This is a genomic window from Croceicoccus sp. BE223 (genome assembly GCF_031457155.1).
Taxonomy (GTDB): Bacteria; Pseudomonadota; Alphaproteobacteria; order Sphingomonadales; family Sphingomonadaceae; genus Croceicoccus.
This window is the reverse complement of sequence record NZ_JAVDWB010000006.1, coordinates 112,947-168,741: the sequence shown is the minus strand read 5'-3', so window position 1 is coordinate 168,741 and position 55,795 is coordinate 112,947. Positions and strand designations below refer to the sequence as shown.

The 55,795-nt window shown below is 67.5% G+C and carries 55 protein-coding genes and 2 tRNA genes (2 of these 57 only partly in view); 32 read left to right on the top strand and 25 right to left on the bottom strand.

The features are described 5' to 3' along the window. From J2X37_RS13185 to purB, 6 genes are all read right to left on the bottom strand, one after another. A protein-coding gene (locus tag J2X37_RS13185; protein ID WP_310022036.1) for a phosphoribosylanthranilate isomerase crosses the window boundary here: on the bottom strand, positions 1–311 show its start. 328 nt of this gene lie to the left of the window's left edge; only the first 311 of its 639 coding nucleotides appear in the window; the start codon lies at positions 309–311; its stop codon lies beyond the left edge, outside the window. A gap of 10 nt (positions 312–321) precedes the next feature. Beyond that, positions 322–834, bottom strand: a complete 513-nt coding sequence (locus tag J2X37_RS13180; protein ID WP_310022034.1) for a GNAT family N-acetyltransferase — start codon at positions 832–834, stop codon at positions 322–324. Continuing rightward, the gene (locus J2X37_RS13175) at positions 831–1,346 is read right to left on the bottom strand and encodes a hypothetical protein (protein ID WP_310022032.1); all 516 of its coding nucleotides are present in this window, start codon (positions 1,344–1,346) and stop codon (positions 831–833) included. The genes J2X37_RS13180 and J2X37_RS13175 overlap by 4 nt, the downstream gene beginning before the upstream one ends. Positions 1,347–1,348: 2 nt before the next feature. Then, complete coding sequence (gene pyrF, locus J2X37_RS13170; RefSeq protein ID WP_310022029.1) at positions 1,349–2,038, bottom strand: orotidine-5'-phosphate decarboxylase; 690 nt, start codon at positions 2,036–2,038, stop codon at positions 1,349–1,351. After that, on the bottom strand, positions 2,035–2,364 hold the full coding sequence (locus tag J2X37_RS13165; protein WP_310022027.1) for a LapA family protein: 330 nt from the start codon (positions 2,362–2,364) through the stop codon (positions 2,035–2,037). Before J2X37_RS13165 ends, pyrF begins: the two co-directional genes overlap by 4 nt. Positions 2,365–2,461: 97 nt before the next feature. Continuing rightward, on the bottom strand, positions 2,462–3,772 hold the full coding sequence (gene purB / locus J2X37_RS13160) for an adenylosuccinate lyase (RefSeq protein WP_310022025.1): 1,311 nt from the start codon (positions 3,770–3,772) through the stop codon (positions 2,462–2,464). A gap of 161 nt (positions 3,773–3,933) precedes the next feature. Here purB and J2X37_RS13155 point away from each other — a divergent pair, with 161 nt between their 5' ends. Next, complete coding sequence (locus J2X37_RS13155; RefSeq protein WP_310022022.1) at positions 3,934–4,851, top strand: DMT family transporter; 918 nt, start codon at positions 3,934–3,936, stop codon at positions 4,849–4,851. Here the strand turns inward: J2X37_RS13155 and J2X37_RS13150 are convergent. Together J2X37_RS13150 and radC are read right to left on the bottom strand one after the other, a co-directional pair. Further along, the gene (locus tag J2X37_RS13150) at positions 4,835–5,566 is read right to left on the bottom strand and encodes an NRDE family protein (RefSeq protein ID WP_310022020.1); all 732 of its coding nucleotides are present in this window, start codon (positions 5,564–5,566) and stop codon (positions 4,835–4,837) included. The two genes, J2X37_RS13155 and J2X37_RS13150, sit on opposite strands and share 17 nt — an antisense overlap. Beyond that, positions 5,566–6,282 (bottom strand): DNA repair protein RadC, encoded by a 717-nt coding sequence (gene radC / locus J2X37_RS13145; protein WP_310022018.1) that lies wholly within the window; start codon positions 6,280–6,282, stop codon positions 5,566–5,568. The genes J2X37_RS13150 and radC overlap by 1 nt, the downstream gene beginning before the upstream one ends. A 176-nt stretch (positions 6,283–6,458) precedes the next feature. On the opposite strand from radC, the gene J2X37_RS13140 reads away from it, so the two are divergent. From J2X37_RS13140 to J2X37_RS13100, 10 genes are all read left to right on the top strand, one after another. Continuing rightward, positions 6,459–9,650 (top strand): YdbH domain-containing protein, encoded by a 3,192-nt coding sequence (locus tag J2X37_RS13140; RefSeq protein WP_310022016.1) that lies wholly within the window; start codon positions 6,459–6,461, stop codon positions 9,648–9,650. Further along, complete coding sequence (locus tag J2X37_RS13135) at positions 9,647–9,934, top strand: YnbE family lipoprotein (RefSeq protein ID WP_310022014.1); 288 nt, start codon at positions 9,647–9,649, stop codon at positions 9,932–9,934. The genes J2X37_RS13140 and J2X37_RS13135 overlap by 4 nt, the downstream gene beginning before the upstream one ends. Continuing rightward, positions 9,934–10,356 carry a YdbL family protein gene (locus J2X37_RS13130; RefSeq protein WP_310022012.1) on the top strand — a complete coding sequence of 141 codons (423 nt, stop codon included), beginning with the start codon at positions 9,934–9,936 and terminating at the stop codon, positions 10,354–10,356. The genes J2X37_RS13135 and J2X37_RS13130 overlap by 1 nt, the downstream gene beginning before the upstream one ends. Positions 10,357–10,575: 219 nt before the next feature. Further along, positions 10,576–10,893 (top strand): AtpZ/AtpI family protein, encoded by a 318-nt coding sequence (locus tag J2X37_RS13125; RefSeq protein WP_310022010.1) that lies wholly within the window; start codon positions 10,576–10,578, stop codon positions 10,891–10,893. 82 nt (positions 10,894–10,975) lie between these two features. Continuing rightward, on the top strand, positions 10,976–11,737 hold the full coding sequence (locus J2X37_RS13120) for a F0F1 ATP synthase subunit A (RefSeq protein WP_404979628.1): 762 nt from the start codon (positions 10,976–10,978) through the stop codon (positions 11,735–11,737). 46 nt (positions 11,738–11,783) lie between these two features. After that, complete coding sequence (locus J2X37_RS13115; protein WP_047823470.1) at positions 11,784–12,011, top strand: F0F1 ATP synthase subunit C; 228 nt, start codon at positions 11,784–11,786, stop codon at positions 12,009–12,011. A 94-nt stretch (positions 12,012–12,105) separates the two neighbouring features. Further along, positions 12,106–12,591: an ATPase gene (locus J2X37_RS13110; RefSeq protein ID WP_310022004.1), complete on the top strand. Its 486-nt coding sequence runs from the start codon at positions 12,106–12,108 to the stop codon at positions 12,589–12,591. Beyond that, on the top strand, positions 12,591–13,196 hold the full coding sequence (locus tag J2X37_RS13105; RefSeq protein WP_310022002.1) for a hypothetical protein: 606 nt from the start codon (positions 12,591–12,593) through the stop codon (positions 13,194–13,196). Before J2X37_RS13110 ends, J2X37_RS13105 begins: the two co-directional genes overlap by 1 nt. Positions 13,197–13,519: 323 nt before the next feature. Next, on the top strand, positions 13,520–13,714 hold the full coding sequence (locus J2X37_RS16555; protein ID WP_404979627.1) for a PAS domain-containing protein: 195 nt from the start codon (positions 13,520–13,522) through the stop codon (positions 13,712–13,714). Then, the gene (locus tag J2X37_RS13100; RefSeq protein WP_310022000.1) at positions 13,711–13,911 is read left to right on the top strand and encodes a hypothetical protein; all 201 of its coding nucleotides are present in this window, start codon (positions 13,711–13,713) and stop codon (positions 13,909–13,911) included. The genes J2X37_RS16555 and J2X37_RS13100 overlap by 4 nt, the downstream gene beginning before the upstream one ends. A gap of 164 nt (positions 13,912–14,075) precedes the next feature. On the opposite strand, the gene gloB is transcribed toward J2X37_RS13100, so the two are convergent. From gloB to aroA, 5 genes are all read right to left on the bottom strand, one after another. Then, a complete protein-coding gene (gene gloB, locus J2X37_RS13095; protein WP_310021998.1) occupies positions 14,076–14,834 on the bottom strand; it encodes a hydroxyacylglutathione hydrolase in 759 nt (252 codons plus the stop codon). A 168-nt stretch (positions 14,835–15,002) separates the two neighbouring features. After that, the gene (gene rpsA, locus J2X37_RS13090) at positions 15,003–16,706 is read right to left on the bottom strand and encodes a 30S ribosomal protein S1 (protein WP_310021996.1); all 1,704 of its coding nucleotides are present in this window, start codon (positions 16,704–16,706) and stop codon (positions 15,003–15,005) included. Positions 16,707–16,956: 250 nt separating this feature from the next. Further along, complete coding sequence (locus tag J2X37_RS13085) at positions 16,957–17,604, bottom strand: d(CMP) kinase (protein WP_310021994.1); 648 nt, start codon at positions 17,602–17,604, stop codon at positions 16,957–16,959. Beyond that, entirely contained in the window at positions 17,601–17,870 is a 270-nt protein-coding gene (locus J2X37_RS13080; protein WP_310021991.1) for a permease, read from the bottom strand. The genes J2X37_RS13085 and J2X37_RS13080 overlap by 4 nt, the downstream gene beginning before the upstream one ends. Continuing rightward, a complete protein-coding gene (gene aroA / locus J2X37_RS13075) occupies positions 17,855–19,213 on the bottom strand; it encodes a 3-phosphoshikimate 1-carboxyvinyltransferase (RefSeq protein WP_310021989.1) in 1,359 nt (452 codons plus the stop codon). The genes J2X37_RS13080 and aroA overlap by 16 nt, the downstream gene beginning before the upstream one ends. Before the next feature lie 173 nt (positions 19,214–19,386). On the opposite strand from aroA, the gene J2X37_RS13070 reads away from it, so the two are divergent. The 4 genes from J2X37_RS13070 (at position 19,387) to J2X37_RS13055 (ending at position 21,059) form a co-directional block, all read left to right on the top strand. Continuing rightward, a complete protein-coding gene (locus J2X37_RS13070; protein WP_310021987.1) occupies positions 19,387–19,701 on the top strand; it encodes an FYDLN acid domain-containing protein in 315 nt (104 codons plus the stop codon). A gap of 192 nt (positions 19,702–19,893) precedes the next feature. Beyond that, positions 19,894–19,969: transfer RNA gene (locus tag J2X37_RS13065), tRNA-Ala, on the top strand. 165 nt (positions 19,970–20,134) lie between these two features. Beyond that, entirely contained in the window at positions 20,135–20,572 is a 438-nt protein-coding gene (locus tag J2X37_RS13060; RefSeq protein WP_310021985.1) for an EVE domain-containing protein, read from the top strand. Between the two features lie 256 nt (positions 20,573–20,828). After that, positions 20,829–21,059, top strand: a complete 231-nt coding sequence (locus tag J2X37_RS13055; RefSeq protein ID WP_310021983.1) for a hypothetical protein — start codon at positions 20,829–20,831, stop codon at positions 21,057–21,059. A gap of 4 nt (positions 21,060–21,063) precedes the next feature. Here the strand turns inward: J2X37_RS13055 and J2X37_RS13050 are convergent, their stop codons facing one another. Then, positions 21,064–22,371: an MFS transporter gene (locus tag J2X37_RS13050; RefSeq protein WP_310021981.1), complete on the bottom strand. Its 1,308-nt coding sequence runs from the start codon at positions 22,369–22,371 to the stop codon at positions 21,064–21,066. 113 nt (positions 22,372–22,484) lie between these two features. On the opposite strand from J2X37_RS13050, the gene pgsA reads away from it, so the two are divergent. The 3 genes from pgsA (at position 22,485) to J2X37_RS13035 (ending at position 24,437) form a co-directional block, all read left to right on the top strand. Next, the gene (gene pgsA, locus J2X37_RS13045) at positions 22,485–23,036 is read left to right on the top strand and encodes a CDP-diacylglycerol--glycerol-3-phosphate 3-phosphatidyltransferase (RefSeq protein ID WP_310021979.1); all 552 of its coding nucleotides are present in this window, start codon (positions 22,485–22,487) and stop codon (positions 23,034–23,036) included. A gap of 36 nt (positions 23,037–23,072) precedes the next feature. After that, entirely contained in the window at positions 23,073–23,630 is a 558-nt protein-coding gene (locus J2X37_RS13040; protein ID WP_310021977.1) for a hypothetical protein, read from the top strand. A 102-nt stretch (positions 23,631–23,732) separates the two neighbouring features. Continuing rightward, positions 23,733–24,437 carry a VIT family protein gene (locus J2X37_RS13035; RefSeq protein ID WP_310021975.1) on the top strand — a complete coding sequence of 235 codons (705 nt, stop codon included), beginning with the start codon at positions 23,733–23,735 and terminating at the stop codon, positions 24,435–24,437. A gap of 82 nt (positions 24,438–24,519) precedes the next feature. On the opposite strand, the gene J2X37_RS13030 is transcribed toward J2X37_RS13035, so the two are convergent. Further along, positions 24,520–24,999 (bottom strand): peroxiredoxin, encoded by a 480-nt coding sequence (locus tag J2X37_RS13030; RefSeq protein WP_310021973.1) that lies wholly within the window; start codon positions 24,997–24,999, stop codon positions 24,520–24,522. A gap of 202 nt (positions 25,000–25,201) precedes the next feature. Here J2X37_RS13030 and J2X37_RS13025 point away from each other — a divergent pair, with 202 nt between their 5' ends. From J2X37_RS13025 to trxA, 9 genes are all read left to right on the top strand, one after another. Continuing rightward, positions 25,202–25,663, top strand: a complete 462-nt coding sequence (locus J2X37_RS13025) for an S-adenosyl-L-homocysteine hydrolase (protein ID WP_310021971.1) — start codon at positions 25,202–25,204, stop codon at positions 25,661–25,663. 230 nt (positions 25,664–25,893) lie between these two features. Then, the gene (ahcY, locus tag J2X37_RS13020; RefSeq protein ID WP_404979622.1) at positions 25,894–27,300 is read left to right on the top strand and encodes an adenosylhomocysteinase; all 1,407 of its coding nucleotides are present in this window, start codon (positions 25,894–25,896) and stop codon (positions 27,298–27,300) included. Positions 27,301–27,409: 109 nt separating this feature from the next. Beyond that, a complete protein-coding gene (locus J2X37_RS13015; protein ID WP_310021968.1) occupies positions 27,410–29,740 on the top strand; it encodes a PAS-domain containing protein in 2,331 nt (776 codons plus the stop codon). Next, positions 29,737–30,204, top strand: a complete 468-nt coding sequence (gene tsaE / locus J2X37_RS13010) for a tRNA (adenosine(37)-N6)-threonylcarbamoyltransferase complex ATPase subunit type 1 TsaE (RefSeq protein ID WP_310021966.1) — start codon at positions 29,737–29,739, stop codon at positions 30,202–30,204. Before J2X37_RS13015 ends, tsaE begins: the two co-directional genes overlap by 4 nt. Further along, positions 30,201–31,229, top strand: a complete 1,029-nt coding sequence (locus J2X37_RS13005) for a phosphotransferase (RefSeq protein WP_310021964.1) — start codon at positions 30,201–30,203, stop codon at positions 31,227–31,229. The genes tsaE and J2X37_RS13005 overlap by 4 nt, the downstream gene beginning before the upstream one ends. Next, a complete protein-coding gene (locus J2X37_RS13000; RefSeq protein WP_310021960.1) occupies positions 31,226–31,960 on the top strand; it encodes a nucleotidyltransferase family protein in 735 nt (244 codons plus the stop codon). Before J2X37_RS13005 ends, J2X37_RS13000 begins: the two co-directional genes overlap by 4 nt. Continuing rightward, a complete protein-coding gene (gene addB / locus J2X37_RS12995) occupies positions 31,953–35,003 on the top strand; it encodes a double-strand break repair protein AddB (protein WP_310021958.1) in 3,051 nt (1,016 codons plus the stop codon). Before J2X37_RS13000 ends, addB begins: the two co-directional genes overlap by 8 nt. Continuing rightward, positions 35,000–38,473, top strand: coding sequence for a double-strand break repair helicase AddA (gene addA, locus J2X37_RS12990; RefSeq protein WP_310021955.1), 3,474 nt, complete (start codon positions 35,000–35,002; stop codon positions 38,471–38,473). The genes addB and addA overlap by 4 nt, the downstream gene beginning before the upstream one ends. A 78-nt stretch (positions 38,474–38,551) precedes the next feature. Next, positions 38,552–38,872, top strand: coding sequence for a thioredoxin (trxA, locus tag J2X37_RS12985; protein ID WP_310021954.1), 321 nt, complete (start codon positions 38,552–38,554; stop codon positions 38,870–38,872). Between the two features lie 2 nt (positions 38,873–38,874). Here the strand turns inward: trxA and J2X37_RS12980 are convergent, their stop codons facing one another. Together J2X37_RS12980 and argJ are read right to left on the bottom strand one after the other, a co-directional pair. Further along, positions 38,875–39,702, bottom strand: coding sequence for an inositol monophosphatase family protein (locus J2X37_RS12980; protein WP_310021951.1), 828 nt, complete (start codon positions 39,700–39,702; stop codon positions 38,875–38,877). 4 nt (positions 39,703–39,706) lie between these two features. Then, positions 39,707–40,927 (bottom strand): bifunctional glutamate N-acetyltransferase/amino-acid acetyltransferase ArgJ, encoded by a 1,221-nt coding sequence (argJ, locus tag J2X37_RS12975; RefSeq protein ID WP_310021949.1) that lies wholly within the window; start codon positions 40,925–40,927, stop codon positions 39,707–39,709. On the opposite strand from argJ, the gene J2X37_RS12970 reads away from it, so the two are divergent. From J2X37_RS12970 to secA, 3 genes are all read left to right on the top strand, one after another. Then, positions 40,926–41,051 (top strand): hypothetical protein, encoded by a 126-nt coding sequence (locus tag J2X37_RS12970; protein WP_310021948.1) that lies wholly within the window; start codon positions 40,926–40,928, stop codon positions 41,049–41,051. The genes argJ and J2X37_RS12970 overlap by 2 nt on opposite strands. Then, the gene (locus J2X37_RS12965; RefSeq protein ID WP_310021946.1) at positions 41,048–41,323 is read left to right on the top strand and encodes a hypothetical protein; all 276 of its coding nucleotides are present in this window, start codon (positions 41,048–41,050) and stop codon (positions 41,321–41,323) included. The genes J2X37_RS12970 and J2X37_RS12965 overlap by 4 nt, the downstream gene beginning before the upstream one ends. Positions 41,324–41,452: 129 nt before the next feature. Further along, the gene (secA, locus tag J2X37_RS12960) at positions 41,453–44,200 is read left to right on the top strand and encodes a preprotein translocase subunit SecA (RefSeq protein WP_310021944.1); all 2,748 of its coding nucleotides are present in this window, start codon (positions 41,453–41,455) and stop codon (positions 44,198–44,200) included. Positions 44,201–44,285: 85 nt separating this feature from the next. On the opposite strand, the gene J2X37_RS12955 is transcribed toward secA, so the two are convergent. The 5 genes from J2X37_RS12955 to J2X37_RS12935 all read right to left on the bottom strand — a co-directional run bounded on the left by J2X37_RS12955 (position 44,286) and on the right by J2X37_RS12935 (position 49,603). Continuing rightward, positions 44,286–44,456 carry a CsbD family protein gene (locus J2X37_RS12955; protein ID WP_310021942.1) on the bottom strand — a complete coding sequence of 57 codons (171 nt, stop codon included), beginning with the start codon at positions 44,454–44,456 and terminating at the stop codon, positions 44,286–44,288. A 183-nt stretch (positions 44,457–44,639) separates the two neighbouring features. Next, positions 44,640–44,714, bottom strand: a tRNA-Asn gene (locus J2X37_RS12950). Between the two features lie 99 nt (positions 44,715–44,813). Next, the gene (locus J2X37_RS12945; protein ID WP_310021940.1) at positions 44,814–45,596 is read right to left on the bottom strand and encodes an NAD kinase; all 783 of its coding nucleotides are present in this window, start codon (positions 45,594–45,596) and stop codon (positions 44,814–44,816) included. Between the two features lie 88 nt (positions 45,597–45,684). Beyond that, the gene (gene mfd, locus J2X37_RS12940) at positions 45,685–49,227 is read right to left on the bottom strand and encodes a transcription-repair coupling factor (protein WP_310021937.1); all 3,543 of its coding nucleotides are present in this window, start codon (positions 49,225–49,227) and stop codon (positions 45,685–45,687) included. A gap of 109 nt (positions 49,228–49,336) precedes the next feature. Continuing rightward, the gene (locus J2X37_RS12935) at positions 49,337–49,603 is read right to left on the bottom strand and encodes a succinate dehydrogenase assembly factor 2 (protein ID WP_310021936.1); all 267 of its coding nucleotides are present in this window, start codon (positions 49,601–49,603) and stop codon (positions 49,337–49,339) included. 53 nt (positions 49,604–49,656) lie between these two features. Here J2X37_RS12935 and recG point away from each other — a divergent pair, with 53 nt between their 5' ends. Beyond that, the gene (recG, locus tag J2X37_RS12930; RefSeq protein ID WP_310021934.1) at positions 49,657–51,720 is read left to right on the top strand and encodes an ATP-dependent DNA helicase RecG; all 2,064 of its coding nucleotides are present in this window, start codon (positions 49,657–49,659) and stop codon (positions 51,718–51,720) included. Here recG and J2X37_RS12925 read toward each other — a convergent pair. The 3 genes from J2X37_RS12925 to otsB form a co-directional block, all read right to left on the bottom strand. After that, complete coding sequence (locus J2X37_RS12925; protein ID WP_310021932.1) at positions 51,717–52,169, bottom strand: hypothetical protein; 453 nt, start codon at positions 52,167–52,169, stop codon at positions 51,717–51,719. The genes recG and J2X37_RS12925 overlap by 4 nt on opposite strands. A gap of 95 nt (positions 52,170–52,264) precedes the next feature. Beyond that, positions 52,265–53,668: a trehalose-6-phosphate synthase gene (locus tag J2X37_RS12920; protein ID WP_310021930.1), complete on the bottom strand. Its 1,404-nt coding sequence runs from the start codon at positions 53,666–53,668 to the stop codon at positions 52,265–52,267. Continuing rightward, positions 53,665–54,414 (bottom strand): trehalose-phosphatase, encoded by a 750-nt coding sequence (otsB, locus tag J2X37_RS12915; RefSeq protein ID WP_310021928.1) that lies wholly within the window; start codon positions 54,412–54,414, stop codon positions 53,665–53,667. Before otsB ends, J2X37_RS12920 begins: the two co-directional genes overlap by 4 nt. A 336-nt stretch (positions 54,415–54,750) precedes the next feature. On the opposite strand from otsB, the gene J2X37_RS12910 reads away from it, so the two are divergent. Then, positions 54,751–55,795: the start of an NAD-glutamate dehydrogenase domain-containing protein gene (locus J2X37_RS12910; protein WP_310021926.1), read on the top strand. It continues 3,665 nt past the right edge of the window; the window shows 1,045 of its 4,710 coding nt (coding positions 1–1,045); the start codon lies at positions 54,751–54,753; its stop codon lies beyond the right edge, outside the window.

The following is a 55,795-nucleotide window of genomic DNA, read 5'->3' as shown; positions in this document are numbered from 1 at the left end:
CACACCGGGATGCCGTGCCGAGCGCGCAGGGCAGCGGCGCGGTCGGGCGTTTCGTGTCCGTGGAGCTGCAGCGCGCTGAGCCGGGCGGCGGCCACCGCCTCCGCGATCTCGGCATCGGTGGCATCGACGAACAGTCCGACGCGACCGATCCGCCCCGCCGCGCGTTCGCCGAGCGGCGCCGCCTCGCGCGGTGTCAGCGCGCGGGGGCTGGGGGCATAGAACACGAACCCGGCATGATCGGCATGCGCGGCAATCGCCGCTTCGAGGGCATCGCCGGTGCGGATGCCGCAGATCTTGATCCGAGTCGCCATGCAGCGCGGACTAGGCGCTGGCGATCCGCTTTTCCAGCATGGTGAAGAACATCGGCTGCTCCTGCGGTGCATGGAACGGCTCGCGCTCTCCGGTCCGGACGTAGCCCTTGCGTTCGTACCAGGCGACCAGTTCGTCGCGCCCCTCGACGACGGACATGCGCGCCCGCACTACGCCCAGGTTGGCGCAAAGCAGTTCCGCCGTTGCCAGCAGCCTCCCGCCGAGGCCCGATGACTGGAAGGGCGGATCGACGCAGAGCATGCCGATATAGGCCGAATCGGGCGGGCGGTCGGTCACCGTGACGCAGCCGACGATGTCGCTGCCTTGGCGGGCGACAAAGATCACCGCATCGGGATTGGCGAAGACCGACGCCAGCTCGCCGCTGTCGAGCCGGGGTCCGCGCAGCATGTCGGCCTCGTGCGTCCAGCCCATGCGGGCATGATCGCCGCGGTAGCAATTCTCGACCATGAACTCGAGCGCGGGCAGGTCGCCTGCCGCCGCGGGCCCGATAACGATTTCGCTCATCTGGCGTAGGCGGGCCAGAATGGGCCGCCGAGCGCGCTGTTGAAGGCGAGGTGGGTGATCGCCGCGTCTGACACGTCGTATTCGGCGGCGAAGAAGGGCGGACCGCCGTCGCAAACCTTGGTCGGCATGAATTCCTCGAGCACGTCGATGTCCGAGGGCAGGTAGTTGACGAAGACGATCTTGCGCCCGCCGCGCACGATGCCGACGACCTCGCGCTGCCAGCGCATGTCGTTGACGTCGAACGTCAGCGGGTCGGGCATCTCGGTGCCGCGCGTGTAGCCGGGCTGCGCCGCCAGTTCGGCGAGCTTGACCGCGACGGCGCGTTCGGCCCGCGAAATTTCGACATCGTCGGGATCCCAGCCTCCTTCGACGACACCCCCGGTGGGCCGCGAGCAGCCGGGCAGGAGGAAGCCTGCGGGAGGAGCGGCCAGCACCGTGGTATCGGGCGGCAGGTTGCCGGGCGCGGCGGGAAGCCCCGCTGCCATGACGAGCAGGGCGGCCAAGTGCGACATGGTCAGAGCGTCGCTTCGATCGCGCGGGCGGCGGCGAGCGGGTCTTCGGCCTTGGTGATGGGGCGGCCGACGACCAGCACGCTGGCCCCGTCATCGCGCGCCTGGCGCGGGGTGACGACGCGCTTCTGGTCTCCCCCGAACGACGTGTTGGTCGTGCTGCCGGCGGGGCGCAGGCCGGGGACGACGAAGTAGCCGTTCTTCCACTGCTTGCGGACCGCGCCGACCTCGTGACCCGAACAGACGATCCCGTCGAGCCCGGCGGCTTCGGCCAGTTCGGCCAGCCGCATGACCTGGTCGTGCGAGGTGCCGCCGACGCCGGTGCGGGCAAGGTCGTTCTGGTCGAGGCTGGTCAGCACGGTGACCGCCACGACCCGCGTCTTCTCGCCCGCGGCAGCCTTCGCATCCTCCATCATCGCGCGCCCGCCACTGGCGTGGACGGTGACGATGGCGGGTTCGAGGACGTGGATCGACTGCATCGCCCCGGCCACCGTGTTGGGAATGTCGTGAAGCTTGAGATCGAGGAAGATCGGCAGACCGACGTGCGCCATTTCCATCACCCCGTGATGGCCGTGGGCGTAGAAGAATTCCATGCCCAGCTTGAGCCCGCCGACATGGCCCTTCACCTTTTCGGCAAGGGCGCGCGCCGCATCGAGGCGGGGCACATCGACGGCGACGAAGATCGGGTTGCTCATATCGGGCGCGGCTTCTCGTGTTCGGGAACGGCTTCGGCGGCGGCTGCGGCGGCTGCGGTCTCGCGCTCCTGCTGGGCGGCGATCAGCGTCGCTTGCGAGGTTTCGAGCGAGGTGATCCGCCGCTGCATCCGCCAGCGGGCGGCGCGGTGGAAGATCCACATCGGCAGGAACCCGGCGAGGAACGAGGTCAGGATGATCATCGGCAACGGGGTGTTGAGCACCACGTTGCTCCAGATCGTGACGTCGATGCGGAACCAGTTGGCATAGGCGAAGACTGTCAGGGCGGAAACGATGGTCGCCCAGACGATGGTCCTGACTATCTGCAAACCCGTGTCTCCCTTGGTCAGCGCGGCGTTGGACGCGCGAACCTAGGCGCGAACGTCGGGCTTGACCAGTAGGAGACAGGACGAGGCCCGCAGCCCGTCATCCGAAGACCCGGGCGAAGATCGTGTCGACGTGCTTGAAGTGGTAATCGAGATCGAACTTCTCCTCGATCTGCTGCGGGGTGAGCGCGGCGGTCACGTCCGGGTCCCCCTTCAGCAGTTCGAGCAGCGAGAGCCGGCCGTCCGATTCCCAGACCTTCATCGCGTTGCGCTGGACGAGACGATAGGAATCCTCGCGGCTCACGCCGGCCTGCGTCAGCGCCAGCAGCACCCGCTGCGAATGGACGAGGCCGCCCATCCGGTCGAGGTTCTTCTGCATCCGTTCGGGATAGACGAGCAGCTTCTCGATCACCCCGGTCAGCCGCGCCAGCGCGAAATCGAGCGTGATGGTCGCGTCCGGGCCGAAAAAACGCTCGACCGAGGAGTGCGAGATGTCGCGTTCGTGCCAGAGCGCGACGTTCTCCATCGCCGGGACCGCCGCGGCGCGCACGACGCGGGCAAGGCCGGTGAGGTTTTCGGTCAGGACCGGGTTGCGCTTGTGCGGCATCGCCGACGAACCCTTCTGACCCGGCGAAAAATATTCCTCCGCCTCCAGCACCTCGGTCCGCTGAAGGTGGCGCACTTCGACGGCGAGGCGCTCGATGCTGCTGGCGATCACGCCCAGCACGGCGAAGAACATCGCATGGCGGTCGCGCGGAATGACTTGCGTCGAAACCGGCTCGACGGCGAGGCCCATCTTGTCGGCGACGTAGGCCTCGACGCTGGGGTCGATGTTGGCGAACGTGCCGACCGCGCCCGAAATCGCGCAGGTCGCGATCTCGCGACGGGCGAATTCCAGCCGTTCCTTGCAGCGGCTGAATTCGGCATAAGCCTCGGCCATCTTCAGGCCGAAGGTCACCGGTTCGGCGTGGATGCCGTGGCTGCGGCCGATAGTGGGGGTGTACTTGTGCTCCTCGGCCCGAGTCCTGATGGCGGCAAGCAGCTTGTCGAGATCGTCGAGCAGGATCGCGGCGGCGCGGTCGAGCTGCACGGCGAGCGTCGTGTCCAGCACGTCGGAGCTGGTCATGCCCTGATGCATGAAGCGGGCTTCGTCGCCGACGTTCTCGGCCACCCAGGTCAGGAAGGCGATGACGTCGTGCTTGGTCACCGCCTCGATCGCGTCGATCGCCTCGACGTCGATCTTCGGGTTGGTCGCCCACCAGTCCCACAGCGCCTTGCCCGCGGATTCGGGCACCACGCCCAACTCGCCGAGCTTGTCCGTGGCATGGGCCTCGATCTCGAACCAGATCCGATACTTCATCTCCGGTTCCCAGATCGCGGTCATCGCGGGGCGGGCATAACGTGGGACCATGTTCGACTCCGAGGTGTTCAGGGCATGCGGGTTTCGACGGGGCGGCTAGGGGGAGGGGGGGCAAATGGCAAGAGCGCAATGGCCGACGGGCCGCAGGCAGGGGCGATAGCGCGGGTTGCGGGAAAGACAGCCGCCTCTTCCGGTGCTATCCGCCCGCGACAATGAGCGAGAACGAACACGCAGGTGCCCGGCAGGCGGGCTGGCTCACTTATGCGATGCTCGGCTGCGTAATGGCGCTTTGGGCGGGAAACGCGATCGTCGGCCGCGCCGCGCGCGCGGACATCGACCCGATTTCGCTGGCAACCCTGCGATGGGTCGGCGCTTCGCTGCTGGTGACGCCGCTGGCCTGGCGCGGGCTGCGCGAGGATTGGCCCGCGCTCCGCGCGGCCTGGAAACCCGTGGTGGTCCTGTGCCTGTGCGGTATCGTCGGATTCAATTCGCTGCTCTACTACGGCCTGCAATCGACCACCGCGACCAAGGCGCTGCTGATGCAGGCGACGATCCCCGGACTGGTGCTGGTCTTCGCCGCGCTGGCGTTCAAGACCCACGAGCCGCTCCGCAAGATCGCCGGGATCGCCCTGTCGATGGCTGGCGCGCTCTACACGATCTTCGAGGGAAGCCTCGATTCGCTCATTGCCCTCAGGCTCGGGCAGGGCGACCTGCTGGTGTTCGGCGCCTGCGTCCTGTGGGCCATCTACACGGTGCTGCTGCGCCTTGCCCCGAAGGTGCGACCGGCCAGCCTGCTGTGGGTGATGTTCGTCGGCGGGTCGCTCGTCCTGATCCCCCTAGCACTGCTTCTGCCTGGGCATCACCTGGCGTGGACCGGGCCGGTGGTGCTGGTCGTGGGCTACGTTGCGGTCTTTCCCTCGGTCGTCGCCTATTTCCTGTTCAACGCGGCGGTCGCGCGGGCGGGGCCGGCGATTGCCGGTCAGGCCATCGCGCTGATGCCGCTGGCAGGTGCGCTGCTGGCCGCCCTGCTGCTGGGCGAGGCGTTGCACGGGTATCACGCAGTGGGCATGGTCGCGATCCTGGCCGGGATCGTCATCGCCGCGCCGCGGCGGGTCAACCGCGCCAGTTGAGATCGATCCGGGTGGTGCCGGTGGACTTGCCGTCGGCTCCGAAACGCCGTTCTGCGATCATGCCGCGCCCGTCACGGCCCAGCGCGACGACGGTGCTGCACCGGGTGCCGTAGACCGGGTTGTGGATGAAGACCGGCGCGCCCTCGGCATCGGCTTCCACCGCCGGGCCATCCTGGGCCAGCAGGTCGAAGAACGCAGCCTCGTCCGGCGCGCGATGATCGAGCACGCCGCGCACGCCTTCGACGAGCCGGTCGACTTTGGGCCACGGATCGGAGAAAGCGCCATTGGACAGGCCGTAGAAGCCGGGGATCATTGCGCGCGGTTCGGCCATCGTCCGGTTGTCGACGATCCAGCCGTGCGGCCCGTCGACCAGCATCAGGCTGAAGCCGTTGTATGCGCGCAAGGTATCGAACCGATCCTCCACCTTGTGCCACGCCCCCGTCAGCCAATCGGTTACCAGCCCGCCGCGCGAAGGGGCGTCGTCGCGATATTCGCCGGGCTCGCGGAAGTTGGTGATCAGCGCCAGCCGCCCCGCCTGTTCCGACACGCCGAGCCAGGTCCCGCCAGAGCGGAGATCGCGCCCGGCAATCACCCCAGTGCCATCGGTCCAGCGGTGCAGCTCGGCCGTCGGCCGGTCGTGGAACTCGTCGCGATTGGCGGCGACCACCAGCGGCCAGTCGGTTCGCGACTGCCAGGCCAGCACCGCGATGCACATCAGATCAGGCCCTTCGACCGCAGCGAGACGTGACCCTCGCGCCCGATGATGACGTGATCGTGCACGGTGATGTTGAGCAGACGCCCCGCCTCGGCGATCCGGTTGGTGATCTGGATGTCGGCCTTGCTCGGCTCCGGATTGCCGCTCGGGTGGTTATGAACGAGGATCATCGCCGCGGCGCCCAGTTCCATCGCGCGTCGGATCACCTCGCGCGGGTGGATCGCCGCCTCGTCCAGCGAGCCGTCGCCCACGTGCTCGTCGCGGATCAGGCGGTTCTGCGCGTTGAGATAGAGCACGCGCACGCGCTCGACCGTGAGGTGCGCCATGTCGATGGTGAGATAGTCGATCAGCGCCTGCCACGAGCCGAGCACCGGCTGGTCCTGCACCCGCGCCCTGGCTAGCCGGCGCGCGGCAAGGGCCACGATCTTCAACGCCGCGGCGCTGGTCTCGCCCATGCCGGGATGCGATTCGAGCGCATGGCGATCGGCGTTGAAGACCCCCGCCAGCCCGCCGAAACGGTTGAGCAGCGTTCGCGCCAGCGGCTTCACGTCGCGGCGCGGGATCGCGGTCATCAGCAGATATTCGACGATCTCGTGGTCGGCGAGCGCATCCTCTCCGCCGCCCATCATCCGGGCGCGCAGCCGCGCGCGGTGGCCCTTGGGATCCAGCCCCGCGTCCGGTGCGCCACGCGCCTTTCCGGCCGGTGAGGTGCCCATTGGAAGCTCGTCCTGCCCGTCGTGCAATTGTTCGGCTCCCCGCCGGGACCGCATCGGGTCCTCGGGCGTTTCCTGCGGCGTAATACATTGCCACCATTGCCTTTGGCGCCAGTCGCGCGCAAGTTCCCGCCCGCCGAGGTCGTGGATTGGCTGGTCGGCGGCCGATACAGGAAGCGATGACCGAAACTGCCGACATTCCGGAAAGCGCACCGGTCCGATCCCGCCGCCGCAGGTACCTGGCGCGTACCGCCATCGGCGGTGCGGTGCTGGTCGTGGCCGCGTTCGGCACGGCATGGCTGGCCCGGAAAGACATCGCCGACGGCCTGATTCGCGATGCCCTGCAGCAATACGATCTGCCCGTCCGGTACGAGGTCCGCTCGATCGGTCCGTCGCGTCAGGTGCTCGCCAATGTCGTGATCGGCGATCCGGCAAAGCCCGACATGACGGTCGAGCGGGCCGAAGTGACCGTCCGGTACCGTTTCGGACTTCCCGCCATCGGCACGGTGCGGCTGGTCCGGCCCCGGATGTACGGGCGGCTCGTCGACGGGCGGGTCAGCTTCGGATCGCTGGACCGCGTGCTCTATGCCGGGCCGAGCGGGGAGCCGTTCCGACTGCCGGACCTCGACATCGGCATCGACGATGGCCGGGCGCTGGTGCGCACCGATTACGGCAACGTGGGCGCGAAAGTCGCGGGACAGGGCCGGCTGCGAAACGGCTTTCGCGGGGTGATCGGCGTGGTCGCGCCGCGCATGACCGACGGCGATTGCATCGCGACCGGGGCCAGCCTGTTCGGCACGGTCGAGATCACTCGCGAACAGCCGCGCTTCACCGGCCCGCTCCGGCTGAAGGATGTCACCTGCGATCGGACCGACTTTGCCATGGGTCCGGCCACTCTTGGCGTCGACGCGACCGGGAGCGAGCGGTTCGACGCGGTGCGAGGGCGGGTGAAGGTGGCCACGGCCAGCATCACCGCCGCCGGGCAGTCCCTCGGCGCGGCGTCGGGCGACATGCTCGTCTCCTATGGCCGGAACGGCCTCGCAAGCGATGTGAAGCTGACCGGCACCGACGTTTCGCTGGCGGGGGCAAGCCTGACCCGCCTTGGAATCGATGGCGCGGTGCGCGCGCGGGACGGGTTCGACACCGTCTCCTTCGACGGCAGCTTCAGCGGGCGGGGGCTGCGGCCGGGCGACGGGCTGAACCGGGAGCTTGGTTCCTATCAGGACATGGCCGAAGGCACGCTGCTTGCGCCGCTCCTTGCCCGCATGCGCGCCGCGCTGGCCGCCGAAGGGGCGCGAAGCCGGATCGACGGCGACTTGAAGGCGCGGGTCGGCGCGGACCGGACCACGCTTACCTTGCCGAGCGCGCGGTGGCTGGGGACCAGCGGGGCCAACCTGCTCGACCTCTCGCGTGTGCAGGTGAGCCTTGGCGGGCGCGGCGGCCCTCAGGTGTCGGGCAATTTCCGCACCGGCGGACGCAACATGCCGGTCATCGTCGGCGAGGCGGTCCGAGGGACCGGAGGCGACGCTCGGATGAGCCTTGCCATGGCCGATTATGCGGCGGGCGATGCGCGCCTTGCCATCCCCCGCTTGACCGTGCGCCGCAACGCCGCGGGCGCCCTGGCGCTCGACGGCGAAGTGCGGGCCAGCGGGGCCATTCCGGGCGGTACGGTACGGGGCCTGCGCCTTCCGGTATCGGGTGGCTGGGCCCCGCGTTCGGGGCTGGCGCTGTGGTCGGGATGCGTCACGCCGGTATTCGAGCGGCTCGAACTGGCCAGCCTGACGCTCCAGCGCCAGTCGTTGATGGTCTGCGCGCCCAGGGGCGGCGCCATCCTTCGCAGCGACGCACGCGGTACGAGGTTCGCGGGCGGCGTGCCGAACCTGGCGCTGGCCGGCACGCTTGGCGAAACGCCGGTGACGATCCGCGGCGGCCCGGTCGGCCTCGGCATTCCCGGCAAGCTGGTCACGCGCAATCTCGACGTTTCGCTGGGCGCGCCCGAAAGTGCGACGAAGTTCCGGCTCAGCGAGCTGGAAGCGGAAATCGGCAAGGACATTCGCGGCAGCTTCGCCGGATCGGAAATCCGGCTTGCCGCGGTGCCGCTCGACATGACGCGCGCCTCGGGCCGGTGGGCCTGGCGCAACGAGGCGCTTGCCATCACCGACGCCGCGCTTCGCGTTACCGACCGGCAGGCCGACGCGCGCTTCCAGCCGATGGTCGCGCGCGGGGCGACGCTGACCCTTGCCGACAATGTCATCACGGCAGAGGCGCTGCTGCGCGAGGAGACGACCGACCGCGCGATCGTCGACGTCGATATCCGCCACGCGCTGGCCACCGGTACGGGTCACGCCGACCTCGACGTGCCGGGGATCACCTTCGACAAGCGGTTGCAGCCCGACACCGTCACCCGCCTCGCGCTCGGCACGATCGCCAATGCGGAGGGCACGGTGACAGGTCAGGGTCGGATCGACTGGAACGCCGCCGGCGTCACGTCCACCGGCGCATTCCACACCGATTCGCTGGACTTTGCGGCGGCGTTCGGACCGGTGAAGGGGCTGTCGGGCACGGTCGAGTTCAGCGATCTGCTCGGCCTCACCACGCGGCCCGGCCAGCGGCTGGCGATCCGCGAGGTGAATCCCGGCATCGTCGTCAACGACGGGATCGTCGATTTCCAGCTTGGCCCCGATCTTGCGCTGAACCTCAATTCCACGACCTTCCCGTTCATGGGCGGCACGCTGACGATGCGGCCGACCCGGATGATCCTGGGCAAGGCGGAAGTGCGCAACTACATCTTCGACATCGTCAGCCTCGACGCCGCGCAGTTCGTCCAGCGGATGGAACTGGCCAATATCCAGGCGACCGGCACGTTCGACGGAACGATCCCGCTGATCTTCGACGAGAACGGCGGCCGGATCGAGGGCGGAATCCTGATCTCGCGGATACCGGGGGGCAACGTCTCCTACATCGGTGAACTGACCTACAAGGACCTGACCCCCATCGCCAATTTCGCGTTCGATGCGCTGAAGTCGCTCGACTACACGCAGATGCGCATCCTGCTCGACGGGCGGTTGGAGGGCGAGATCGTCACCCGCGTCAAGATCGACGGCGTGAAGCAGGGAGCGGGCGCCAAGACCAACTTCATCACCAAACGTCTGGCGAACCTGCCGATCCGCTTCGACGTCAACGTGCGCGCGCCCTTCATGCAGCTCCTGTCCAGCTTCAAGTCGCTCTACGACCCCGCCTCGGTCCGCGACCCGCGCGAGCTTGGCCTGATCGACGGCAACGGGAACGCCATCAGGGGCGCGGTGAGCAGCGACGAGGTCAAACCGGCCGATCCCGGCATTCAGCCTGCCGAAAGCGAGGAAATGCGATGAAATTCGCCAAATACATGGCTCGATGGAGAAAGAAGGCCGGATTGACCGCGACGGCTGCCGATGCGAACACCGCGCCGATGGCAGCGTGGGCGAACGGATGGCGCCGAATGGCGGGGATGGTGGCAATCGGCCTTGCGCCTGCGACGACGGGCGCGTGCGTCAACGTCAATGCCCCGGCCGAACCGATCGTCATCGAGCTCAACGTCAACATCAAGCAGGAAGTGCTCTATCGTCTCGTCGATTCCGCGAACGAGAACATAGAGGAAAATCCGGAGATCTTCTGATGACCAGCACCCGAACCTTCGCCCGCATGGCCGCCGTCGCGCTGCTTGCCGCCGGCGCCATCGGCACGCTCGCGGTCAGCTTTGCCGCGCCCGCCGCCGCGCAGAACCGCGACCCGGCCTATGCCGCAGCCCGCGCCAACGGCACGATCGGCGAGAAGATGGACGGCTACCTCGGATTCGTCGGCAGCCCGTCGGGCAACCTCAAGGCGCTGGTCGACGATCTCAACATCCGGCGCAAGGCGAGCTACGCCGACCGCGCCCGCGCGCAGGGCGTCACGATAGAGGAATTCGCCTTCACCCAGGGCTGCCTGCTGATCGCCCGCACCGTGCCGGGCGAAAAGTACCAGGCTCCCGACGGAAGCTGGCAGACCAGGGGTTCGAGCCCGGCGCGAGTCGATCCGCGCTGCCCTTCGGCGGGCTGAGCGCAAGGACCGTTCCGCACGCTGCCACGGCGCGCCCGAAACGGCGCGCCGTTTGCTTTTGAAGCCCCGCAAATTGGCGCGATTGTGCGCCGCGGCATAATTCGCCTCATTCGACCATTGGGCCATGTTGACTTGGCGGAACCCCTTTCCTAAAGGGGCCGCGCCCTCGACGGGCAGCTCGAAGCGCTTGCATGGGGCCTTTCAAGGGGAGGAACCAGCATGAGCGACGAGCGACCCGGACAGGAACCTCTTGGCGAGGATGCGCGCATCGATTCGCTCGACGCCCGGCTGAAGGCCGCGCGCGAACGGGAAGATGACCGCAACCGGCCGCAAGTGCAGGGCGCCGACGCGAACTATCGCCTCGGGTCCAGGGTGCTGGCGGAACTGCTCGGGGGTCTTGTTGGCGGCGGCCTGATCGGTTGGGTAATCGACCGGTTCGCAGGCACGTCGCCCTGGGGTCTGTTGGTGATGCTGTTCCTCGGGATCATCGTCGCCTTCAGGAACATCATACGGATTTCGAACCGGCGTCCCGACTGATCCCATAGGGGGAGTGGAGGGGCGCTGTCGTTCATAAGGCGACAGGGAAACACGCGTGGCAACCGAAGCCAAAGTCGACCCGATGCACCAGTTCACGATCGAGCCGCTGTTCGGCACCGATCGCATGGAACTGCTCGGCTACAATATCGCCTTTACCAATTCCGCGCTGTGGATGGCGATCGCGGCGGTGGTGCTGTGGGTCTTCGTGGCCGGCGGCATGAAGCGCCAGCTCGTTCCCGGCCGCTGGCAGATGGCGGTGGAAAGCTTCACCGGCTTCATCGACGATATGCTCGAAGCGAACGTGGGTAAGGCGGGGCGCAAGTACGTGCCCTACATCTTCTCGCTGTTCATGTTCATCCTCTTCGCGAACATCCTCGGCCTGCTGCCGCTCGGCGTCGTCGGGGTCCATCCCTTCACCTTCACCAGCCACTTCACGATCACCGGGATCCTCGCGATCCTGTCGTTCTCGATCGTGCTGATCGTCGGCTTCGCCAAGCACAAGCTGCATTTCTTCAGCCTGTTCGTGCCGCACGGCACGCCGCTGCCGATGATCCCGCTGATCTTCTGCATCGAGCTGGTCTCGTTCATGGTCCGCCCATTCAGCCTCGGCCTGCGACTGTTCGTCGCGATGATGGCCGGCCACGTCCTGCTTGAAGTGCTGTCGAGCTTCGTGATCGATGGGTTCAATGCGATGAGCACCGGCATCGGCCCGGTCGTCGCGGTGCTCAGCTTCATCCTGATGGTCGCCATCTGCGCGCTCGAGATCCTCGTCGCCGGCATCCAGGCCTACGTCTTCGCGCTGTTGAGCTCGCTGTACATCAACGACGCTGAGAACCTTCACTAAGTCTTTAACGCAATCACCTGAGATTCAAGGAAAAGGAGTTATGGAAATGGACGCAGAAAGCGCAAAGCTGATCGGTGCGGGTCTCGCTGCCATAGGCGCCGGCATGGCCGCCATCGGCGTGGGTAACGTCTTCGGTTCGTTCCTGGAAAGCGCCCTGCGCAACCCGGGTGCCGCCGACGGTCAGCAGGGCCGCCTGTTCATCGGCTTCGCCGCCGCCGAACTTCTCGGCCTGCTCTCGTTCGTCGTCGCGATGATCCTGATCTTCGTCGCCTGATCGAACGTTCCGGCCTGACCGGTCCGCCAGCGTGGCGGGCCGGGCGGGCCACCCGATTACCGCTGCTTGAAACCGTGACAGGACGCACCCCGCGATGCCCCAGATAAGCCAGTTGGCCGCGACCTACTCCAGCCAGATCTTCTGGTTGTTGCTGATCTTCGGCCTGGTATTCTTCGTCGTCGGCAAGGGGATGGTTCCCAAGGTGATGGATACCGTCGCCATGCGGGACAAGCAGATCGCCGACGACCTCGCCGCTGCCGAAGCCGCCCGTGCCCAGGCCGATGCCGAGGAAGATTCGTGGCGCGCCCGCGAAAACGCCAATCGCGCCGAAGCCCAGGCGCTTGTCGCCAAGGCAAAGGCCGAGGCGGCTGCCGCCAGCGAAAAGAGCCTGTCGGCGGCGCAGAAGCGTCTCGATAAGAAGCTGGCCGAGGCCGAGGAGCGCATTGCCGCCGCTCGCGCCGAAGCCGCGGCCGAGATCGAGGACGTCGCCAGCGAGGCGGCTGCCCAGATCGTCCAGCGCCTCGCGGGCATCGAAGTGGCGCCCGCCACTGCCCGCGCCGCCGTGAAGGAGGCCATGTGATGGGCTCGTACCTGACCATTCTTGCCGCTGCCGACGGTTCCGCCGTTGTCGAGGAGCATCTCGAGAACGCGGACCGTTCGGAAGGCTTGGAAGCTCCCGCTCATGGCGAGGAACACGCCGTGCCCGTCGCGTTCGGCTTTGTCGGACCCACTGCCTGGGTGAGTTTGGCGATGCTCGTCTTCATCGGCATCCTGCTGTGGAAGGGCGTGCCCAAGGCCATCGCCGGCGGGCTCGACAAGAAGATCGCCGAGATCAAGGCCCAGCTCGACGAAGCCAAGAAGCTTCGCGCCGAGGCCGAGGCGCTTCGCAAGGAATACGCCGACAAGATCGCCAACGCCGAAAAGGACGCGGCGGCCATGCTCGACCACGCCCGCAGCGAGGCCGATGCCATCGTTGCCAAGGCCGAAGTCGACAGCAAGGCGATGGTCGAACGGCGCAAGAAGATGGCGGAGGACAAGATTTCGGCCGCCGAGCGCGCCGCTATCGAAGAGCTGCGCGAACAGGCGGCACGCGCCTCTGCCGCCGCCGCGGCAGCGATCATCAAGGATCGCTACGATGCGGGTGCCGACAGCTCGCTGGTCGACCGGACCATCTCCGCGCTCTGATAAAAAGGGCCGGTTTCGGCCATCTTTGCCACTGCGATCACGGAAAGGCCGGATGAATTTCCGGCCTTTCTCGACTCTTGCGGGCGGTTCGGCTCCTGCAACCGTGTGCAGGCCGGAAAGGCCGCGGGAGGAGAGATCTGCGATGGGGTGCATGGCCCTCTCCCTCGCCCCGGTAGCGATCATGACGAGCTTGTCTGGAAGATTCTCGACCAGAGCCCCTATTGCATCACGGTTCTCTCGCTCGGCGGGTCGATCGAATCCATGAACCGCAACGGGTAGGTGGCGATGGAGATTGAGGACTTCTCCCTGCTTGCCGGTGTCCGATTGACCGATCTCTGCCAGAGGAAAGCCGTCCGCTGCTGATCGCCGCGATCGCGTGTGCCGCCGGTGGCGCGAAGGACCGTTTCAAAGGCTATTGCCCGACGGCCAAGGGATCGCCCCGGTGGTGGGAAGTTTCGACTTCCCCCATTTGCGACCGGGATCGACGGCCCGCGCGCCTGCTGGATCGCGGACCTTGAACCCAATCGCTGCTGAACCGCATTTCTGGCTGCATTCGGTGCCGGACGCGCATCTCGGCGGCGAAGTCGCCCGGACAGTAGCGCTGGTTCTAGCTGAGCTGCTGTCCGACGCGCAGACGCACGGTGTTTTTTCGGGCACTGGCGGCACTGTCGATCTGCGGGTCGAGCATGGCGGCTATCGGCTCGACTTCGTCTGAACCGAGGCGCTCGATCGCATGCCCGCCACGCCGCCGGTTCCAGGCACCGGTCTTCGCCGTGTCGAGCGGCTGTCGTCGATTCTGACGGAGCGTCCCCACATCGACTGGGGCAACCGGCGCCTGTCGGTCACCTTCAGCGCCGCTCTCGCAGAGGCTTTCGCGGCCTAGAAACTGTCCTTGGCACTCCGCAGCGCCGCGAACGTCGCCACAGCATCGCCGCCGCCCCAGCGGGCCTGGAGAACGGGGTCTTCGGCGCGCAGGAACGGGTTCGTGGCGAGTTCGCGCGACAGGAGGGCCGGGACGGTTGGCTCGCCGCGCTGCCGCTTGTCGGCAATTTCGCCGGCATAATCCTGTAGCGCGGCGTTGTCCGGATCGGCGTGCAGGGCAAACCGGGCGTTCGCAGCGGTGTATTCGTGCGCACAGTAGAGCAGGGTCTCGGCCGGAAGCTGCCTGATCCGTGCGAGGCTCGCCCAGAACTGCGGCGCGGTCCCCTCGAACATGCGGCCGCAGCCCAGCGCGAAGACCGAATCGCCAACGAAGGCCAGCCCGGCGGCGGGCAGGTGATAGGCGACGTGGCCGTTCGTATGTCCGCCGACGTCGATGACGTCGGCTTCGAATGCGCCGATCCTGACCGTGTCGGCCCCCTTCACGGTCCGATCGACCGCCGCGATCTTCGGGGCATCGATGGCAGGGGCTATCACCTGGCAGCCGGTCGCGGCCTTGATGGTCTCGTTCCCGCCCGCATGGTCGGGATGCCAGTGCGTGTTCCAGATCTGGGTGATATTCCAGCCCCTGCCAGCCGCTTCGCGCAAGTAGGCTTCGCCGTCCGGGGTGTCGATGCAGACGGTTTCGCCGCTGTCGCTGTCGTGCAGAAGAAAGCCGTAATTGTCGGACAGGCAGGGAAACTGGTGGACTTCGATCACGCGCGATCTCCTTTGCCGGGGAGATAGGGGAGGGGGGTGCCGAATGCAAAGAACCCGCCAGGGCACGGGGCCCCGGCGGGTTCATTGTTCGGTCGGGCCGCGAGCTGCTCGCGGTCCGGCCTGGCGGCTGCGCATTGCGAGCGAGGCTCGCAATGCCGCCGCGTCGGCTCAGCGGTTCTTCAGCGCTTCGCCGAGGATGTCGCCCAGCGACGCGCCCGAATCGGACGAACCGTACTGCTCGACAGCCTGCTTCTCTTCGGCGATCTGGCGCGCCTTGATCGAGAAGTTCGGCTTCTTGGTCCGGTCGAAACCGATGACCATCGCGTCGACCTTCTGGCCGGGCTGGAAGCGATCGGGACGCTGTTCGTCGCGGTCGCGACCCAGGTCCGAACGCTTGATGAAGCCGGTCGCGCCATCGTCGCCGACCTGGACTTCGAGACCGCCATCGCGGACTTCGAGAACGGTGACGGTGACAACGTCGTTGCGCTTGATGCCCGAGGCCGAGGCGACGCCGCCAGCCGACGGGGCGCCCTTTTCAAGCTGCTTCATGCCGAGGCTGATGCGCTCCTTCTCGACATCGACGTCGAGAACCACGGCCGAAACCTGCTCGCCCTTGCGGTGCAGGGCCAGCGCGTCCTCGCCCGAAATGCCCCACGCGATGTCCGACATGTGGACCATGCCGTCGACGTCGCCCGGAAGGCCGATGAACAGGCCGAACTCGGTGGCGTTCTTGACTTCGCCCTCGACGGTCGAGCCAACGGGGTGCTTCTCGGCGAAGTCTTCCCAGGGGTTCGATTGCGCCTGCTTGAGGCCGAGCGAGATGCGGCGCTTGTCGGCGTCGACCTCGAGCACCATGACGTCGACTTCCTGCGAGGTCGAGACGATCTTGCCGGGGTGGACGTTCTTCTTGGTCCAGCTCATTTCGCTGACGTGGACCAGGCCTTCGATGCCCGCCTCCAGTTCGACGAAGGCGCCGTATTCGGTGATGTTGGTGACAACGCCCGACAGCTTCGCGCCGACCGGATACTTGACGCCGACACCATCCCACGGATCGCTTTCCAGCTGCTTCATGCCCAGCGAGATGCGCTGCGTGTCCGAATTGATGCGGACGATCTGGACGGTGACGGTGTCGCCGATGTTCACCACTTCGTTCGGGTGGTTGACGCGCTTGTAGCTCATGTCGGTGACATGGAGCAGGCCGTCGATGCCGCCGAGGTCGACGAACGCACCGTAGTCGGTGATGTTCTTGACGACGCCGTCGATGACCTGGCCTTCCTCGAGGTTGCCGATCAGTTCGCTGCGCTGTTCCGCACGGGTCTCTTCAAGGACGGCGCGGCGCGACACGACGATATTGCCGCGGCGACGGTCCATCTTGAGGATCTGGAACGGCTGCGGGATGCCCATCAGCGGGGCGATGTCGCGAACCGGGCGAATGTCGACCTGCGAGCCGGGCAGGAAAGCCACCGCGCCGTCGAGATCGACGGTGAAGCCGCCCTTGACGCGGCCGAAGATCTGGCCCTCGACGCGCTTGCCTTCGCCGAACTCGCTCTCGAGGCGGTCCCAAGCCGCTTCGCGGCGGGCACGGTCGCGCGACAGCATGGCTTCGCCGTCGGCATTCTCGACGCGATCGACGAAGACTTCGACTTCGTCGCCGACGTTCAGTTCACCGTCTTCGCCGTTGCGACCGAATTCGGCGAGGCGCACGCGGCCTTCGCTCTTCAGGCCTACGTCGATGACAGCCATGCCGTTTTCGATGCCGGTGACGGTGCCCTTGACGACGCGGCCTTCGAAGCCGCCGTCGGCTTCCGAGCCGAGCATGTCGTCAAGCATTTTCGCGAAATCGTCGCGTGTGGGGTTTGCCGAAGTGGCCATGGGTAACGTGTTCCCGTTCAATCGATTTTTCCGGCCAAGCGGTTGGTTCCGCTGGTCTTGTGGCCGAACTGCCCGCGAGGCCGGATGCCGCCGTGAGCGCCCGGGCGAACCGATTTCCGGGAACGTCGGAGGGGCGCAGCCAGCGGCGCGCGGCAATCCAGCGTTCGTCGGGAAAAGGTCCGTCGGACGGGCGCGCGCTTAGGCCGAATTGGCGGCGAAAGCAAGCGAAACCGGGCCTTGGCGGCCCCGGTCAGTCGGGCCGAACGCCATGCCGTGCAAGCGCCGCGTCGACCAGCCTGATCGCCTCTGCCAGCGACTGCCGGGCATCGAGGTCGGAATTGTCGAGCAGGATCGCATCGACGGCCTCGACCAGGGGAGCTTCGGCGCGGCCCCGGTCGCGTGCGTCGCGAGCGGCCAGGTCGGCGCGAATGGTTTCGAGCGGGATGTCCTGTCCGCGGCGGAGCATCTCGGCGTGGCGGCGGGCGGCGCGGGCCTCCACGCTGGCGGTGACGAACAGCTTCACGGTCGCGTCCGGGGCGACGACGGTGCCGATGTCGCGCCCGTCGAGCACGGCGCCGCCGGGCTGGCGCGCGAAATCGCGCTGCCGCTGCAGCAGCGCGGCGCGCACGCCCTTGTGCACCGAAACCCGGCTGGCGAGCGCGCCGACCGCTTCGTCGCGCAGGAACGGATCGTCCAGCAGGATTGCCGGGAAGGCGGTGGCGCGTTCGGCGTCGAGCGGATCGTCAGGGTCGCCGCCCGTCAGCGCGACCTGCCGGCCCACAGCACGATAGAGCAGCCCGGTGTCGAGGTGCGACAGCCCGTAATGGGCGGCAAGACCTCTGGCGATGGTGCCCTTGCCCGATGCGGTGGGGCCGTCGACGGCGATGACGAGGTTCACCTGGCCCTCCTTTCGCGCGCGGCCTTGATCAGCCCCCAGATCGCGATCGCGGCCCAGAACGCTTCGAGCACCAGCGAGGGAAGGTTTGGGTGATAGATCAGCGACACCGTCAGCAAGGCGGCTCCGGCAAGGTTCACGCCGTGCTGCACGAAGGGATCGGGCCGCTTCGCGCCGGTCATGTAGGCATAGGCGAAGATGATGCAGGCCATCCCGACGAAGCCGATCAGCGTTGCCCAGTCGAAGGCGGCGATCACATCGCGCTGCATGCGCCCGCCTCGACAAGCAGCGATTCGAATGTCGGGAAACTGGTCGCGATGGGCGAGGTATCGTCGATCTCGACCCCGGCGCGGCTGACGAGGCCGGCGACCGCCATGCTCATCGCGATGCGGTGGTCGAGATGGGTGACGATAGGCGCGCCGATCGTGCCGCGAAGCGGTTCGCCGCCCGTTCCCTCGATGACCAGCCCGTCTTCGCGCTCTTCGACCCGCGCGCCGGCGGCGGTCAGTGCCTCGGCCATCGCGGTCAGGCGATCCGATTCCTTGACGCGCAATTCGTCGAGCCCGGTGGTGACGGTGGTGCCGCTCGCCTGGCTGGCGGCGACGAAGAGGATGGGGAACTCGTCGATCATCGACGGCGCGACGGCGGGGTCGAGCTCGATGCCGGAGAGCGCCGAGTGCCGGACGCGCAAGTCCGCCACCGGCTCGCCGCCGACCTCGCGCCGGTCCAGTTCCTCGATCTGGCCGCCCATCGCGCGCAGCACGTCGAACAGCGCGGCGCGGGTCGGGTTGAGCCCGACATTGGCGACGACCAGATCCGAACCCGGCACCAGCAGGGCCGCCGCCACGAAGAACGCCGCCGACGACGGGTCGCCCGGAACGACGATGTCCTGGGGCTCGAGCTCGGCCTCGCCCCGGATGCGGATCGCGCGCTCGCCGTTCTCCACCTCGACCCACAGGTCTGCGCCGAATCCGGTCAGCATGCGTTCGGTGTGGTCGCGGGTGGCGACCGGTTCGACCACGGTGGTGATGCCCGGCGCGTTGAGCCCGGCGAGCAGGATGGCGCTCTTGACCTGCGCGCTGGCGACGGGAAGGCGGTAGGAAATCGGCAAGGCCGGGTGCGCGCCGCGCATGGTGAGCGGCAGCGTCTGGCTGCCATTCGCGTCGGGCGATGCGGTAAAGTCTGCGCCCATCAGCGAAAGCGGTTCGATCACGCGGCCCATCGGGCGCTTCGACAGGCTGGCGTCGCCGGTGAAGGTGGCCGTGATGCCGTGGCTGGCGACCAGGCCCATCAGCAGGCGCGTCGAGGTACCGGAATTGCCCATGTCGAGCGCGGTTTGCGGCTGCAGCAGGCCGCCGACACCGACACCGTCGATCAACCAGGTGCCATCGTCGCGGCGTTCCACCCCGGCACCCATCGCGCGCACCGCCGCGGCGGTGGCCATCACGTCCTCGCCCTCCAGCAATCCGCGGGCCGTGGTGCGCCCGGCGGCGAGTGCGCCGAACATCAGCGAACGGTGGCTGATCGACTTGTCGCCCGGCACGGTGATGCGGCCGGTGAGCGGGGAGCCCGCGGTAAAGCGGCGCGGAGAAGGTGTGGTGCTATGGCTCATGGATAATCGGCAAGGTCCCGGTTCGGCGGCGGCTTTTGACAGGGGCATGGGCTTATGGCAAGGCGCGCGCTTCGTGCCGGGGAGGGCGGCTTGCAGCCTGCCCCGTGCGCACCCAGATTACGCATGCAAAACGCGCCCTTCACCCGGGGGCGTTCTTTCGAACGAGGAAATTCATGGTCAAGCCCGAATGGGGTGCGAAGCACTCCTGCCCGAAGTGCGGTACCCGCTTCTACGATCTCGGCAAGGACGATCCGGTCACCTGCATCGAGTGCGGCAACGAATGGACGCCCGAGCCGGTGCTGAAGTCGAAGCAGCCGATTCCCTTCGAGGAGCAGAAGGAGGTCGAGAAGGAAGACGATGCCGACCTCGCCGATGACGATCTCGACATCGACGAGGACGACGATTCGCCGGACAACGATGTCGACCTCGGCGGCGACGACGACCTGGGCGTGCCGGGCGCGAAGGACGACGACGACGACGACAGTTGATCCGTTTGCGCGCGGGCGGGAAGCGGCCTCTTCCCGCCCGCCGCGCGGCGCTTTTCGCAGGAAATTGCGGATCGCGAATTTTGCCCTTGCCAGCGCAAGAGCCTCTCCTTAAAGGGCCAACTCCCGACGCGGTGACGACGCCGCTTCGGACCGGGATGCCTCCCAGGGCATCTGCCATTACGATGGAAAAACGGGGCCGTAGCTCAGCTGGGAGAGCGCTACAATGGCATTGTAGAGGTCAGGGGTTCGATCCCCCTCGGCTCCACCATCGTTTCCCACGCATCATCGATCCGGGACCTTGGGCGGCGTGCGATTCGCCTCTTGGGCGGCGCTTTCGCGTAATCCCCCCAAAGCGGTCCCGATCGCGCTTGCCCCTGCGCCTTGCATGGCTAGAACGCGGGCCATTCGCTGCGGCAGAAGGGAAACGAACGCGATGGCCAAACGCTACTGGCTGATGAAATCAGAGCCCGACGTCTATTCGTGGGACGATCTCGTCGAGCAGGGCGAGGGGACCTGGGACGGGGTGCGCAACCATCGCGCCAAGAACAACCTGGCCGCTATGAAGAAGGGCGAGCGCGCCTTTTTCTACCACTCGAACATCGGGCTCGAGATCGTCGGTGTCGTCGAGATCAGCGAGGCGGGCATCACGGACCCGACGGACGAGACGGGCAAGTGGGCCGCGGTGAAGGTCAAGCCGGTCGAAAAGCTGGCCGCACCCGTCACGCTCAAGCAGGTGAAGGCGACGCCCGAACTGGCCGACATGGAGCTGATCAAGCTGTCGCGCCTGTCGGTGAGCGAGGTCACGCCGGAAGACTGGAAGTTCATCCTGTCGATGGCAAAGGCGAACGCCAAGGCCGCGAAAACGCCCTGAGCGTCGTGGTCCCTGGTCCCGGGCTAAAAAAATCGAACAGAATTAGGTGGCCGTGGCCGCGTGCCGTGAGCGGAGGGCGCACCCGCGCACGGCGGCGCGTTGCGATGGTTAAGGCCGGTTGTGCCGTTTCGGGGCGGGGGCTGCCGATGGGCTTGAGAAGGCGAATCCACGGTATAGTTAAGGAACGGTTACTAGCGGGCGGACGTTCTTGGCTGAAACGGCCCTGAGCCGACGCAATAGCAACGGATAATCGAAGATGCAGACCGTCCCCGTCCCGTCACTCCAGTCCATTTTCAAGCCTGTCCGCCATCCGGCCCTTCTGAGGAAGACCCCGCGTCGCCCGATCTTCGGTCGTCGCCGGGCTGCCGCGCCTGCCATGGAAGCGGTGGAAGAGCAGGGCGAATGGATCATCAGCTACAGGGACATCCGCCAGTTCCTGATGGCCTATACCGCCTGTTTCGTGGTGGTCATGGGAATGATCATCTGAGCCGTCATTCGGCGGGGACGAGTTCGAGCTCGGCCCGGTAGAGGATCCAGCCCAGCCACGCCGATCCCACGCACATCGCCGCCGCCAGCAGCAACTGGTCGACGATCGAGACGCCGAGATGGGTGAGGCCGATGGCGAGCAGGGCACCACCCGCCATCGACGCGGAATTGACGATGTTGTTGGCCGCGACCGTCCGTGCCGTCTGCGACTTGTCGACGACCGTCGTCAGAAAGGCATAGAGCGGTACGACGAACATGCCCCCCGCGATCGCGATGCCGAGCAGGCAGAGCAGCAACGGGATGGCCAGCGGCAACCGCACGAATTCGCTGATCGAATAGAGCCCCTCATGCGGCGGCCACGCCTTGCAGACGAGGTGGAAGGCGACGATGAACAGCCCCATGACGACCACGGAGACCGGTCCGTAACGCGCCGAAACTTCGTTCTTCAGCATCGCGTTGATCGACATCGAGCCGATCGCCACGCCGATCGAGAAGACGACGAGGAACAGGCTCGCCACCGCCTTGTCCGCGGTGAGCACGTTCTTGGCCAGCGGCGGGAATTCGATGAAGAGGATCGCCCCCATCGTCCAGAAGAAGCTGATCGCGAGAATGGCGTAGAAGACCCGCTTGTCGTTCATCGTCTGGCGCACCACGCTGATCGAGGAACGGACGATATGGAAGTCGATCTTCTCGCCCACCGCCTGCGCCGGGGCGGGGGGAACCTGACGGCCCATGAAATAGCCGAGCACCGCTGTCACCATGACGATGGCCGCGGCCACCTCTACCGAGATGAATCCGGCCAGGATCGTGCCGGCGAGAATCGCGAGATATGTCCCCGCCTCGACCAGGCCGGTTCCGGCGAGCACTTCGTCCTTTTTCAGGTGTTGCGGCAGAATCGCGTACTTGATCGGCCCGAAGAACGTGGAGTGCGCGCCCAGGCCCGTCAGCGCCAGCAGCATCAGGGGGATGGCCAGCGCGGTTACCATGATTCCCTGCCACGCCAGCAGCAGACCGACTGCGCCGACCGCCATGATGCCAATTTCGGCCAGCTTCACGATCCGCACGATCGCCGCCTTGTCGCGCATGTCGGCGAGCTGGCCTGACAGCGCGGAGAGCAGGACATAGGGGATGGTGAACAGGCCCGAAGCAATCGCCGAGAATTTGGCCTCCTCCGCGGTCGAGGAATAGACCGAGTAGACCACGAACAGGACCATCGCGTTCTTGTAGAGATTGTCGTTGAACGCCCCCAGCATCTGCGTCGCGAAGATCGGCAGGAAGCGTTGACGCGCGAGGAGGTGAGTGGTGGTGCTCATGCCGGGATTTCGCGCACGTCCTTAAAGTCCCCAGCTTTTCGCACAAGCCCCGAGCTTACTTTTGTGCAGAGCCGTTGCGCCGAGCGGCGCGCTGCGTCACAAGGCGGGCGGACATGCTGACCCTGCCCAACATCCTTACCCTTTCGCGGATTTTCGCCGTGCCCCTGCTGGTGGCGCTGCTGTGGTGGCCCGAATGGCGGCTGGGCCACGGCATCGCCTACGTGATCTACTGCATCGCGGGCATCACCGATTATTTCGACGGCATGCTCGCGCGGTCGAGCGGGCGGGTCAGCCGGCTGGGCATCTTCCTCGATCCGATAGCTGACAAGATCATGGTCGCCGCCGTGATCCTCGTCCTTGTCCATACCGGCATCATCACGTCGATCCACGTTCTCGCCGCCCTTGTCATCCTGCTCAGGGAGATAATGGTTTCCGGCCTCAGGGAGTTCCTCGCCGGGGTCCAGGTTTCGGTTCCGGTCTCGCGGCTGGCGAAATGGAAGACGACGTTCCAGATGGTTTCGCTCGGCGCGCTGATCCTCGTCGGCGCGTTTCCGGGGGTCGAGTTCGTTTATTGGGCAGGGATCGGCTCGCTCTGGGCGGCGGCGGTGCTGACGGTTCTGACCGGGTGGGATTACCTGCGCATCGGCCTTCGCCACATGGATTGACCCTTGAACGGGGGGCGACATGGCCGGTGCGCGATTTTGTTCGCCACGCTGCTTCTGGCCGCCTGTTCCCAGCCGCCGCGCGACGCGGTCGTGCCGGAACCCAGGCAATATATCCTCGACGAGGTGTCGACCGACGCGCGCGGCATCCGCAAAGTCGCGACCTTCGACGCACAGGTTCTCGTCCTGTCGCTCCACTCCTATGGCGGGGTGATGGGCGACCGGTTCTCGGCCTATGCCCCGCTTGACCTCGCGGTGGCATGGGGCGACGCGGCGAGGGCCGATGTCCATTCGCAAGTCTCGATCAGCCAGTCGGGACGCTTCTACCATTGGCGCGCAGGGCCGGAGGCCTGGCAGGATCCGCGCGTGCGTGATTTCGGCCGCCATTCCGCCAACTGGCATCTCGTGCCCGCCAACGACGACATCGCCGCCGAACTGAAGGCGATCCGCCGCAACGACGTCGTGCGCATCACCGGGCACCTCGTCGACATCGACGCGCCGGACGGCACTCGCTACCGGACTTCCCGCACCCGCGGCGACCAGGGCGCGGGGGCCTGCGAGATCATCCTGGTGTCGGATATCGGGCCGGTGGCCTGAGCATGGCGGGCCGCGCCCTTTCGCGATGCACCGCGGGGTTGGCGGGTCGGTGCGCAACGCGCTAGACTGCGATGTCTCGCGCAGTTCATGGGGGTAGCGGGGATGAGCCGATTGCACGTGCACAACGAGGCGCATGCGACCAGCCGCATCGGTTGGCTGCGCGCCGCGGTGATGGGCGCCAACGACGGCATCGTGTCCACGGCCAGCCTGATCGTCGGTGTCGCCGCGGCGGAATCGAGCAAGAGCGGTATCCTCGTTGCCGGTGTCGCCGCGCTGATCGCAGGCGCCATGTCGATGGCCGCGGGCGAATATGTCTCCGTCAGTTCGCAATCGGATACCGAGAATGCCGATCTATCGCGCGAACGGCGCGAGCTGGCCGAGCAGCCGGATGCCGAACTGGACGAGCTGACCCGCACTTACGTCGAGCGAGGTGTTGCCGAGGACCTGGCGAGGACCGTAGCGAAACAGATGACCGAGCACGACGCGCTCGGCACCCACGCACGCGACGAGCTCGGGATATCCGAGATCACCACCGCCAGGCCGTTGCAGGCGGCGGCGGCATCGGCCTTGACCTTCACCATCGGTGCCGCAGCGCCCCTGCTCGTCGTGCCGGTCGCGCCGGCCTCGATGCTGATTCCGGCGGTCGCGGTAGTCTCGATCGTCTGCCTCGCAGTGCTCGGTGCGCTCGGCGCGAAGGCGGGCGGCGCTCCCCTGATGCCTGCGGTTGTGCGCGTCAGCGTGTGGGGCGCGATCGCGATGGGGGTGACCGCCGCCGTGGGCAGCGCCTTTGGCGCGGTCGTCGGATAGGGCGACCCCGACAATTCGCGGGCTGCAAATGAAAAGGAGCGCCGCAGTGGGCGCCCCTTCTTGTTCAGGCTGGCCGTAAGGCTCAGAGCTGGCCGAGCATGTGCTCCGCGCTCGACACCTCGAAGCTGCCTGGCGCCTCGACGTTGAGCTGCACGACCTTGCCGTCATCGACCACTGCCGACCAGCGCTGGCCGCGCTGGCCCAGGCCGAAGCCCGAACCGTCCATTTCGAGGCCGAGCGCCTTGGCCAAGTCGCCATTGCCGTCGGCCAGCATGGTGACCGCGTCCGAACCGTCGCGTTCCTTCCACGCTTGCATGACGAAGGGATCGTTGACCGCGGTGCAGGCGATCTCGTCGATGCCCTTCGCCTTCAATTCGTCGGCCTTCTCGACGAAGCCCGGCAGGTGCTTGGCCGAACAGGTGGGGGTGAAGGCTCCCGGCACCGAGAACAGCGCCACCTTCTTGCCCTTGAAATAGTCGCCCGACTGGACCTTCTCCGGCCCCTCGCTCGTCGCCTTGACCAGCGTCACGTCGGGAAGCGTGTCTCCCACCTCGATCGTCATCTTGAAATCCTTTCAGCAAGAAATGCGTCCTCGCGCCGGTGACATAGGAACCGGGCGATGGGCTGCAAGTGCGAAGGCGGCGAAACGGGGTTAATTCCGTTTTACTTCGCAGATTTAAGTTTCGGTAAAACTTTTGCGCGATTCTCCGGGCTGAGAGATCAGGCCCGGCGATCCTGCCCGGCCAAATCCGGGGAGCATCGTGATGGGGACGTTCGGAAAATTCTTCGCCGCCGCGGCAACGGCCGCCATGGTGCTGGGGGCGGCGGTACCGGCACAGGCGAACACGGGGAATGCGGAAAAGCTGCGCAAGCTGGACATCATGCTGATGGTGACGTCGCTGCGCTGTCGCCATGGGTCGAGCAACTTCCAGCGCGATTACGACAAGTTCGCGGTGAAGCACAACGTCGCCATGCAGGGCGCGGCCAAGACGCTTCAGGCGTCCTACGGCGGCAAGCTCGGTGCCAAGGGGGCGATGCGCAAGCTGGACACGCTGAGTGTCGGCATGGCCAATCAGTACGGGCAGGGCCATCCCTGGCTGGACTGTGCCGAGTTGAAGGAAGTCACCCAGAACCTCGCCTCCGAGAAGGACAGCAGCCGGCTCCTAGCGGCGGCTGACGAGCTTCTGGCCGGCAGCCGCCCGGCCAAGTTCGCGATGAAGCGCTGATCGACGGGTTCGACCGGGGGCCGATCCCGGGCGGCACCGTGCGCGGGCATGGTGCCAAAACGCACAGTGCCACCGTGACGGAACGGGTGGGCGGGGCGGATATAAAGATATCTTTATATTTGCCCTGCGAACGGAGAGCGGGTAGAGGCCGGGCAGGACCGGGCCTTTGCCCGCTTTTCGCATTTGTCGCGGGCCCGACGCGCCCAACCATGGACTTCAGGAGCATTCCCTTGGCCACCGCCGCTATCGAGAACGACTACGTCATCGCCGACATCGCCCTTGCCGATTATGGCCGCAAGGAAATCGCGATCGCCGAGACCGAGATGCCCGGCCTCATGGCCCTGCGCGAGGAATACGGCGCGTCGCAGCCGCTGAAGGGCGCGCGGATTACCGGGTCGCTGCACATGACGATCCAGACCGCGGTGCTCATCGAAACCCTGGTCGCGCTGGGCGCCGAAGTGCGCTGGGCGACCTGCAACATCTTCTCGACGCAGGACCACGCCGCCGCCGCCATCGCCGCGCGGGGCATCCCGGTCTTTGCCATCAAGGGCGAGAGCCTCGCCGATTACTGGGACTACGTGGGCCGGATCTTCGACTGGGGCGACGACACGACCGCCAACATGATCCTCGACGACGGCGGCGACGCGACGATGTTCGCGCTGTGGGGCGCGCGGATCGAGGCGGGCGACGACCTGCCCGAACCCGGCAACGCAGAGGAGATCGAGTTCCAGCGCGCGCTCAAGGCCTTCGTCAAGGCGCGGCCGGGCTATCTGACGAAATCGGTCGAGAACATCCGCGGCGTCTCGGAAGAGACCACCACCGGCGTCCACCGCCTGTATCACATCGCCAAGAACGGCAAGCTGCCGTTCCCCGCGATCAATGTGAACGATTCGGTCACCAAGTCGAAGTTCGACAACCTCTACGGCTGCAAGGAATCGCTGGTCGATGCGATCCGCCGCGCGACCGACGTGATGCTGGCCGGCAAGGTCGCGTGCGTCGCGGGTTTCGGCGATGTCGGCAAGGGCAGCGCCGATTCGCTGCGCAACGGCGGCGCGCGCGTGATGGTCACCGAAATCGACCCGATCTGCGCGCTGCAGGCGGCCATGGAGGGCTATGAAGTCGTCACGATGGAAGAGGCCGTCGAACGCTGCGACATCTTCGTCACCGCCACCGGCAACGAAGGCGTCATCACTGGCGAGCACATGAAGGCGATGAAGAACATGGCCATCGTGTGCAACATCGGCCACTTCGATTCCGAGATCCAGATCAGCGCACTCGACAACTATGCCTGGGACGAAGTGAAGCCGGGCACCGATCTTGTCACCATGCCCGACGGCAAGCAGATCATCGTGCTGGCCAAGGGCCGGCTGGTGAACCTCGGCTGCGCCACCGGCCACCCCAGCTTCGTCATGTCGTCCAGCTTTACCAACCAGGTGCTGGCGCAGATCGAACTCTTTACCAAGGGCGAGCAGTACGACAACTCGGTCCACATCCTGCCCAAGCACCTCGACGAGAAGGTCGCGGCGCTGCACCTCGACAAGCTGGGCGTGAAGCTGACGAAGCTGTCGCAGCGGCAGGCCGACTACATCGGCGTGCCAGTCGAAGGGCCGTTCAAGCCCGAACATTATCGCTACTGATCCGGCGCTACTGACATCGCCGTAAACCCGCGGTGCCGACAGGTTTTTTTGACCCGGTCGGCCCCGCGGGGTTGTCGCCGAGGGGGCAAGGGCGGCATAGCCTTCGCCCATGGGACCGTGGTGGGGTGAAGAGTCGGTAACGGTCGGCATGCCGGCGCTGGTGCTGCTGGGCCTGCTGCTGGCGTGCTGGACCGCCGCGGCGGCGTGGACCCTCTTCGTCGCCCGACGCCGCAACCTCACCTCGCGCCGCGACCGGCTGCGCCTCCTGCGCATGGTCCGCATGATGGACGAGGCGCCCGCCTTGCCGCTGCTGGTGCGCGGCGATGGCCGGATCGAGGCTTCGGAAAGGGTCGCCGCCTGGTTCGGGCTGGCCGCGCCGCCGCGGACCATCCACGACCTTGCCGGAACCGGCGAACGCGGCGTTCCGGCCGAAGAGATCGAGCATCTGTGGCAGCAGTGCCGCCGCACGCTCAACTCCGCCGCGCCTTTCCGCCTGACCCTTCATCCGCACGGCCCCGGCCAGGCGCTGGCCATCAGCGGGCACCTGGCCGATCCGCAGATCTCGCGCGGCGGCGCCGTGCTTGCCTGGGTGGTCGATGCCAGCGACGCGGCGAGCGAGATTGCCCGCCTGACCCGCGCTGCGGAAACCGCCCGCGCCGATTTCGCCGCACTCGTCGGGCTGATCGAGGCGGCGCCCATGCCGATGTGGTTTCGCGGCCCCGATGCGCGCTTGCGGCTGGTCAACAGCGCCTATGTCGCGGCCGTCGGCGCCGAACATGCCGAAGACGTGGTGGCGGCCAATATCGAACTGGTCGAACCGGTCGACGGGGTCAGCCCGGCCGAGACCGCGCTGCAGGCCCGCGACAGCGGCCATGCGATCGAGCGCAACGTCATGGTCACCATCGACGGGGAACGCCGCGCCTTTCGCGTCAGCGACCTGCCGGTCGGCAACGAGGGCATCGCCGGCTATGCCATCGACGTCGAGAACCTGGAGCAGTTGAGCCGTGAATACCGCGCCTTCCGCGCCGCCCAGCGCGCCCTGCTCGACCAGATGTCGTCGGGCGTCGCGCAGTTCGACGATCAGCGGAACCTGATCTTCGTCAACCTGCCGATGCAGCGGCTTTTCCGCCTCCCTGCCAATATCGGCCAGGAATCGCTGCCGCTGGGCGATCTCCTCAACATGATGCGCAATGCCGGCCGCCTGCCCGAAGCGCGCGACTTCCCGGCATGGCGGCGGGAGAAGGAGGCGTGGTTCACCGCGTCCGAGGCCGCGAACGAGGAATGGGTCCTGCCCGACGGCACCCACTTGCGCATCGTCGCCCAGCCGATGCCCGACGGCGGCCTGATGATGATCGTCGAGGACCGGACCGAACAGCTGCAACTCGCCAGCGCGCGCGACACCCTCTTGCGGGTGCGTACTGCGACGCTCGATTCGCTGTTCGAAGGCCTGCTGGTGCTGGCGCCCGACGGGCGGCTGCAGCTGTGGAACCGGCGTTTCGCGGCGGAGTGGTCGCTCTCGGAAGAGTTTCTCGGCAGCCACCCGCATATCGAGGCGCTGCTCGAAGCGCTGCGGCCGCAACTGGCCAGCCCCGGCGATGCGCGCCGCATCGGCATGGTGATCGAGGCTGCGACCCTGCGCCGCGAACAGACCGGCGGGCGCGTCACGCTGGCCGACGGACGCACGCTGGCGCTGATGGGCATGCCGCTGCCCGACGGCAACGGGATGCTCACCAGCCTCGACATCACCGACAGCCAAAAGGCGGAAGCCGCCCTGCTCGAACGCAACCAGGCCCTGATCGAGGCGGACGCGGTCAAGACGCGCTTCCTTGCCAACATGAGCTATGAATTCCGCACGCCGCTCACCTCGATCACCGGCTTTGCCGAAATGCTGCGCGACGGCGTGGCGGGCGAGCTTTCGGAAACCGCGCGCGATTACATCGCCGCGATCCTCGATTCCACTGCGCGGCTGTCGGACCAGATCGAATCGGTGCTGGACCTGACGCAAAGCGAGGCCGGCCTATTGCCGCTGGCGCAGGAGACGATCGAGCTGATGCCGCTGGTGACGCGGCTCGTCCATGACCGGTCGCAGGCGATCGAGGAGGGCGGGCTGACGCTGAACCTGCGCGGCGACCGCAGTTCGGGCACGGTCACCGGCGATCCCCGCCGGCTCGCCCGCGCCATCGGCAACGTGATCGACAACGCGGTGGCCAGCAGTGCGCCGGGCGCGCGCATCAACGTCGACCTGCGCCGCCGCCGCGACGGCGCGCATATCCTCATCCATTACCAGCCGGGTGCCGAAGGGGTGGGGGCCGAACTCGCCCGCCAGAACGCCGGGCTGGGCCTGCCGCTGTCGCGCGAGCTGATCGAGGCGCATGGCGGCGCCCTCGAATTCTCGCAACACGCCAACGGCGGGGTAACCGCCACCATACGCCTGCCATGAGCGAACCGCGCGAGATCGCCCTGCCCGACATGGCCGCGACCGAGGCGCTGGGCCGCGGCATCGCCGACCGCCTGCGGCCGGGCGACGTGGTTGCGCTGACGGGCGGGCTGGGGGCGGGCAAAACCACGCTGGCCCGCGCCATCGTCGCCGCGCTGGGGCACGAGGGGGAGGTGCCGTCGCCGACTTTCGCGATCATCCAGACCTACGATCCGCCCGGCGTTCGCCTGCCGCTCGTCCATGCCGATTTCTATCGGCTGGAGCATCCCGAAGAGGCGCTCGAACTGGGGCTCGACGACTATCGCCACGGCGCGGCGCTGATCGCGGAATGGCCCGACAGGGCGGGCGGCTTCGTGCACGAGGCGGATTGCCTGTCGATCCGGCTGGAAACCGCGCCCAATTCACCGGAAATCGGGCGGCTGGCGATTGTCGAGCCGGGGGAAGGTTGGCTAGACCGCCTGCCATGACGACGACCGCAACCAACGAGACCGCACCGCCGCACGCCCGACCCTTCCTGGCCGACGCCGGCTGGGGCGAGGCGCGGATCGAGCCGCTGGCGGGGGATGCCTCGTTCCGGCGCTATTTCCGGGTGGTGCGAGCCGACGGGACGAGCGCCATGCTGATGGACGCGCCGCCGCCGAACGAGGATCCGCGCCCTTTCCTCGCCGCCGCGCACTACCTGCTCGATCACGGTTTCCGCGCACCGGGCATACTCGCCGAGGATGCCGCGCAGGGTCTCGTCCTGCTCGAGGATTTCGGCCATCGCCGGATGCGCGACCATCTCGACACCGCGCCCGATGACGAGGCGCCGGTCTATCGCGATGCCGTATCGGTGCTGGCGAACCTTCACCGTGCGCCGGCCGGCCCGTTCCGGCCCTATGACCTCAACGAATACCTGCGCGAAGCCAAGCTGCTGACCGAATGGTTCTGCGTCGCCCATGGCCTGGCGGTGGACGACGACGGCTACGAGGCGGCGTGGCGCGAAGTGATGGAGCCGGTGCTGGGGGCGCAGGCACGGCATCCGGGCGGCGGCGTCACCGTGCTGCGCGACTATCATGCCGAGAACATCATGTTGCTGTCGCCCGATGAAGACGGGTTCGAGGCGTTCGGGCAAGGGCTGCTCGATTTCCAGGACGCGCTGGTCGGGCATCCGGCCTACGATCTCGTCTCGCTGCTTCAGGATGCGCGGCGCGACGTCGATCCCGCGCTGGAGCAGGACATGCTGCGCCACTACCTGCCCCACGTCGACGACGAGGCCGCGTTTCTCGCCGATTATGCCCGGCTCGGCGCACAGCGCAATGCCAAGATCGTCGGCATCTTCGTGCGCCTGTCGCGCCGCGACGGCAAGGACCGCTACCTCGACCTGATCCCGCGGGTGTGGGACCTGATGGAGCGCGATCTCGCCCATCCGGCACTGGCCCCGGTGGCACGCTGGATGGACGCCAACATTCCCGGCGAATTGCGTGCCGCGCGCGGGGCGACCGCCGCATGAGCAGGCTGGGCGACGAAGCGCTGGCCAGCAACGTTGCCATGGTCATGGCGGCGGGTCTCGGCAAGCGGATGCGCCCGCTGACCGTCAGCCGTCCCAAGCCGATGGTGAAGGTCTGCGGCAAGCCGCTGCTCGACCATGCGCTGGACCGGCTGGCCGCGGCGGGCGTGGGCAAGGCAGTGGTTAACGTCCATTATCTGGCCGACGCGATCGAGGCGCACGTCAAGCCGCGCACCGCGCCGCAGGTAATCGTCAGCGACGAGCGCGAAGAGCTGCTGGAAACCGGCGGCGGGCTGGTCAAGGCGCGCAAACTTCTGGGCGACACGTTCTTCTGCCTCAATTCCGATGCGATGTGGCTGGACGGCCCGCGCGACGTGTTCCGCCAGCTTTCCGCGGCCTGGGACCCGGAGCGGATGGATGCGCTCTTGCTTCTCGTGCCCCATCCCCGCGCGCACAACTATCGCGGCAAGGGCGACTTCCACCTCGATCCGCTGGGCCGAGTCAGCCGCCGCCGTTCGGGCCGCATCGCGCCCTTCGTCTTCAGCGGCATTCAGCTCTGCTCCTCGCGCCTGCTGCGCGATCCGCCGGCGGAGGCCAAGTTCAGCACCAACGTCTTCTGGAACCGGGCGATCGAGGAGGGCCGGCTTTACGGCACGATCCACGCCGGAGAATGGATCGAGATCGGCCAGCCCGAACACATCGCGCCTGCGGAGGAGCTTTTCGCGCGTGTCTGACGGCACGCGGCTCTCCCTCTATTCGATCGCGGCGCACCGGGGATTTGCCGACGCGCTCGTCGCCGGGCTGATCCCCCGGTATGCGGAGGATCGCTTCGGGCTTGCGCGGTTGACGCTCCTGTTGCCCAGCCGCCGCGCGGTCCGCACCGTGACAGAGGCTTTCGTGCGCCTGTCGGGTGCCGGATTGATGCTGCCGCGCATGGCGGTGATCGGCGACATCGACCTCGACGAAACGCTCGGCCCGCTGCTCGATCCCATCGGCGAGGGGGCGGACATCCCGCCCGCGGCGGACCCGACCCGGCGCTGGCTGGCGCTCGCCGCGATGCTGGCGCGGGCGATGGAGGCCGAGGGCCTGCGCGTGCCGGGCCGCGCCGCGCTGCTGCGCCAGGCGCGCGAGATCGCCCGCACGATGGACCGGCTCCTGGTAGAGGACATCGACCCCGACGACCTGATGCGCGAGCGAGTCATCGGCATCGTCGGCGACCTGTCGGCGCACTGGGAAAAGAACCTGCGGCTGTTCATGCTGGTCCAGCGGATGTGGCTGGCCGAATTGGCCGACAGGGGCGAAATCGACGCGCCGGCGCGGCGCAACGCCTTGTTCGACCACGCGGCGCGGCGCTGGCGCGAGAGCCCGCCCGCCCAACCGGTGGTGGCCGCTGGCGTCACGTCGGCCAGCCCCGCCATCGCGCGGCTGCTGCGGGTGATTGCGGGCCTGCCGAACGGCGCGGTGATCCTGCCTGATCTCGACCTCGCGATGGAGGACGAGGTCTGGGATGCTCTCGGCTCTGCGGGGTACGACGAGGATCCCGATGCGCCGCCGCTGGGCCCCGGCGACGCGGTGACGCATCCGCAGTATCACCTGAAGCTGCTGCTCAACCGGATGGGCGTGAACCGGGGCGAGGTACGGCCCTGGCATCGCCGGGGCCTTGGCGCCGCGCCGCCCGAGCGCAGCAAGGCGATATCGAACCTGTTCCTGCCGCCCGAACAGAGCGCGAGCTGGGTCGAACTGCCGCCGCACCGGCGCAAGCTGGCGGGGGTGCGGATCATGGAAACCGCGCATCCCGAAGAGGAGGCACAGGCTATCGCCGTGCTGATCCGCGAGGCGCTGGAAGTGCCCGGACGCCGCATCGCGCTGATCACGCCGGACCGGGGCCTTGCCGGACGGGTCATCGCCCATCTCAAGGCATGGGACGTCAATGCCGACGATTCGGCGGGCACGCCGCTGCCGCAGACGGTCGCGGGCCGCATGTTCCTGCTGCTGGCCGAAGTGCTGGGCACCCGCGCCGCGCCGATCCCGTTCCTCGCCGCCATCGCCCATCCGCTGGCGGGGGCTGGCGAGCGGCGTGCGAAATGGCTGGAGCAGGTCCGCAAGCTGGATCTGGCGCTGCGCGGCCCGCGCCTCGACGCTGGGATCGAACCCCTGGCGCGCGTCGCCACGGAACGGGCGCGCAAGCGGGACGACCGCGCGATGGCGCTGTGGTGGCAGGAAGTGGAAACCGCCTTGGCGCCGCTGGCTGGGCTGGCCGAGGCAGAGAGCGTGGAGCTGGCGGCGCTCCTCGATGCGCTGGTCGCGGCGGGAGAGGCGCTGTGCGGCACCGCGCTCTGGGCAGAGGCCGACGGGCGCATGCTGGCGAGCTTTGTCGAGGACTTGCGCGAAGCGGCGCAGCGCGAGGCGGCCTTGGGCGAAGCGACGCTGCTCGAGCTTGCCGAAGTGCCCGCGATGCTGCGCGATGCGATGGACCAGCAATCGGTCCGCCCGCCGTGGGGCGGTCATCCGCGCATCGCCATCTACGGCCTGATCGAGGCGCGGATGAGCCGCGCCGATCTCGTCATCTGCGGCGGGTTGACCGAAGGTTCGTGGCCCGCGCCGCCATCCACCGATCCGCTCGTCGCCCCCGCCGTGCTGCGCGCGCTGGGCGTGCCCGGCGGCGATTTCCGCATCGGTCTCTCGGCGCACGACCTTGCCGCCGCGCTCGGCGCGCCGGACGTGGTGCTGAGTCACGCGCGGCGCGATGCGGCAGGGCCGGTCATCGCCAGCCGGTTCCTCCTTCGCGTGCGCGCCATGCTGGGCGACCAGTTCGACAGCCACCGCGAGACAGAGGCGCCCAAGCTTGCTGCCGCGATGAACGAGGCCGCCCCCGCGCCTCCCTATCCGCAGCCGAAACCGATGCCCAGCGCAGAGCAGCGCAAGGTCGACATCAGCGCCACCGCGCTCGACCGGCTGCGTTCGGACCCTTACCAGTTCTATGCCAGCCACATTCTGCGCCTGCGCGCGCTCGACGCCATCGACGAGGAGCCGACGCCCGCGTGGAAGGGCACGACGGTCCACGCCATCCTCCAGGAATGGAACGAGAAATACGACTGCGCGCCCGGCACCCTGCAGCCGCTGGCGGCGGGGATGCTGTCCGACCTGTCGGGTCACCCGTTCATGCGCGGGCTGTGGCAGCCGCGGCTGATGGCGGCGCTGCGCTGGGTCGAGGCGGAGCAGGCCGCGCTGGCGGCGGAGGGGCGCGAAGTGCTGCTGGTCGAGAAGTCGGGATCGATGGTTTTCGACGGGGTGACCGTCACCGCCAAGGCCGACCGCATCGATCGCCTGCCCGACGGGACGCTCGCCATCGTCGATTACAAGACCGGCAGCCCGCCCAGCGCGAGGATAGTGGAAGAGGGCTTCACGCTGCAGCTCGGCACCACCGGACTGATCGCGGATCACGGCGGGTTCGAGGGCGTGTCCGGCAACCCGACGCGGTTCGAATACTGGTCGCTGGCCCGCAATCCGCGCGGGACCGAGGACATGCCCTTCGGCCATCGCAGCGAACCGATCAAGGAGGGCCGCAAGACCAGCGGCCTGACGCGCGAGGATTTCCTGCCCGACAGCGCGGTCTTCCTCGCCGATGCCATCGACAAGTGGATCCTCGGCAGCGCGCCGTTCACCGCCCGGCTCAATCCCGATCTGGGCGGCTACAACGATTACGACCAGTTGATGCGGCTGGACGAATGGCAGGGCCGTTCGGAAGAGACCGCAGATCAAGGGGTCGGCGGATGAGCGCGAAAGTCTATCCGCTCAAGGACCGCCAGGCCGATGCCGTCGATCCGCGCGACACCGTGTGGCTTTCGGCAAGTGCCGGCACCGGCAAGACGCAGGTTCTGTCGGCCCGCGTGCTGCGCCTGCTCCTGCCTCCGGAGATCGAGCCATCGCAGATCCTGTGCCTGACCTTCACCAAGGCGGGCGCGGCGGAAATGGCGACGCGGGTCAACGACGTGCTGGCGGGCTGGGTCCGCGCGGACGACGTGACATTGGCGCAGGACCTGATCGCCATCGGCGCGGATCACGGCCCCGACACGGTCGCTCGCGCCCGCACGCGCTTTGCCGCGGTGCTCGACTGCCCCGGCGGCGGGCTGCGCATCGAGACGATCCACGCCTTCTCGCAATGGCTGCTTTCCGCCTTTCCGCTGGAGGCGGGGCTGGTGCCGGGTACGCGCCCGATGGAGGATCGCGACCGCGAGATCCTGCTGCGCGAGACGCTTTCGGCCATGCTGCTCGATGCCGAGGCGAGCGGCGATACCGCGCTGACCGACGCGCTCGCCATGCTTTCGCTGCGCACCGATCAGTCGGGTGTCGAGCGGTTCCTGATGGCCTGCGCCGACGCGCGGGCGGCGTGGGAAGGGCCGGGCGCCTGGCAGCCGCCACTGCTGCCGCGGGTGCACCGCCTGCTCGGTCTTGCGCCCGATCATTCGGACGATCACGTCCGCGCGCTGTGCGAAGATGCGGCGTTCGATGTCGCATCGCTGCGGCAGTGCATGGCCGCGCAACAGGCCTGGGGCACGGCGACGGCGGCGAAGTTCGTCGAGGTCGTGAGCCCCTGGCTCGCCGCCGACAGTGCGACGCGGCTTGCCATGCTCGACGAGGTGCGCGGCGCGGTCTTTACCCAGAAGGGCGACGTGAAATCGTTGAAGAGCGTCGAGAAGCTGCTGCCGGACTATGCCGAATACGCCGCGCGTGTCGGGCGTTGCCTCGATGAAGTGGAGTGCGCGCGCAACCTTGGCGAACTGGCGAAGTGGCTCGCCCCGGCGCTGACGCTGGGCCGCGCCTTCGCGCTGCGTTGGGCAGAGGCGAAGATGCGCGAAGGGCTGGTCGATTTCGACGACCAGATCGAGCAGGCCGCCCGGCTGCTCAAGCGATCCGACATGGCGGATTGGATCCGCTACAAGCTCGACCGCCGGTTCGACCACATCCTGATCGACGAGGCGCAGGACACCAACGCCGCGCAATGGGACGTGATCGATGCGCTGACCGAGGAGTTCTTCGCGGGCGAGGGCGCGCGCGGTGACCGGCTGCGCACGCTGTTCGTGGTGGGCGACTACAAGCAGGCGATCTTCCGTTTCCAGGGCACGAGCCCGGAAAATTTCGAGGCGGCGAAGCTGCGCGTTCGTCAGCGCATCGACGAGACGCGCGGCAACCTCGGCGAACTTCGCGGGGACGACGAGATCCGCCCGCTGCGCGAGTACGGCCTGGGGCGCAGCTACCGCACCGCGCAGCCGGTGCTAGATTTTGTCGATGCCGCGATCGATGCGATCGGCCCGGCAAACCTGGGTCTCAAGGATCCGCCCGAACCCCACGTCGGCGAGGACCGGCCCGGGCAGGTCGTGCTCTGGCGCGCGGTCGGGACCCTCTCCGATGACGAGGACGAGCCGGAGCCGGAGGACCAGCAGACCTGGCTGTCGCGCCCAGACCGGCGCGTCGCCGACAACATCGCCGAACAGGTCCGGCGCTGGATCGCCGGCGGCTTTCCGCTGGCGAAGGGCGGCGCGCGCAACGCGCAGGCGGGCGATGTCATGGTGCTGGTCAGGAAGCGCAAGGAACTGGCCGGGCTGATCGTCGCGAGGCTGCATGCCAAGGGCGTGCCGGTGGCGGGCGTGGACCGGCTGCGGCTTGGCGCGCCGCTGGCGGTGCGCGACCTGATGGCGGCGCTGCGTTTCGCCGCGCAGCCCTACGACGATCTCGCGCTCGCCTGCCTGCTGACCTCGCCGCTGCTGGGCTGGACGCAGGAAGACCTTCTCGAACATGGCTACCGGCCGAAGAACGTGCCGCTGTGGGACCACTTGCGCGCCGCGCTCGCCAACAAGCCGCGCGAGGCGGTGACTTCGCTGCTCGACCTGCTCTCCCGTACCGACTTCACCGCGCCGCAGGCGTTGCTGCACTGGATTCTCGTCGGCCCGTGGCGCGGGCGGCGCAAGCTTGTCGCGCGGCTGGGCCGGGAGGCGAACGACCCTATCGACGAACTGCTCAACGCCGCCCTCTCGTTCAGCGCGACCAACGTCCCCAGTCTTGCCGGTTTCATCCGCTGGTTCGACGTGGGCGACGGCGAACTGAAGCGCGAGGCGGAGCAGCAGGGAGGGCTGGTCCGGGTGATGACCGTGCACGGGTCGAAGGGGTTGCAGGCTCCCATCGTCATCCTGGCCGACGCAGCCGACGATCCCGACAGGAAGATGCCCGCCACGCTCGAACTGGAAGAGTCGGGCGATGCCGCGCTGGGCTTTGCGGCGCGCAGCCTGCCGATGCCGGGTCTGCGCAAGGGCGAGGTGCTGGGCCGACTGGCCGAGGCGCGCGAGGCCGCGAAGCGCGCCGACGACGAGGAGCACTGGCGCCTGCTCTACGTCGCGATGACGCGGGCGGAGGAGGCGCTGTTCATCGCCGGTGCCCTGCCGTCGCGCAAGACCGAGCCGCCGGAAAAGAGCTGGTACGCCGCGCTCGAGCCGCTGTTCGCCGATGACTGGGTGGAGAACCCGGTCTGGGGCGCGGCAAAGCGGCACGGCGTCGCAGCAGAGCCGCGGGCAGGGATGCCGAAGGGCGCGGCGCAGGTCGCGTTGCCGCTGGTACCGGCCTGGCTCAACCGCAGCGTGGGGTCGGAACCGCGCCCGCCGCGCCCGCTCGCGCCGTCCTCGCTGGGCGAGCACGAGGCGCCGGACCCGCCGTTGCCGCCGGGCGCCGGCATCGACGCGGCGCGCCGGGGTGTCCTGATCCATCGCCTCCTGGAACGATTGCCCGAACTGGCGCCAGACCGACGCGCGGCGGCCGCCGCGACGTGGCTGGCGCGGCAGGCCGCCGATCTCGACGCCGCGCTGCGCGAGGAAATGGCCGCCGCGGCATTGGCGACGCTGGCCGATCCGCGGTTTGCCGATGTTTTCGGGCCGGACGCCTTGGCCGAAGTGTCCGTGGCGGCTGTCGTCGGCGGGCAGGTCGTGGCGGGCACCATCGATCGGTTGTGTCTGCCCGCCGACACGAGCGCGCCAATCCGCATCGTCGATTTCAAGACCGCCCGCCGCCCGCCCGAAACGCTCGCCGCCGTGCCGGTCGCCTATGTCCGCCAGATGGCCGCCTATGCCTGCGCGCTGGAGGCGATCCATCCGGGCCGGGAAGTCGAGTGCGCCCTGCTCTATACCCATGCGCCGCGGCTGTTCGTCCTGCCCGAGGACCTGCTGGCGGCGGAGAAGGCCCGGTTACGGGGTGGTTAGAAAAGGTTCGCGCAAGCGGCGATTGCGCCGGGGCGTCATCGCCCTATCTAGGACCCAAGCCATTGACGGAGATTCCCCATGCCGACCAAAGCCGTGACCGACGCCAGCTTCCAGAGCGACGTGCTCGAATCCGACAAGCCCGTGCTCGTCGATTTCTGGGCGGACTGGTGCGGCCCGTGCAAGATGATCGCCCCGGCGCTCGAGGAAATCAGCGACGAACTGGCCGACCGGGTGACCATCGCCAAGGTCGATATCATGGAAAACACCGACATCGCCGCGCAGATGGGCGTGCAGTCGATCCCGCTGATGGTGCTGTTCAAGGACGGTAAGCCTGCCGCCCAGAAGCTCGGCGCCGCGCCCAAGGGCGCGCTCAAGGCCTGGCTCGAAAGCGAGCTTTAAAGTCAGGCCATCCGCGCCGCGAGTTCCTCCCAAAGGGCCGGGCTCGCGGCCGCGATCATGCCCTTGCGATCCCATTCGTCGACGCGATAGGGGCTGCCGTCGGGCCGGGCGCAGCGCCCGCCCGCCTGGTTGAGCCACAGCACGCCCGCGGCGTGATCCCACGCCAGCGTCCGCTCGAAGATCGAGACGTCGTTCACGCCCAGCGCCAGGCGCGGATACTGCTCCGCCGCGCAATAGGGGATGTCGGCCAGCCGGTAGTGCGGGGCGAGGTTCGCCCTGACGTGTTCGCGCTGCCTATCGTCCATGAAGATCATCGAGATCGCGGCAATCGGCGGGTCTTCCCCGGTGGTCCGCGCCGATACGCGGTCTTCGCCGATCCACGCCCCGCCGCCGAGCGAGGCGTGGCACAGGCGCTGCTGCAACGGGTCGTAGATCCAGCCGGCCTTCGTCTCGCCCCGTTCGGCCAGCGCGATCATCAGCCCGAAGGGCGGACGCCCCGCCGCGAAATTGCGGGTGCCGTCGATGGGGTCGACGATCCAGCACAGCGCATCGCCCAGCCGCCCGGCCAGCGCCGGGTCGGCATGCACCGCTTCCTCGCCGACGATGGCCGCATCGGGCATGATTTTCGCCAGCCCCTCGGCCAGCATCGCCTCGCTCTCCCGGTCAGCGACAGTGACGACGTCGCCGGGCGACTTCTCGACGATCTCGTGCCGCGCCAGCGACTGGTAGCGGGGCAGGACGACCTTTTCGGCCACCCGGCGCAGGAGAGCGGCGACTTCGCCGGTCAGCGCGTGGCCCGTGGGGAGAGGGCCTGACGGCGAGGGGCTCATCGCGTCAGGTCCGGTAGTCGGCGTTGATCGAGATGTAGCCGTGCGTCAGGTCGCAGGTCCAGACGGTGGCCGTGCCGTCGCCCATGCCGAGATCGACGTCGATGCGGATGTCCTGACCCTTCAGGTGCGCGGCCACCGGCGCCTCGTCGTAATCGGCCAGCGGCAGCCCGTTCCTCGCCGCCCAGTTTCCGCCGAAGCCGATCGAGAGCCGGTCGCGGTCCGCCGGTTCGCCCGCCTTGCCCACCGCCATCACGACACGGCCCCAGTTGGCGTCTTCGCCCGCGATCGCGGTCTTCACCAGCGGCGAATTGGCGATGGCGAGGCCGACGCGCCGGGCGCTTTCGTCCGACACCGCGCCGGTCACCGCGATCTCGATGAACTTCTGCGCCCCTTCGCCGTCGCGCACGACAAGGTGGGCCAGCTGTCGGCAGACGTCGTGGATCGCGGCGGCAAAGGCGTCGGCGCCGGGACTGTCCGCATCGACGATCTCGGCATTGCCGGCACGCCCGGTGGCAAAGGCCAACACCGTGTCGCTGGTCGAGGTGTCGCTGTCGACGGTGATGCAGTTGAAGGTCGCGTCGCTGGCCGCCGACAGGCACGCCTGCAGGAAGCCGGGCGCGACCTTGGCATCGGTGAAGATGTAGCCCAGCATCGTTGCCATGTCGGGCGCGATCATGCCGCTGCCCTTGACGATCGCGGCGATCTCGATGCGGGTGTCGCCGATCATCGCGCTGGCGGTCGCGCCCTTGGCGAAGGTGTCGGTGGTGCCGATGGTGTCGGCGGCGGCCTGCCAGTCGCACGGTTCGGCGGCAAAGGCGTTCATCACGCCCGCCTCGGCCTTGTCCTTCGGCAGCGGCACGCCGATCACGCCGGTTGACGACACGAAGACGTCGCTGGGCCGGCAGCCGAGGTGTGCGGCGACTTGCGCCATGATCTGCTCCACCGCCTCGCGCCCGCGATAGCCGGTGAAGGCGTTCGAATTGCCGGCGTTGACCACCAGTGCCCGGGCACGGCCCAGCTTCACCTGTTCGCGGCCCAATTCGACCTCGCTCGAGCAGCAGACGTTCCTGGTGAAGACGCCGGCGACGCTGGTGCCTTCGTCGAACTCGACATAGGTGAGGTCGCAACGGTCCCACGTCTTGTAGCGGGCGCGGGCGATGCGCGGCACGGCCCCGGGAATCGCGGGCATGGCGGGGAAGGGGCGGGCGAGCGGGGATCTTTCCATGGGCGACGCGGTTAACCCGCACATGAAGCGTCAGCAAGCAGGCAAAATTGCGGATTTCGCAGCGGACCACCGGATTGGCGGCTGGATTTTTGCCCGTCGCGTGCGTATCTTGTCGCCAGCATGAAACGGCTTCTCGCCCTTGCCGCCCTGTTGCTGGGCCTATCCGCGCTGGTCGCACCGGCGCACGCACGCCTGTATCCGGTGGCTGACAGCTCGGCGCTGACGTGCGCGGAAAAGGGCAATTGCGGCGTTCAGGTCGCCCGCGCCGAAGCCGACGCCGCGCAGCCGCGCAGCAGTCGCAAGAAGACCGTGCGCCCGATGGGCGCGTCGGGATCCAGTGCCCCGCGCACCGTGATCCTGCCGGTCGTCATGCTGGCCGACCGGCCCCTCGAATAGCTTTCGTGCGGCCCGGCGCCGCGCGCGTCCGGCCCGCCTCTCCGCTCGCATACGCGGTATGCGCCGGTGCGCGCCGCTTTCCCCTATCCCTGCCCGGAATCCCGGGCTGCACGAAGAAAGACCCGACCCATGTTCGGATCCATTGCCAAGTCCCTCTTCGGTTCGTCCAACGATCGCTACGTCAAGTCGATGGGTAAGATCGTCGATCGCATCAACAGCCTCGAACCGCATTACGAGGCGATGTCGGATGACGAGCTGAAAGGCCAGACCGCGCTTTTCCGCCAGCGTCTGGACGAGGGCGAGACGCTCGATGACCTCCTGCCCGAAGCCTTCGCCGTCGTGCGCGAAGGGTCCAAGCGCGTCTTCGGCATGCGCCATTTCGACGTACAGATGGTCGGCGGCATCGCGCTTCATCGCGGCGAGATTGCCGAGATGCGGACGGGCGAGGGCAAGACCCTCGTCGCGACACTTGCGGTCTATCTCAACGCCCTCACCGGCAAGGGCGTCCACGTCGTCACCGTCAACGACTACCTCGCCCGCCGCGACGCGGAGACGATGGGCCGGCTCTACACCTGGCTGGGGCTGACCGTGGGCGTGATCGTCCCCAACATGCACGAGTTCGACCGTCGGCAGAGCTATGCCTGTGACATCACCTACTCGACCAACAACGAGCTGGGCTTCGACTACCTGCGCGACAACATGAAGCAGTCGCGCGACCAGCAGGTCCACCGCCCCTTCAACTACGCCATCGTCGACGAGGTCGATTCGATCCTGATCGACGAGGCGCGGACCCCGCTGATCATCTCGGGCCCCACCGACGACAAGTCCGATCTCTACATCGCGCTCGACGCAGTGGTGAAGCAGCTCGACGAAGCGGACTTTGAGAAGGACGAGAAGACCAAGTCGATCTCGCTGACCGAAGACGGGACCGAAAAGGTCGAGCAGATCCTGATCGCCGAAGGGCTGCTGGAAACCGACAACCTCTACGACTTCGTCAACACCCAGGTCGTCCATCACCTCGACCAGGCGCTGCGCGCCGTGCACATGTTCCGGCGCGACACCGACTATATCGTCAAGGACGACAAGGTCGTCATCATCGACGAGTTCACCGGCCGCATGATGGACGGGCGTCGCTGGTCGAACGGCCTGCACCAGGCGGTCGAGGCGAAGGAGGGCGTGAAGATCGAGCCCGAGAACCAGACCATGGCCTCGATCACCTTCCAGAACTATTTCCGCATGTATCCCAAGCTGGCCGGCATGACGGGCACGGCGGCGACCGAGGCGGCGGAATTCTTCGACATCTACAAGCTCAACGTCGTCGAGATCCCGACCAACGTGCCGGTGCAGCGGATCGACGAGGAAGACCAGTTCTACAAGAACACGCAGGACAAGTTCCGCGCGATCGCCCGTTCGATCCGCGAACACAACGAACGCGGCCAGCCGGTCCTGGTCGGCACGGTGTCGATCGAGAAATCCGAGCTGCTCAGCCAGTTCCTGACCGAGGAAGGCGTCAAGCACGCCGTCCTCAACGCCCGTTTCCACGAGATGGAGGCCCACATCGTGGCGCAGGCGGGCCGGCTGGGCGCGGTGACGATCGCCACCAACATGGCGGGACGCGGCACCGACATCCAGCTTGGCGGCAATCTCGATTTCCGGATCGAGGACGAGCTGTCCGAAATGCCCGAAGGGCCGGAGCGCGACGCCGCGATCGAGAAGATCAGGGCCGAGATCGCCGCCGAACGGCAGCAGGTGCTCGAAGCCGGGGGCCTCTTCGTGCTCGGGACCGAGCGCCACGAATCGCGGCGCATCGACAACCAGTTGCGCGGTCGTTCGGGCCGTCAGGGCGATCCGGGCCTGTCGCGCTTCTACCTCTGCTTAGAGGATGACCTGCTGCGCATTTTCGGGCCCGACACGCTGTTCGCCAAGATGATGAACTCGAACCTCGAGGATGGCGAGGCGATCGGGTCGAAGTGGCTGTCGAAGGCGATCGAGACTGCACAGAAGAAGGTCGAGGCACGCAACTACGACATCCGCAAGCAGGTCGTCGAATACGACAACGTGATGAACGACCAGCGCAAGGTCATCTACGAGCAGCGCGAAGACATCATGGATTCCGAGACCGTGGACGATGTCGTCGTCGACATGCGCAACGACACGGTCAACGCGCTCGTCGGCAATGCCTGCCCGCCGGGATCGTACCCCGAGCAGTGGGATGTCGAGAGCCTGAAGGCCAAGGTCGAGGAGATCCTTGGCGAACCGGCGCCGATCGACGAATGGCTCGAGGAAGACGGCATCGATCCCGAAGACCTCGAGCAGCGCCTCGCCGCGCTGGCGGATGCAAGGATGGATGCGAAGCTGGCCCAGACCGATCCCGGCATCTGGCGCCAGGTGGAGAAGTCGGTGCTCCTCGAACGGCTTGACCATCACTGGAAGGAACACCTCGCCACGCTGGACGCGCTGCGGCAGGTCATCGGACTTCGCGCCTACGCCCAGAAGACGCCGATCAACGAGTACAAGCAAGAGGCCTTCGGGCTGTTCGAGCGTATGCTGGAACAGATCCGCGAGGACGTGACCCGCATCCTGCTGACCAGCCAGCTGCGCATGGAATCGCAGGAACCCGCACCGCTGCCCGAACTGCCGAGCTTCCTGACCGGTCACATCGATCCGTTCACCGGCGAGGACAATTCGAACGACGGGGATGGATCGGCGCTGCGCCCCGCACTTTTCGGCGCGCTTGCCGGATCGACTTTCGCGCAGGCGGGACCGGGCGGGTCGGAAACCGAGAACCCTTGGGCCGGTCTCGACATCAGCCGCAACGCGCCCTGCCCGTGCGGCAGCGGCAACAAGTACAAACATTGCCACGGCGCGGTCGCCTGATCGCCGCCGAAGCGCGTTATCCAGACAAAAAAAGGGCTCCTAGCCGGATGGTGCGGAGCCCTTTTTGTTGTCTTTCAGCTAAACGTTAGATGTCGTTGCCGAGCTTGCCTTCGACTTCGCCCTTCAGCTGCTGCGCTTCGCCCTTGGCTTCCTGATCGCGGCCCTCGGCGCGTGTCGCGGGATTGCTGCTCTGCTGCTTCGCGTTGCCGATGGCTTCGTTGACGTTGCCTTTGATCTTTTCGCCGAGTTCACCCATCGTGCGTCTCCATCTTGTTGATGGCGAACGACTTTCGTCCGCCTTTGCCATATCAACGAGCGGGCAGGCCGGAAATATCCGCGCTGTCGAAACGCTTCGCCGTCCAAAACGGGCGGGTGGACTTGCAATTGTGGCGACGGCGTGACGCACGGCCGCCGCGTCTGTTTCGATGGTGAAGGAAAGTGGCTCCCCGAGTAGGATTCGAACCTACGGCCATTCGATTAACAGTCGAATGCTCTACCGCTGAGCTATCGGGGAGCAGCCCATCTGGCGGGCAGGTGTGCGCCTATATGGGTGGCGGACGGGCTTGGCAAGCCTGTTCGGCAAGGTTTTTTGACCCTGTCGCACTTTGCCCGATCAATAGGCGAACTGTTCCCCTACGATGCGTTCGTCGAGGCTGTGGCCGCGGTCGAACATCAGGGTGAGGTCGCGTTCGTGCGCCACCTCGACCCGGATCGAGGCGACGTCGCGGATTTCGCGCTGGTCGGCCACGGCGGAGACGGGACGCTTGTGCCATTCGAGGATGCGGATCTCGATCGGCAGGTGGTCGGGCAGGATCGCGCCGCGCCAGCGCCGCGGGCGGAAGGCCGAGATCGGCGTGAGCGCGAGCAGCCCGCAGCCCAGCGGCAGGATCGGGCCATTGGCGCTGAAGTTGTAGGCGGTGGACCCGGCGGGTGTCGCCACCAGCGCCCCGTCGCACATCAGTTCGGGGATGCGGACCTTGTCGCCCACCTTGATCTCCAGCTTCGCGGTCTGCCGCGTTTCACGCAGCAGCGACACCTCGTTGATCGCGCAGACGCGGACGATCTCGCCGCCGCGCGTCTCGGCCGCGAGGCTGAGCGGCGAGACCTCGAAGGAGCGGGCCCGGTTGACCCGGTCGAGGATGTTGGCGCGGCTCGCCTCGCGCTTGTTCATCAGGAAGCCGACGGTGCCGAGGTTCATGCCATAGGCAGGGAGGATCCGCCCCGCGTCGATCATCTGGTGCAAAGTCTGCAGCATGAAGCCGTCGCCGCCCAGCACGACGATCGCTTCGGCCTCCTCGCGCGGAACGAAGGCGTGGGTTTTCACCAGCTTCTCGGCCGCCGCCTGTGCCTTGGCGGTCGGCGAAACGCTGAGCGCGAGTTTTTCGTATTTGGCCAACAACCTGCCCCCGGACACGCCTTCGTGGCGGACCCTATGGCGAGCGCCCCCGCTTGGCAACGCGCACGGGGGCCAAGGGACAAAAAGATCAGGCCGGCTCCTTCGCCTCCGCCCTGGCCGCGCGCCTCGCGATGGCGGAAAGCCCCTTGGTCAGCTGGAATAGGCCGTTGAGCCGCGATTTCGGATCGCCCCAGTTGCGTTCGATCACCAGCTTCATGTCCGGGCGAAGCCGCGCCGTGCCCTTCAGTCGCTCGACATAGGCGAGCAGGCCCGCCGGATCGGGGAACTCGTCCCTGAAGAACCCGACGAGCGCGCCGCGCGGGCCGAGGTCGATCTTGGCGATGTTCGCATCGCAGGCCTGCTGCTTGATCTCGATCAGCTTGACGAGGTTCTCGGTCGCGTCGGGAAGCGGGCCGAAACGGTCGATCATCTCGGCGGCGAGACCCTCGATCTCCTCCTTGTCCTTCGCCTCGTTCAGGCGGCGGTAGAGCGCCATCCGGATCGACAGGTCGGGGACGTAGTCTTCCGGGATCATGATCGGCGCATCGACCGTGATCTGCGGGCTGAGGCCGCTGCGATCCTCGACCACGCCCATCTCGCCCGCCTTGGCGGCCAGGATCGCATCCTCGAGCATCGATTGGTAAAGTTCGAAGCCGACTTCGCGAATGTGGCCCGACTGCTCGTCACCCAGGAGATTGCCCGCGCCGCGAATGTCGAGATCGTGGCTGGCAAGCTGGAAGCCCGCACCCAGCGTGTCGAGATCGCCCAGCACCTTGAGGCGTTTTTCGGCGATTTCGGACATCTGCTTGTCCTCTTCGGTCGTGAGGTAGGCATAGGCGCGCAGCTTCGACCGGCCGACGCGGCCGCGCAGCTGGTAGAGCTGGGCAAGACCGAAGCGGTCGGCGCGGTGGATGATGATGGTGTTGGCGCTCGGGATGTCGAGGCCCGATTCGACGATCGTGGTGGAGAGCAGCACGTCGTACTTCTTCTCGTAGAACGCGCTCATCCGGTCCTCGACCTCGCCCGCGCCCATCTGGCCGTGGGCGGAGACGTATCGGACCTCGGGCACGGTCTCGCGCAGCCAGTCCTCGATCCTCGGCATGTCGGCGATGCGCGGCACGACGATAAAGCTTTGCCCGCCGCGATGATGTTCGCGCAGCAGCGCCTCGCGCACGATGATGTCGTCCCACCCCATGACGTAGGTGCGCACGGCGAGGCGGTCGACCGGCGGAGTCTGGATCACCGAGAGTTCGCGCAGGCCCGACATCGCCATCTGCAGCGTGCGCGGGATCGGCGTCGCGGTCAGGGTGAGGACGTGGACGTTGGCGCGCAGGGCCTTCAGCTTCTCCTTGTGGGTGACGCCGAAACGCTGCTCCTCGTCGACGATGACAAGGCCGAGCCGTTTGAACGACACGCTCTTCGAAAGGATCGCGTGGGTGCCGACGACGATATCGATCTTGCCGCTGGCGAGCCCTTCGCGCGTTTCCGCCGCCTCCCTGGCGGGCACGAGCCGGGACAGTCGGCCGATCTCCAGCGGGAAACCGGCGAAGCGTTCCTTGAAATTGGCATAGTGCTGGCGCGCCAGCAGGGTGGTCGGCGCGATCATCACCACCTGCTGTCCGGCCATCGCCGCGACAAAGGCGGCACGCAGGGCCACCTCGGTCTTGCCGAAGCCGACGTCGCCGCATACCAGCCGGTCCATCGCGCGGCCTTCCTCGAGATCGTGGAGCACATCGTCGATGGCGCGTTCCTGGTCGTCGGTCTCGTTCCACGGAAAGCGGTCGACGAAGGGGTCGTAGCTGTGCGGATCGGGCGCGATGACCGGCGCCTTCTGCAGCGCGCGCTTGGCCGCCGTCGCCAGAAGTTCGTGCGCGATCTCGCGGATGCGTTCCTTCAGCCGGGCCTTGCGCTTCTGCCAGCCTTCGCCGCCCAGCCGGTCGAGCGGGACGTGTTCCTCGCCGCTGCCGTAGCGCGACAGGACGTCGAGGTTCTCCACGGGCACGTAGAGCTTGTCGCCGCCATGGTATTCGAGCGCGACGCAATCGTGCGGGCTCTTGCCGACGGGGATCGATTCAAGGCCGAGATAGCGCCCGACGCCGTGGTCGATGTGGACGATGTGATCGCCCGGTTGCAGGGCCTGCAACTCGGCCATGAAGGCGTCGGCGTCCTTGCGGCGCTTCTTGCGGCGGACCAGCCGGTCTCCGAGCAGGTCGCGTTCGGTGACCAGTTCGATGTCGTCGCCGGCAAACCCGGATTCGAGCGGCAGGACGACCGCGACCGGGGTCTTTTTCTTCGCGATGCCAAGCGCCTGCTGCCAGGTTTCGGCAACCGCGATGTCCTTCTTGCCGGCCTCGCCCAGCTGACTGACGATGCGCCGCCGCGCGCCGTCGGAATAGCAGGCGAGGATCGCGCGCCTGCCCGCATCGGCCTGCGCCTGGAGGTATTTCGCGCCGGCTTCGTAAACGTTGTCGCCGCGGGTCCGTTCGGGCGTGAAATCGCGCGAGGAGGCGAAGCCGAAATCGACGGTCGTGGGCGAAGCGGGTTCGGCGAAGATCGAGGTGCGGTGGACCGGCCACTGGGCCAGCTTCCCCTCGAACTCCCCGCGTTCGAGATAGAGCGCGTCCGAGGCCAGCGGGCGATAGGCGCCGGGGCTGGTTCGCGCCGATTCGGTCCGCGCCTTGTGATAGTCGACAATCTCGTCCAGCCGCTCGTCGCCCGCGCGCAGGGCGCCGCCGTCGATGACGATGACGTCGCCCTTGCCGAGATGGTCGAACAGCGTCGCCAGCTTGTCCTCGAACAGGGGCAGCCAGTGCTCCATCCCCGCCAGCCGCCGCCCGTCGCTGACCGCCTGGTACAGCGGGTCGCCGGTCGCCGTCGCGCCCCATCGTTCGCGATAGCGGGTGCGGAAACGCTTGATCGTGTCTTCGTCGAGCAGCGCCTCGCTCGCGGGAAGCAGCAGGTGACGCGCGGTCGTGCCGGTGGTGCGCTGGGTGTTGGGATCGTAGAGGCGAAGGCTCTCCAGCTCGTCGCCGAAGAAGTCGAGCCGCAGCCCCGCCTGTTCCCATTCGCCCTTTTCGTTTTTCGCCTTCAGCCCCGATGGCACGATGTCGAAGATCGAGCCGCGCACCGCGAATTCGCCCGCGTCGATCGCGGTGTCGCTGCGCGCATAGCCCTGCCGCTGCAGCAGGCCGATGAGGCTGTCGTGGCCGATCTCGCTGCCGACCTCCAGCATCCGGGTCGCCTCGCGAATGCGGAACGGGGTGAGCACACGCTGGAGCACGGCGTTGACGGTGGTGACCAGCAGTTGCGGCGCGGTTCTCTTGCCCTGCAGCGCCTGCAGCGCCGCAAGCCGCCGGGCGCTGACCGACAGGGCCGGGCTGGACCGGTCGTAGGGCAGGCAGTCCCAGGCCGGAAACTCGATCACCTCGATCTCGGGCGCGAAGAACGGAGCGGCGTCGGCCACCGCGGTCATCGCCTGTTCGTCGGGCGCGATGAACACGGCTCGGGCCGGTTCGCCGCCATGCGCCGCGGCGCGGGCGAGATCGGCGAGGACGAGCGGAAGCGCGCCGCGCGCAAGGGAGGACAGCACCAGCGGATGATCCGCGGCGATGATGCGGGAAAGGTCGGTCATGTCTAACGGGGACTATCTGGTCGCCGCCCTGTTCCCGCGCAAGGGAAAAGACGGCTCCCGCAAGGTGGCAAATCCGGCGCGGAAAAACACCGTTCGGGGCCGAACCCGATCAGCGATGGATGTGGACGTAGTCGAGCCGCTTCATCGCGTCCATCAGGGGGCCATCGTGGCGGGGGGGCACCGGCTCCGTACCGATGGCCCAGGCCATGATGTGGACGTCGTCTTCCTCGATCAGCGTCTCGAACCAGTCGCAGTCGGCCTCGCTCCAGGCCGCGTGGTGCCGATCGAAAAAGCCGCCGATCATGAAATCCGCCTCGCGCGTGCCGCGATGCCACGCGCGGAACCTGAGCCTGCCGAGACGAGCGCTGTCCACCATGGCGCGCGCCTAGACCCGTGGACCGGCGGGCGCAAGGCGCTATAGCACCGCTCATGCGTCCCGAAGTGCTCAACCCCCTGTTTGCCGGTGCGGACAGCCTGAAGGGCGTGGGGCCGAAGCTCGAGAAGCCGCTTGACAAGCTGGGCCTGACGCGGGTGCGCGACTTCGCGTTCCACTTGCCGGACCGGTTCATCGACCGCCGCGTGATCGCCAACCTCGACGAAGCGACGGTGGGCGAGAACGTGATCGTCGAACTGACCCCGACGCAATACCGGCAGAGCCGCAGCGGGCGCGGGCCGTTCAACGTGCTGGCGAGCGATGTGCTGGGCAATGTCGTGTCGCTGACCTACTTCGGGCGGGCGTCCTATTCGGCGAAGAAGTCGCTGCCGCTCGGCGAGAAGCGCTGGGTGGCCGGACGGCTCGACCAGTACGGCGACATGCTGCAGATCGTCCATCCCGACCACGTCAGCGAGAACGGCGGTGCCGCGATGGGAACGGTCTGCGAGCCGGTCTATGCGCTGTCCGACGGGCTGACGCAGAACCGGGTGCAGGCCCTGGTGCAGCAGGCGCTGGAGGACGTTCCCGATCTGCCCGAATGGATCGATCCCGGCCAGCTCGACCGCAAGGAATGGCCCGCGTGGCGCGACGCGCTGGTGCTCGCGCACAAGGGGCCGCACAAGGCCGCGCGAGACCGGCTGGCCTATGATGAGCTGTTCGCCTCCGCGCTGGCGCTGATGCTGGTCAAGGCCGACAACCGCCGTCGTAAGGGCGTGCCGCTGCGCGGTGACGGGCATCTGCGCGACAGGCTGCGCCTGCCCTTCGACCTTACCGCCGCACAGAAGCGGTCGGTGCGCGAGATCGAGGACGATCTGGCGCAGAACCACCCGATGCTGCGCCTGCTGCAGGGCGATGTCGGCAGCGGCAAGACGGCGGTCGCGCTGCACGCCATGCTGATCGCGGTGGAAAGCGGGGCGCAGGCCGCGATGCTGGCACCGACCGAGATTCTTGCCCGCCAGCACTACGACACGCTGGTCGAGATGGCGCGCGGCACCGGCATCGAGATCGCGGTGCTGACCGGGCGCGACAAGGGGCGGGCGCGGGAATCGATCCTGATGGGGCTGCTCGACGGCAGCATCGACGTGGTCGTCGGCACTCACGCCATCTTCCAGGACAGCGTCGCCTACCGCAACCTCGCGCTGGTGGTGATCGACGAGCAGCACCGCTTCGGCGTGAACCAGCGGCTGCTGCTGCAACAGAAGGCGCGGGGCACCGCACACTGCCTTTCCATGACCGCGACGCCGATCCCGCGGACGCTGACGCTGGCGCAATATGGCGAGATGGATGTGTCGAAGCTCGACGAACTTCCGCCGGGTCGCCAGCCGATCGACACCCGCGTGATCGCGAACGAGCGCATGGGCGATGTCGTCGCCGGGCTGCGCCGCCATGTGGGCGAGGGCAAGCAAGCCTACTGGGTCTGCCCCATGGTGCGCGAGCACGAGACCGAGGACATCGCCGCCGCCGAGGAACGTTTCGACACGATGCGCGCCGCGCTAGGCGAAAACGCGGTCACGCTGGTGCACGGCCAGCTTCCCGCCGACGTGAAGGATGCCAACATGGCCCGCTTCGCCAGCGGCGAGGTGGCGGTGCTGGTCGCGACGACGGTGATCGAGGTGGGCGTCAACGTGCCCAACGCCTCGCTGATGGTGATCGAGCAGGCGGAACGGTTCGGCCTGGCCCAGCTTCACCAGCTACGCGGACGGGTCGGGCGCGGGGCGGAGAAGTCGGTCTGCCTTCTGCTGCGCGGCGACGCGCTGTCGGAAACCGGGCGCGAGCGGCTGGCGCTGATGCGCGAGACGCAGGACGGCTTCCGGCTGGCCGAGGAAGACCTGCGCCTGCGTGGCGGGGGCGAGATTCTCGGCACGCGGCAGTCGGGCGAACAGGCCTTCGTGCTGGCGAGCCCCGAACAGATCACCGAGCTTCTGGAGGTTGCGCATGCCGATGCGCGGCTGCTTATGGACCGCGACGGCGGGCTGACCGGCCCGCGCGGCGAGGCGGCGCGGATCGCGCTCTACCTCTTCGAACGCGATTACGGCGTGCAACTGCTACGCGGCGGTTAACTCGCGGGCCAAGCCCGCATCGGGTCGTCGGCGATGCGTTCCATGGCCGGGGTCAGTTCGAACACGGCGGCGGGTGCGGCACCGGCCGATCGCTCGTCACGGACTTCGCGCACGAGTTCCAGCACCGACCTCTCGGCGGCTGGAGCTGTTGGAAGGGCCGGTGCTTCTTTGCCAAGACGGAATTGGGGCACTGGCCGATCCTCCATCCGGCGGCGGATGGTGTCGGGGTCGCTCGCCTCGGGAACGGCGGGTCTGTCTGTCCGGGCCGCCATTTGGCGGCGACGGTGCGCGTCGGATCGGTACAGCAGGAAGATCAGCACCATCCCGATCGCGGATGCCAGCACGGTGGTCTGCATCGGAATGGCGGGAAGGGCGGTTTTGGCCGCCATGATCGAAAGGGCCACCACGGCGGTGCCGAGAATGACCCGGGCGGAACCGGAATGCGTCATGATCAAGCGTCCCCCGACCGAGCTTGCGCGCGCCAAACGGGCAGCGCGCCGAAAGCCGGCAGGCTAACGCCAAATCGTTTACGAAAGGCTTTCGATCAGCTCGCGCTCGGGGCTGGTGCGCTCGCTCGTGGTGAAGGTGCCGCCTCGATCATGCTGACGAAGCGTTCGCGCCACCAGTGCACGTCCTCCCGCTCCACACCCTCGAGCAGCGCCTTGTGCCGCCGCTTGCGTTCGGCGAGCGGCATCGTCAGCGCCCGGTGGATCGCGTCGGCCACCTCTTCGGGGGCATAGGGATTGACCAGCAGAGCCTCCTGCATCTGCGCCGCCGCCCCGGCGAAGCGCGACAGGACGAGCACTCCCGGATCCTCGGGGTCCTGCGCCGCGACGTATTCCTTGGCGACCAGGTTCATGCCGTCGCGCAGCGGCGTCACCAGGCCGACCTTGCCCGCACGGTAGAGCGCGATCAGCTCGTCGCGCGAATAACCGCGGTTGACGTAACGGATCGGGGTCCAGTCCACCTCGGCAAAGGCGCCGTTGATGCGCCCCGCCATCTCGTTCAGCTCCTCGCGCACGTCGCGGTACTGCTCGACCTCCCCGCGAGAGGGCGGCGCGACCTGCACCAGCACGACCGCGCGATGGGCTTCCTCGTGCCGCTGGAGGTAGGTTTCGAAACTGGTCAGCCGTTCGCCCAGGCCCTTCGAATAATCGAGGCGGTCGACACCGACGATCATCGACAACCCGCGCAGCGATACCTGCATCCTCTGGGCGATGTCGGCCGCGCCCTTGGTGTCGAGCGCGCCGACGAAGTTGCGGAAGTCGATGCCGATCGGGCAGACGACCGCGCGCAGCGTCCGCCCTTCGAACGTGACATATTCGCCGTCGACCGTGCCGCCCAGTTCGTTCTGGCAGTAATGCAGGAAACTCTCCAGCCACTCGCCGGTCTGGAAGCCGATCACGTCGTAGGCGAACATCGCTTGGACCAGCCGCTCGTGATAGGGCAGCGACACCAGGAGCCGGGTCGGCGGCCAGGGGGTGTGCAGGAAGAAGCCGATCCGGTTGTTGATCCCGTGCTCGCGAAGCTGCGAGGCGATGGGGATCAGGTGGTAGTCGTTGATCCAGACGGTATCGCCCGGCTCGATCATCACCCGCAAGGGCTCGGCGAAACGCTTGTTCACCCGCTCGTACCCCGCGCCGAAGCTGCGGTTGTACTGCGCAAGATCGATGCGATAGTGGAACAGCGGCCACAAGGTGCGGTTGGCGAAACCGTTGTAGTATTCCTCGACGTCCTGCGGCTCGAGATCGACCACCGCCGAGCGCACGCCGTCGCTTTCCTCGAACCGGACCGAACCGGTAAAGGTGTCGATCTCCTTGCCGGACCATCCGAACCACAAGCCGCCCGCTTCGCGCAGCGCCGCCTGGAGCGCGACGGCAAGGCCGCCCTGCGCGCCGTCGGGGCTGGGCAGCGAGACGCGGTTCGATACGACGATCAGGCGGCTCATGTCAGGGTCCTCACGTGTCTTTCGGCTTCGGTGATGCGGGCCAGCCAGGCATTGACCGCGGCGGGATCGGGAAGCGCGAAGCGTGCCTGCGTGGCCCGGTCGGCGCCGACAAGCACGCCGTGCCCGCCGAGGCTTGCCGCCATGGCAAACCCGCTCTCGTCGGTGACGTCGTCGCCGAAGAACAGCGGCCGCGCGCCGGCAAAAGGCGCCAGAGCCATCAGCTCCGCGATGGCCGTGCCCTTGTCAACGCCTGCGACGCGCAATTCGATCATCGCATGGCCGTGCTGCAGGTGCAGGTCGGCGACATGGTCCTGCGCCAGCGCGATGGCGGGTTGCGCCATCGCGGGGGCAAGCCGGAAATGAAGCGCGGCACCCAGCGGCTTGTCCTCGAAGATGACGCCCTCGTGCGCATCGGCGAAGGCGCGGAACGCCGAAGCGGCCCGATCGAGCGAGGCGGGACGCGGCCGCATCTCGTGAGCCGAACCGGGAAGTCGACATTCGGCTCCGTGGCTGCCGGCGAGCGCCAGGCCAGACAGGCCGAAGGCGTCGAGCAAGTCGATCGACCTCCCGCTGACGATGGCAAGCCTGCCCGCCAGCCGCGAAGCGAGGTCATGCAGCCGGTCGATGAGCGCAACCGGCACCTCGACCGCGTCCGGCCGGTCCTCCAGCGGAACGAGCGTTCCGTCGAAATCGAGGAACAGCGCATCGCGCGCCGGATCGGGGTGCGGGGGACTGGTCAGGGTCACGCCAGTTCATATGGCCGACAGGGACAGTGGGGGCAAGGCCGGCTTCGCAGTTGCAGCACGAAGAGGAGCGTTACGACCGGCTGTGCGAGCCTGTGCACGGATGGCCGATGCCCGGTGGACGCGCACCATTGACTATGCGATTCGGGTGCCATGACAAGCCCGGGCGAAAGCGTCGCGGGCAATCCTGACACAAGAGGAATGCGAACCCCCGCGCAGCCCTTCGATCATGCTCTTGACCACGCCGATACGGCGCGAAATGCGGGAAAGAACCGCTATGTCGGGCATTGAGACGGCTGCGCGATCATCGCAGGCGAAAAAGAATAGGGTAGGGGAACTTTGACCAAGACCACTTCCAGGCCGCGCCCGGCTTCCGCGCTGGCCAAGCTGCTCGTCGAGCATATCGTCGATTCCGAGCTGCCCGGCGACGAGGCGATCGCGCCCGACCGACGGGCCGAGATCGCCGCCTTCCTGCTCGATGCCGCGCAGACCCGTGCCGAGGGCAAGGTGGCCATCGCCATCGCCTCCGCCCCCGAAGGACGGCGCGGCACGCGCATCGCCATCATCAACCGCGACATGCCTTTCCTTGTCGATTCGATCGCCATCGCGCTCGCCGAATTCGGGCTTGTTGCCGACACGCTGGTCCATCCGGTGGTGCCGGTCAGACGCGACGCGGCGGGCAAGCTCCTCTCGCTGGGCGAGCAGGGCGGCGAAGAGGACGGCGACATCCGCGAGGAATCGTTCATCTATGTCGAGGCGCCCCGCATCGACGGTGCCCACCGCCGCCAGATCGAGGACGCGCTGCGCACCACGCTCGCCGACGTGCGCGCCGCGGTCGAGGACTGGCCCAAGATGATCGCGACGATGGAGCGGGACGCTCTTACCGTCACCGATTTCGAGGGGCGCGCCCTGCTCGAATGGTTTTCCGGCGGCATGCTGACCATGCTCGGTCACGTGACCCGCGAACGCGACGGCTCGCAGAACAAGCTGCTCGGCATATGCCGCAAGAGCGCGCGCGATCTTCTGGCCGACGCCTCGTGGGACCGGGCCTTCGCGTGGTTCGATGCCAAGGGGAAGAAGGCGCTCGACGCCGCGCCGCTGGCGATCAAGGCCAACCACATCGCCCGCGTCCACCGCCCGGTGCCGCTCGACCTGTTCATCGTTCCGGTCATGGCGGATGGCAAGGTGGTCGCGCTGTCGGCCCACGCCGGCGTCTGGACCAGCGCCGCGATGAACACGCCGCCCGACGAAGTGCCGCGGATGCGCCGCGAATTCGGCGAACTGACGGCGCGGCTGGGCTTCGATCCCAAGGGCCACACCGGAAAGGCGGTTCTCCACGCGCTGACCGTGCTGCCCCACGACCTGCTGATCGGGCTGCCGGAGC

Bases quoted from the DNA above. Each gene is read 5' to 3' on its own strand.
- J2X37_RS13120 (WP_404979628.1), top strand. From the start codon at position 10,976: ATGCACCAGTTCACGATCGAGCCGCTGTTCGGCACCGATCGCATGGAA.
- J2X37_RS13115 (WP_047823470.1), top strand. From the start codon at position 11,784: ATGGACGCAGAAAGCGCAAAGCTGATCGGTGCGGGTCTCGCTGCCATA.
- trxA (WP_310021954.1), top strand. From the start codon at position 38,552: ATGCCGACCAAAGCCGTGACCGACGCCAGCTTCCAGAGCGACGTGCTC.
- J2X37_RS13070 (WP_310021987.1), top strand. From the start codon at position 19,387: ATGGTCAAGCCCGAATGGGGTGCGAAGCACTCCTGCCCGAAGTGCGGT.
- tsaE (WP_310021966.1), top strand. From the start codon at position 29,737: ATGAGCGAACCGCGCGAGATCGCCCTGCCCGACATGGCCGCGACCGAG.
- J2X37_RS13130 (WP_310022012.1), top strand. From the start codon at position 9,934: ATGACCAGCACCCGAACCTTCGCCCGCATGGCCGCCGTCGCGCTGCTT.
- radC (WP_310022018.1), bottom strand. From the start codon at position 6,282: ATGGGCACCTCACCGGCCGGAAAGGCGCGTGGCGCACCGGACGCGGGG.
- J2X37_RS12965 (WP_310021946.1), top strand. From the start codon at position 41,048: ATGAAACGGCTTCTCGCCCTTGCCGCCCTGTTGCTGGGCCTATCCGCG.
- aroA (WP_310021989.1), bottom strand. From the start codon at position 19,213: ATGAGCCATAGCACCACACCTTCTCCGCGCCGCTTTACCGCGGGCTCC.
- J2X37_RS12925 (WP_310021932.1), bottom strand. From the start codon at position 52,169: ATGACGCATTCCGGTTCCGCCCGGGTCATTCTCGGCACCGCCGTGGTG.
- J2X37_RS12955 (WP_310021942.1), bottom strand. From the start codon at position 44,456: ATGGGTGAACTCGGCGAAAAGATCAAAGGCAACGTCAACGAAGCCATC.
- J2X37_RS13155 (WP_310022022.1), top strand. From the start codon at position 3,934: ATGAGCGAGAACGAACACGCAGGTGCCCGGCAGGCGGGCTGGCTCACT.
- J2X37_RS13140 (WP_310022016.1), top strand. From the start codon at position 6,459: ATGACCGAAACTGCCGACATTCCGGAAAGCGCACCGGTCCGATCCCGC.
- J2X37_RS13000 (WP_310021960.1), top strand. From the start codon at position 31,226: ATGAGCAGGCTGGGCGACGAAGCGCTGGCCAGCAACGTTGCCATGGTC.
- J2X37_RS13060 (WP_310021985.1), top strand. From the start codon at position 20,135: ATGGCCAAACGCTACTGGCTGATGAAATCAGAGCCCGACGTCTATTCG.
- J2X37_RS13005 (WP_310021964.1), top strand. From the start codon at position 30,201: ATGACGACGACCGCAACCAACGAGACCGCACCGCCGCACGCCCGACCC.
- pyrF (WP_310022029.1), bottom strand. From the start codon at position 2,038: ATGAGCAACCCGATCTTCGTCGCCGTCGATGTGCCCCGCCTCGATGCG.
- J2X37_RS12935 (WP_310021936.1), bottom strand. From the start codon at position 49,603: ATGGTGGACAGCGCTCGTCTCGGCAGGCTCAGGTTCCGCGCGTGGCAT.
- J2X37_RS13135 (WP_310022014.1), top strand. From the start codon at position 9,647: ATGAAATTCGCCAAATACATGGCTCGATGGAGAAAGAAGGCCGGATTG.
- addA (WP_310021955.1), top strand. From the start codon at position 35,000: ATGAGCGCGAAAGTCTATCCGCTCAAGGACCGCCAGGCCGATGCCGTC.
- J2X37_RS13080 (WP_310021991.1), bottom strand. From the start codon at position 17,870: ATGCAGCGCGATGTGATCGCCGCCTTCGACTGGGCAACGCTGATCGGC.
- J2X37_RS13025 (WP_310021971.1), top strand. From the start codon at position 25,202: ATGGGGACGTTCGGAAAATTCTTCGCCGCCGCGGCAACGGCCGCCATG.
- recG (WP_310021934.1), top strand. From the start codon at position 49,657: ATGCGTCCCGAAGTGCTCAACCCCCTGTTTGCCGGTGCGGACAGCCTG.
- J2X37_RS13055 (WP_310021983.1), top strand. From the start codon at position 20,829: ATGCAGACCGTCCCCGTCCCGTCACTCCAGTCCATTTTCAAGCCTGTC.
- J2X37_RS13050 (WP_310021981.1), bottom strand. From the start codon at position 22,371: ATGAGCACCACCACTCACCTCCTCGCGCGTCAACGCTTCCTGCCGATC.
- J2X37_RS13015 (WP_310021968.1), top strand. From the start codon at position 27,410: ATGGGACCGTGGTGGGGTGAAGAGTCGGTAACGGTCGGCATGCCGGCG.
- argJ (WP_310021949.1), bottom strand. From the start codon at position 40,927: ATGGAAAGATCCCCGCTCGCCCGCCCCTTCCCCGCCATGCCCGCGATT.
- J2X37_RS13175 (WP_310022032.1), bottom strand. From the start codon at position 1,346: ATGTCGCACTTGGCCGCCCTGCTCGTCATGGCAGCGGGGCTTCCCGCC.
- rpsA (WP_310021996.1), bottom strand. From the start codon at position 16,706: ATGGCCACTTCGGCAAACCCCACACGCGACGATTTCGCGAAAATGCTT.
- pgsA (WP_310021979.1), top strand. From the start codon at position 22,485: ATGCTGACCCTGCCCAACATCCTTACCCTTTCGCGGATTTTCGCCGTG.
- J2X37_RS12980 (WP_310021951.1), bottom strand. From the start codon at position 39,702: ATGAGCCCCTCGCCGTCAGGCCCTCTCCCCACGGGCCACGCGCTGACC.
- J2X37_RS13110 (WP_310022004.1), top strand. From the start codon at position 12,106: ATGCCCCAGATAAGCCAGTTGGCCGCGACCTACTCCAGCCAGATCTTC.
- J2X37_RS12970 (WP_310021948.1), top strand. From the start codon at position 40,926: ATGGGCGACGCGGTTAACCCGCACATGAAGCGTCAGCAAGCAGGCAAA.
- purB (WP_310022025.1), bottom strand. From the start codon at position 3,772: ATGGTCCCACGTTATGCCCGCCCCGCGATGACCGCGATCTGGGAACCG.
- J2X37_RS13035 (WP_310021975.1), top strand. From the start codon at position 23,733: ATGAGCCGATTGCACGTGCACAACGAGGCGCATGCGACCAGCCGCATC.
- J2X37_RS13030 (WP_310021973.1), bottom strand. From the start codon at position 24,999: ATGACGATCGAGGTGGGAGACACGCTTCCCGACGTGACGCTGGTCAAG.
- J2X37_RS13180 (WP_310022034.1), bottom strand. From the start codon at position 834: ATGAGCGAAATCGTTATCGGGCCCGCGGCGGCAGGCGACCTGCCCGCG.
- J2X37_RS12920 (WP_310021930.1), bottom strand. From the start codon at position 53,668: ATGAGCCGCCTGATCGTCGTATCGAACCGCGTCTCGCTGCCCAGCCCC.
- J2X37_RS13105 (WP_310022002.1), top strand. From the start codon at position 12,591: ATGGGCTCGTACCTGACCATTCTTGCCGCTGCCGACGGTTCCGCCGTT.
- secA (WP_310021944.1), top strand. From the start codon at position 41,453: ATGTTCGGATCCATTGCCAAGTCCCTCTTCGGTTCGTCCAACGATCGC.
- J2X37_RS13125 (WP_310022010.1), top strand. From the start codon at position 10,576: ATGAGCGACGAGCGACCCGGACAGGAACCTCTTGGCGAGGATGCGCGC.
- mfd (WP_310021937.1), bottom strand. From the start codon at position 49,227: ATGACCGACCTTTCCCGCATCATCGCCGCGGATCATCCGCTGGTGCTG.
- J2X37_RS13150 (WP_310022020.1), bottom strand. From the start codon at position 5,566: ATGTGCATCGCGGTGCTGGCCTGGCAGTCGCGAACCGACTGGCCGCTG.